Source organism: Butyricimonas sp. RTP31003st1_G1_RTP31003_210430, from assembly GCF_040920905.1.
Taxonomy (GTDB): domain Bacteria; phylum Bacteroidota; class Bacteroidia; order Bacteroidales; family Marinifilaceae; genus Butyricimonas; species Butyricimonas paravirosa.
In genome coordinates this window covers 115,343-160,713 of sequence record NZ_JBCOSQ010000002.1, presented here as the reverse complement: position 1 = coordinate 160,713, position 45,371 = coordinate 115,343, and the positions used below count along the sequence as shown (strand labels likewise).

The 45,371-nt window shown below is 42.9% G+C and carries 31 protein-coding genes, 3 tRNA genes, 1 other RNA gene and 1 pseudogene (1 of these 36 cut by a window edge); 21 read left to right on the top strand and 15 right to left on the bottom strand.

Annotation, left to right across the window (positions count from 1 at the left end; translation table 11 throughout):
• Positions 1-174 precede the first annotated feature (174 nt).
• Genes AB5542_RS01395 through AB5542_RS01380 form a run of 4 tightly spaced genes read right to left on the bottom strand, consistent with a single transcriptional unit; the run spans position 175 to position 7,246 of the window.
• Positions 175-1,785, bottom strand: coding sequence for a PKD-like family lipoprotein (locus tag AB5542_RS01395; protein ID WP_279040504.1), 1,611 nt, complete (start codon positions 1,783-1,785; stop codon positions 175-177).
• A 17-nt stretch (positions 1,786-1,802) separates the two neighbouring features.
• Positions 1,803-2,636, bottom strand: a complete 834-nt coding sequence (locus tag AB5542_RS01390; RefSeq protein WP_279040505.1) for a DUF4843 domain-containing protein — start codon at positions 2,634-2,636, stop codon at positions 1,803-1,805.
• 11 nt (positions 2,637-2,647) lie between these two features.
• The gene (locus tag AB5542_RS01385) at positions 2,648-4,123 is read right to left on the bottom strand and encodes a RagB/SusD family nutrient uptake outer membrane protein (protein WP_279040506.1); all 1,476 of its coding nucleotides are present in this window, start codon (positions 4,121-4,123) and stop codon (positions 2,648-2,650) included.
• Positions 4,124-4,135: 12 nt separating this feature from the next.
• The gene (locus AB5542_RS01380) at positions 4,136-7,246 is read right to left on the bottom strand and encodes a SusC/RagA family TonB-linked outer membrane protein (RefSeq protein WP_279040508.1); all 3,111 of its coding nucleotides are present in this window, start codon (positions 7,244-7,246) and stop codon (positions 4,136-4,138) included.
• Between the two features lie 835 nt (positions 7,247-8,081).
• On the opposite strand from AB5542_RS01380, the gene rhuM reads away from it, so the two are divergent.
• From rhuM to AB5542_RS01360, 4 genes are all read left to right on the top strand, one after another.
• Positions 8,082-9,485, top strand: coding sequence for a RhuM family protein (gene rhuM, locus AB5542_RS01375; protein ID WP_279040511.1), 1,404 nt, complete (start codon positions 8,082-8,084; stop codon positions 9,483-9,485).
• A gap of 16 nt (positions 9,486-9,501) precedes the next feature.
• On the top strand, positions 9,502-10,269 hold the full coding sequence (locus tag AB5542_RS01370) for a response regulator transcription factor (RefSeq protein WP_279040512.1): 768 nt from the start codon (positions 9,502-9,504) through the stop codon (positions 10,267-10,269).
• Between the two features lie 95 nt (positions 10,270-10,364).
• A complete protein-coding gene (locus tag AB5542_RS01365; RefSeq protein ID WP_270544743.1) occupies positions 10,365-11,726 on the top strand; it encodes a Fic family protein in 1,362 nt (453 codons plus the stop codon).
• Between the two features lie 90 nt (positions 11,727-11,816).
• On the top strand, positions 11,817-13,877 hold the full coding sequence (locus tag AB5542_RS01360) for a HelD family protein (RefSeq protein WP_279040515.1): 2,061 nt from the start codon (positions 11,817-11,819) through the stop codon (positions 13,875-13,877).
• On the opposite strand, the gene AB5542_RS01355 is transcribed toward AB5542_RS01360, so the two are convergent.
• Entirely contained in the window at positions 13,867-14,343 is a 477-nt protein-coding gene (locus AB5542_RS01355; RefSeq protein ID WP_279040517.1) for a YbaK/EbsC family protein, read from the bottom strand. The genes AB5542_RS01360 and AB5542_RS01355 overlap by 11 nt on opposite strands.
• A 115-nt stretch (positions 14,344-14,458) precedes the next feature.
• Entirely contained in the window at positions 14,459-14,770 is a 312-nt protein-coding gene (locus AB5542_RS01350; RefSeq protein ID WP_087421638.1) for a hypothetical protein, read from the bottom strand.
• Positions 14,771-14,948: 178 nt separating this feature from the next.
• On the opposite strand from AB5542_RS01350, the gene AB5542_RS01345 reads away from it, so the two are divergent.
• The 12 genes from AB5542_RS01345 to AB5542_RS01290 all read left to right on the top strand — a co-directional run bounded on the left by AB5542_RS01345 (position 14,949) and on the right by AB5542_RS01290 (position 32,863).
• Positions 14,949-15,998, top strand: a complete 1,050-nt coding sequence (locus AB5542_RS01345) for a tyrosine-protein phosphatase (protein ID WP_279040518.1) — start codon at positions 14,949-14,951, stop codon at positions 15,996-15,998.
• A 45-nt stretch (positions 15,999-16,043) separates the two neighbouring features.
• Positions 16,044-17,513, top strand: coding sequence for a bifunctional metallophosphatase/5'-nucleotidase (locus AB5542_RS01340; protein ID WP_279040519.1), 1,470 nt, complete (start codon positions 16,044-16,046; stop codon positions 17,511-17,513).
• 308 nt (positions 17,514-17,821) lie between these two features.
• Entirely contained in the window at positions 17,822-18,367 is a 546-nt protein-coding gene (locus AB5542_RS01335; RefSeq protein ID WP_087421635.1) for an RNA polymerase sigma factor, read from the top strand.
• An 11-nt stretch (positions 18,368-18,378) separates the two neighbouring features.
• Positions 18,379-18,966, top strand: coding sequence for a Spy/CpxP family protein refolding chaperone (locus tag AB5542_RS01330; protein ID WP_087421634.1), 588 nt, complete (start codon positions 18,379-18,381; stop codon positions 18,964-18,966).
• A gap of 71 nt (positions 18,967-19,037) precedes the next feature.
• Positions 19,038-19,331, top strand: a complete 294-nt coding sequence (locus AB5542_RS01325) for a hypothetical protein (protein ID WP_087421633.1) — start codon at positions 19,038-19,040, stop codon at positions 19,329-19,331.
• A 27-nt stretch (positions 19,332-19,358) separates the two neighbouring features.
• The gene (locus tag AB5542_RS01320; protein ID WP_270544732.1) at positions 19,359-22,196 is read left to right on the top strand and encodes a TonB-dependent receptor; all 2,838 of its coding nucleotides are present in this window, start codon (positions 19,359-19,361) and stop codon (positions 22,194-22,196) included.
• Positions 22,197-22,217: 21 nt separating this feature from the next.
• Positions 22,218-23,405 (top strand): DUF4876 domain-containing protein, encoded by a 1,188-nt coding sequence (locus AB5542_RS01315; protein ID WP_279040520.1) that lies wholly within the window; start codon positions 22,218-22,220, stop codon positions 23,403-23,405.
• Between the two features lie 26 nt (positions 23,406-23,431).
• Positions 23,432-25,018: a DUF6850 family outer membrane beta-barrel protein gene (locus tag AB5542_RS01310; protein WP_279040521.1), complete on the top strand. Its 1,587-nt coding sequence runs from the start codon at positions 23,432-23,434 to the stop codon at positions 25,016-25,018.
• A gap of 31 nt (positions 25,019-25,049) precedes the next feature.
• Positions 25,050-26,990: a 4Fe-4S binding protein gene (locus AB5542_RS01305; protein ID WP_087421629.1), complete on the top strand. Its 1,941-nt coding sequence runs from the start codon at positions 25,050-25,052 to the stop codon at positions 26,988-26,990.
• A gap of 264 nt (positions 26,991-27,254) precedes the next feature.
• Positions 27,255-30,065, top strand: coding sequence for a M16 family metallopeptidase (locus tag AB5542_RS01300; protein WP_279040522.1), 2,811 nt, complete (start codon positions 27,255-27,257; stop codon positions 30,063-30,065).
• A gap of 4 nt (positions 30,066-30,069) precedes the next feature.
• Positions 30,070-32,247: a S46 family peptidase gene (locus AB5542_RS01295; RefSeq protein ID WP_279040523.1), complete on the top strand. Its 2,178-nt coding sequence runs from the start codon at positions 30,070-30,072 to the stop codon at positions 32,245-32,247.
• A 528-nt stretch (positions 32,248-32,775) separates the two neighbouring features.
• A tRNA-Ser gene (locus tag AB5542_RS01290) sits at positions 32,776-32,863 on the top strand.
• Positions 32,864-33,066: 203 nt separating this feature from the next.
• Here AB5542_RS01290 and AB5542_RS01285 read toward each other — a convergent pair.
• Both AB5542_RS01285 and AB5542_RS01280 read right to left on the bottom strand, forming a co-directional pair.
• On the bottom strand, positions 33,067-33,828 hold the full coding sequence (locus AB5542_RS01285; RefSeq protein WP_279040524.1) for a Fic family protein: 762 nt from the start codon (positions 33,826-33,828) through the stop codon (positions 33,067-33,069).
• 252 nt (positions 33,829-34,080) lie between these two features.
• A pseudogene (locus tag AB5542_RS01280) lies at positions 34,081-34,203 on the bottom strand (IS3 family transposase); the annotation flags it as partial.
• Positions 34,204-35,537: 1,334 nt separating this feature from the next.
• On the opposite strand from AB5542_RS01280, the gene AB5542_RS01275 reads away from it, so the two are divergent.
• A complete protein-coding gene (locus AB5542_RS01275) occupies positions 35,538-36,074 on the top strand; it encodes a DUF5063 domain-containing protein (RefSeq protein WP_087421626.1) in 537 nt (178 codons plus the stop codon).
• Positions 36,075-36,085: 11 nt separating this feature from the next.
• A complete protein-coding gene (locus AB5542_RS01270) occupies positions 36,086-36,685 on the top strand; it encodes a 3'-5' exonuclease (protein ID WP_279040525.1) in 600 nt (199 codons plus the stop codon).
• An 18-nt stretch (positions 36,686-36,703) separates the two neighbouring features.
• Here AB5542_RS01270 and AB5542_RS01265 read toward each other — a convergent pair whose 3' ends face one another.
• Complete coding sequence (locus AB5542_RS01265) at positions 36,704-37,828, bottom strand: hybrid sensor histidine kinase/response regulator (RefSeq protein ID WP_279040526.1); 1,125 nt, start codon at positions 37,826-37,828, stop codon at positions 36,704-36,706.
• Positions 37,812-38,915 (bottom strand): PAS domain S-box protein, encoded by a 1,104-nt coding sequence (locus tag AB5542_RS01260; protein WP_087421623.1) that lies wholly within the window; start codon positions 38,913-38,915, stop codon positions 37,812-37,814. Before AB5542_RS01260 ends, AB5542_RS01265 begins: the two co-directional genes overlap by 17 nt.
• A 227-nt stretch (positions 38,916-39,142) precedes the next feature.
• On the opposite strand from AB5542_RS01260, the gene ffs reads away from it, so the two are divergent.
• The 3 genes from ffs (at position 39,143) to AB5542_RS01245 (ending at position 39,436) form a co-directional block, all read left to right on the top strand.
• Positions 39,143-39,241: signal recognition particle sRNA small type (ffs, locus tag AB5542_RS01255), an RNA gene on the top strand.
• 8 nt (positions 39,242-39,249) lie between these two features.
• Positions 39,250-39,323 (top strand) — tRNA-Thr (locus tag AB5542_RS01250).
• A 41-nt stretch (positions 39,324-39,364) separates the two neighbouring features.
• A tRNA-Thr gene (locus AB5542_RS01245) sits at positions 39,365-39,436 on the top strand.
• 190 nt (positions 39,437-39,626) lie between these two features.
• Here AB5542_RS01245 and AB5542_RS01240 read toward each other — a convergent pair.
• The 5 genes from AB5542_RS01240 to glpC all read right to left on the bottom strand — a co-directional run.
• Entirely contained in the window at positions 39,627-40,595 is a 969-nt protein-coding gene (locus AB5542_RS01240) for a hypothetical protein (protein ID WP_087421616.1), read from the bottom strand.
• A gap of 41 nt (positions 40,596-40,636) precedes the next feature.
• On the bottom strand, positions 40,637-41,803 hold the full coding sequence (locus AB5542_RS01235) for a porin (protein WP_087421615.1): 1,167 nt from the start codon (positions 41,801-41,803) through the stop codon (positions 40,637-40,639).
• Positions 41,804-41,854: 51 nt separating this feature from the next.
• Positions 41,855-42,796, bottom strand: a complete 942-nt coding sequence (locus tag AB5542_RS01230; RefSeq protein WP_118305707.1) for an HAD family hydrolase — start codon at positions 42,794-42,796, stop codon at positions 41,855-41,857.
• A gap of 60 nt (positions 42,797-42,856) precedes the next feature.
• Positions 42,857-44,257 carry a phosphoglycerate transporter protein PgtP gene (gene pgtP / locus AB5542_RS01225; protein WP_368242961.1) on the bottom strand — a complete coding sequence of 467 codons (1,401 nt, stop codon included), beginning with the start codon at positions 44,255-44,257 and terminating at the stop codon, positions 42,857-42,859.
• Between the two features lie 345 nt (positions 44,258-44,602).
• Positions 44,603-45,371 carry the 3' portion of an anaerobic glycerol-3-phosphate dehydrogenase subunit GlpC gene (gene glpC, locus AB5542_RS01220; RefSeq protein WP_087421612.1) on the bottom strand. 449 nt of this gene lie beyond the right edge of the window, so 769 of the gene's 1,218 nt are visible here — the last part of the coding sequence; its start codon lies off the right edge, out of view; its stop codon occupies positions 44,603-44,605.

Below are 45,371 nucleotides of genomic sequence, written 5' to 3'. Positions count from 1 at the left end.
CCGTCACTTCGTGCCACCTCCTCTATAAACAGAGGAGGAGCTGGTGACTCTTCCCGAAGAAAGGGAGTATTTCAACTATCCCTCTGTTTATAGAGGGAGTACCCCGAAGGGGGGAGGGAGTTTGAAAAATAACTTTTTGGATAGCCCCATTGCTACATTTTGATTTACTACTACTTACCGTCGTTCACGATACACCACATCCCGAATCTTCGCAAAACCGCTATACTCGATCCTTTTCGTCACGCTGTTATTCACCCCATCCACCGGGTAAAATCCCAATCTACCACCATTGTTATCCGGTGCCGCAGCATTATAAGAGCCTACCATCAGTTCATACTGCCGGGCCATAAATTCCTCCGACTGGTTGTTCAGATCTTTCAATGAACATTGCCTGTACAGGTTAAATTTCAACATCGTAACCGTCTCGTTTTCCCCTAAAGCAATATTATTCATCGGATAAGTCGTGTTTGTTCCCAAGTTATGCAGATATATCTTATTTCCCACGGCATAGAACATATAAGGGAATTGAGAATGGAATGCAAAGAGCGTCGCCTTATCAAAATCGGGAGCATTCAAATCCTCGTACTTCGATTCCGGAACATACCCGTTACCAGACATATTGATACCGTAAATACAACGTTTCCCCACAGCATCCTGTAAGATTGCGTATACCAATCCGTTGGAATAACGGGTACTCTCCATATACACCAAATCCATTCCCGTTTTAAATGTAAACAAAGCCCCATCCTTATCCCGGATAGGATTCAATACCTGCATCAAAAAGTCTACATATCCTTGTTTCCATCCCATAAAACGCTGGTTATCCACATCATAGAAAATAGCCGCTTTCCCATTTCCGGGACGAGCCATGCTTACCCCGATGTACGGGGCAACCCGGTAAGTCGGTGCTTCTCCCCGGGCGGAAGTATTGATCGGTTTCTCGAAAGCAGCCCCGGGGGTACTCAATACCTGCGCGTAGGCATTTCCGGCATCCGTTACGCAAAGACAGGCCAATGCAGCCGAGGCATTACTACTATTCACCGTGTTATAATACACGACATGCTCATCAGTCGGAGGAATAATGAAATCCACGTTATTCATATTCCAAGATTCATCTGTCTTGAACGTTTCCTTGTTCAATTTATACGTTCCCTCTTCCGACATCACGTAGATCACGTCATCCGGATTCGCCAGTCGGGTTGGATAGAAACCGATCCCTCTCGCGTGTTTCACCTCCGGGAATCCCAAGGGTGCCAACACATTGTAAGCCGGAATAACCCGTTCCGCAGAGATCACCGAAATCATATCCATACGCACCCGTTCCTGTTCACCCTCGTTACACAACACCATCCATCCCTCGTAAGTCGGGGAAGACACTTTAATATCAAAAGTGGTCGACGTCTGCACCCCCGAACGCTTGTCTGTCACGGCAAACCACCCGACATACGTGTCGGCCGCAAAAGCCGCCAGCGTGTCCAAATTTAAGGTTTTCGAAGGATTCAAATCCACCCACTTCTGCCCGGCAACCATCGTTCCCCCGGATTTCTTCTCGATTTTATACGAGAACTCGAAATTGCCATTATCCTCCTTCACCTCTCCATCCAAAGAAGAGATCACTTTCGGGGTCACAATGATACGATCGGAATTTCCCAACACCTCGATCACCTCCGGGACATTCTCTATCGTTATATCCGCCATATCACGGTAATCATAGTTTCCCTTATCGTCAAAACAGCCACAAAGAGAAACACCAAACAAAAACAGTATCATACGATTTATTTTCATAACATCACTTTTTAATATTATTCATACCGGGAATAATCCACCGCGTAATCCGGGTGAAGCTGCATATATTTCCCATCCGAGTCCAGTACCGGAGTTCCGGCATCCGCCTGTTCCTGCAAATACTTTTGAACCATCGTCGCAAAAAAGCCACAACGCCCGTATATTATTTTGGCCCCAGTCCCTCCTGCACTATTCCAATCTGACATGGTAAAACCACAAACCGTATTGATAAGCACGAACTTTTTAGGCGTCCACTCTCCGAAATAATCGGTTTCAATAATAGCTCTCCAATACCAAGGAATCGTATACATTTCGCTCAACGTGAAAGAGAATGAATCCCCGTGAATCTGCACTCCCGTGGCCGTGTAGGTATTCATGTTCTTATACTCCGGGAAATAACACTTGAAATACTCGTTATCTTCCAAACGAAGAGCCAGACGGACCGATTTTTCCATTAAATCATCAGTCCGGAAGAAACGCACGTTGACATCCGCCTTGCTTTCCCCAGCGGGAACCACCACCGTGTCCACGTTAATCTCGTAATGCACTCCCTCTATGGCAGTCGTCCCCTCTTTATCCACGACCACTTTGAAAGGACGGTCATGATCGGCCACCTTCCCCATCGTCCGAACCGTGGCGTTAAGAATCACGTCTTTTATAGAAGCCTGAACCGAAGCGAAAGAAAAGTCCAGTGAATCAATATACACTTCCGTGTTCGTCCCGTAATGCCCTTTTATCATTTGGAAATAGATCCCGGTATCATCCGTGGAGAATACCGAAATATCTTTCTTTTCACAAGCACTAAAAGCAATATTCAAGCTTAAAACAAACAATATCATTTTCCATTTCATAACCTTACAATTTAACGATTAGCGATTTCCCCGGAAGGTAATGGTAACACGTAACACTCTTCCCGGGCTTCATAAGCATTTGCATCATTCCCGTTCTCATCGCTGAGGAGATGGGCATACAACCGTTTGTACATGAAGAATATCTGTCCTTCACCCATGAACTCCCGCAAATATTCCGTACGCAAACGCTTCATGAAATCTTCATCCGAAACCACGGTTAAGGTGCTCAAACCCCGGCGTTCCCGTATCTTATTCAACCAACCATATTTATCTGCCAGCACGGGTTCACACTCGGCCGCAATATAATACACCTCGCTCAACCGAATCAACGACATGAAAACAGCATAGAAATACTCGGACTCTCCCGCTTGAGTAGGTTTAGCAATCTCCTCGTACTTGATAAAGTCATACCCGCCCTCACTCTCGTTAGAGGCCGTGCGCCACCACGACTGGAAACGGTAATCCTGCGTTTCTTCCGCAAAAAGGTTCGTGTTCACGTAATTCTTTCGGGGATGCAGGTAATTCGTTCCCGCTTGTTCCGAACTGAAATAAGTAGTATGAATATCGGCCCGATCTTTTACATAGATTCCTGCCAGCACTTCCGTAGAGAACACCCGGTCCGGATTATCCTGATTCGCCAGCAGTTTATTGGGATCTACGGCCGGGAAATGTTCATCCACCTTCGGATCCGTCAATAACTTACGAGCTACTGCCAAGGCTTTTGTATTTTCACCTGCATACAGGTACCCCCTCGCTTTCAATGCCAACACGGCATAATAATTCATCCGTAACTGGCGATAGCGCAGGTAAACATCCAAATCCCCCTCCTGCGACGCCATCGGTCCGTTTTCTATCACCGGGTCACTATCCGCCAATAAACTCTCGGCCACATCCAAATCCCGTAGAATTTTTTCATGCATCACCGAATCGGCTGTCAATAAAGGTAAGGCTGACACTCTCGATGATTCGTTGTAAGGGATTGACTCCATCTCCGGATGAAGTTTGTAAACCGGACCGAACAAACGTAACATATCAAAATGCAAAAAGGCACGGAGAGCCAGCATTTCTCCTTTCAACATCCGGTATTCAGGAGGCAACAACACGCCATCACTCTTTTCAAGATTATCCAACACCACATTACAATTCAAAATCGTATTGTAAGCCGCAGTCCACGTGTTCGATAACCCGGTCTGCACCGAAGTCTCCGTGTAATCGAAGGTACTCAACGCTGTCAAGTACGTGTTTGATTGTAACGGTGCGTACCGTTTCGAGATCACATCCACCAACTCGTAAGAAAGATTTTTCCCGTAAAGAGCCGTGGAGGCCACCTTGTTATATATCCCGTTTACCGCCGTGTAGAATCCTCCTCTCGTCGAAAACAACTGTTCCTCAGACTGTTTATCCTTGGGCTGAACATCCAGAAAATCCGAACATCCTACACCACAAACGAGTACAACCCCGATCCAAATGATATTCCATAATTTCATAACCATTCATCTTTAAAAATTAAACGAAAACCCTGCCTCCATACTCCGGGCAAAAGGATAGGCAATTCCTCGCTCGGACCGAATCGTCGATGCCCGGAACACGTCACGCATGGATGCTTGAATCTTCAAACTACTTAACCCTATTTTTTTGATCCATCCGTCATAGAACTCGTATCCCACGTAAATGGATTCCAAGGTCAACACGTTCTCTTCCTGCACGAAACGGGAAGACATCGGGGTCGTCTCCGCGCTGGCAATATCCTTGAAATGCACGATATCCCCCACTTCCTGCCAACGCTCGTACAACGCCCGCTTATCCTGGTTCTTGTTCAGATCATTTCTCGAAATATTTTCCACCTTGTTATAAAGAGCCTCGTTAAACACGTCAGCCCCCATCTGGTAACGGAAATTCAAGCTCACGGAAAATCCTTTCCAGTTCAACGATGAACCGATCACACCCTCCACGTCCGGACGGGTATTCCCGCAGATCACCTCATCATCATACGAGAAATCGTACGTGTAACTCCCGTCCTTGGCATAGAACAATTCCTTCCCGTTCGAGGGATCAATCCCCGCAGACCTTACCGCCCAAATGTCATCCGGGTCTGCCCCGTCATAATACCTCACCGTGTTTTCTCCCTTTCCACTGGCGTTCAACGTGGAGAGCTTGTTCCCAATCTTGTCAATCCGGGTTTTCTGAGTTCGCACGTTCGCCCGCACCATCCACGAGAAACGCTTCTCGAAATTCTGGAAAATATAATAGGATACCGACGCCGTTAATCCCTGTGACACCTGTTCTCCCGCGTTAGTCATGTAAGTAGATGTTCCGGAAGAAAGCGGTGTACTAACCTTGATCAACAACGGGTCGGTCACCTTGTAATAGTAATCCGCTGTCAACGAAAAGCGTTTATTAAACAGCGTCACGTCGAGACCGATATTCTTATCCACCGTGATCTGCCATTCCAAATCGGGGTTTCCGATCTGCGACAATTCCGCCCCGATTCCGAAGTAGTTCATGGAGCCAAACTGGAACGAGTAAGTCAACAAGGATTGCGCAGAGTCAAAACTCTGGTTCCCCGGATTTCCGATAGAGGCCCGCAGTTTCAATATATTAATCCATGCCACGTGATCCATGATAAACTTCTCCTTGTGCAAGTTCCAGCCCAACCCGACCGACCACGTCGTATTGTATCTCCGGGAAGTACCGAAAACCGATGAACCACTCGTCCGCAAACTGAAATCCATCAAGTAACGATCGTCAAAAGAATACCCTGCGTTGAAATAACCGTTCACGGAGCGGGAAACCGACTCGTAGTATGCAGGAGTCCCGTATTCCGGGTAACCGTTCGAAAAAGAGGGGTAAGAAAAATCTCCGTCCGGGAATCCTACCGCAGAATACCCCTGTGTAAGCGATTTATTACTGGAAATATTTCCCCCGGCAACCAAATTAATCCGGTGTTTTCCCAGTACTTTCGCGTACGTGACACTTAACTCCGCCTCAACCTGATTTGTTCGGACGTTATTTGAATGAAACTCTCCCTTTTTAGTAGTTTCCACGTTCTCATATCGGGTATCATTCCGGGAATAAAACTTCTCCGTGTCATCATTCCCGTAAGTCAATCCCAACCGGGCACGTACCCGCCATTCAGTCGTGGGGAAATATTCCGCCATGAAATAATTGCTCAACAAGAGATTACTCCCCTTATCCCGACTATTTTGGCTCGCGTTCCACAGCGGGTTCGAAGCTTTGAAGTAATCATTATATTCCAACCATTTATCCACCGTTCCCTCGTCATTATATTTCTTGTAATAAGGATTCGCAGCAGCATACGCGCTGAATGCCACGATCGGGTTCTTGAAATGAGTTGAGGTCAACGAGAATTTGTTCGAGAACTGGAATTTCGACATCCGGTAAATCAAGTCGATATTGCCACTGACCACATCCCGCTCCGACTTTTCCATCACCCCGGAAATCCCGTTATACCCCGCTCCCAAACCGAACAGGAAATTCCCTTCACCTCCCTGCACGTAGAGTGAATGTTTCTGGTTCACTCCCACACGTAAAGGTTCTGCCAACCAGTACGTGTTTACACCGCTTTCGATTCCCTTCAATTTCTCGTTATACAAACGGGTCAATTCCACCTCGTTCGTCGTGGACCAAGTCGTGGGGTCGTACCTTCCCGCCAATCGTTCAAATTCCAGTTTTTCCCTTGAATTCATCAAGTTATAACTCGATAAATCGGGCATCGAGATATTCATGTTCCCGTTGTAGCTCACCTGTAACTTCCCCGCTTCCGGTTTCACCGTTTCCACCACGATCACCCCGTTAGCCGCTTTTGAACCGTAAATTGCCGTCGACGCGGCGTCTTTCAAGATCGTGATCGACGCCACCCGGTTTATATCCAAATCATTAATGGCTGCCAACGTTGACTCGAAACCGTCCAGGATAAACAACGGCTGGTTCGGGTCGGCATCCAGCTCGTCCCGTAATCCCAACATGCTCGACTTCCCCCGGATTTCCATGTTCGGCAAGCGGTTCGGGTCAGAACCGAACTGGTTATCCTCGATAATGGCGAAAGCCGGGTCCAATGTCTTCAAGCTTTGCAGGACATTCTGCGTACCCATCGTTTTCAACTCGGCAGCCGAGTAAGTGGAAGCCGATCCCGTGAAACTTTCCTTCTTACGAGTGAAGATACCCGTCACCACCACGTCTTCCAATTTTACATCCTCTTCCCGCAAAACGATCGTCAACTCCTTCTGCTCCACTCCCACTTTCAACCGGGGAATCTTCACGATCTCGGTCTTCATCCCGATAAAGGAAACGACCAGCGTGGCCGTGTCAGCCGGGATCAATAACTTGAACTTCCCGTCCACGTCCGTGGCCGTTCCCATCGACGTTCCCCCCAAACGTACCGAGACTCCCGGTATCGGTAGCTTCTTCTCGTCCACCACTTTTCCCCTCACTTCCCGGCTCGCCACACGGGTGGAATCCACCGTCCCGGCCCTCGTCAATAGCGGGAAGCCCAACAATAAAATCATAAATAACCGGATTGTCACGGTTACCGTCCCTCGATCCGACAGTAACTTTCGCTTAAAAACTTTCCTGTCATAAGTTTTTTTCATAACTTTGATTGTTAATTAATTGATAAGATTGATTACACAAAGGGATGGTATTCAAAGTTTTCCAGGCAGAGGATACCTCCCTCTTCTATTCTTCCGTTGCTTTTCTCAACGTACTTTATTTTAATTATTCCATTTTATTCTCATATCAGTCAAACGATTACAATTCCGCTCCATCATGACAACGACGGCACAACAAACTACCCCCTTGCCATTCAAGACAAGGATTCTATAAAAACTGATGAAGAAATTGAAAGATCTGAACATTCCCAATTCACAACACGAATGTCCGTCACGCCGATCTCATTACAAATTAGATGGTTGCTCTACACCACTCGTCTAATAACAAAGTCAAAAGAATTATTAAAGCCGGATTCCCCCTTTTACACGCAGAGATACAATTACGATTTACCTCCATAAGCCTTTTTTATTAAAGATTAGGACGAAAAAAAACGGTTCCGCCTGTCCCGTTGTCTAACACCTTCAGCGGTTGTGGGTGCATTAACACTCCACACGGGGGTTCGGAACCGCCGTATGGAGTTAACAGGCAAAAAAAATGCCCGCTACGTAGTGGCAGGTTTCCCTCCCGCTGAATATGTTAGACATCACAAATATAGTAACATTTTTACAAAAAACAAATATTACTCCATAATTTAACAGACCAAAATAAAACAACATAGTAACATTTACTACTTCCACAAAATAATCATATCTTATTCTTTAAGGCACAAAGAGAATTTCATAACTTATCATTATATTTGCACTATACAGCACATGAATGAAAAGGAATAATTTCAATCCACATATTTCCTTAATTAACCATATCAAATTTCGTAACATGGAAGAACACAACAATATATCACGAATGCAATCCGACTTTGAGCAAATCAAGAAACAATCAGAGGATGGGAAAGAGTATTGGACTTCAAGAGAATTGTGTTCTGCGATGGGATATAGCACTTACCAAAAATTTAGCCGCATTTTAGACAAAGCTATTGAAATAGCAAAAAGTAGAGGCATGAACATGAACGACCATTTTAACCAAACGGTTGAAATGGTTAAGCTGGGATCGAATACTTATAGAAAAGTAGAAAACTTTCATCTATCACGCATGGCTTGCATGATAATTACAGAAAATGCAGATTCTAAAAAACTTTTAGTACAGGCTGCAAGAGACTATTTTAAACAACAAATACAGACGTCTGAACTAATTTATAATCATTTATTTTCCAATATATTAATATATAAAACTCCACAAAACAAAGTTCATGTTGAAGTTGTATTCAATAGTGAAACTTTTTGGATGTCTCAAAAAAAGATGGGAGAACTCTATGGAGTAGATACTCGAACCATAAATTACCATTTACAACAAATATATGAATCGGGAGAACTTCAACAAGAAACAACTATCCGAAAAATTGGGATAGTTCAAATCGAGGGAAATCGAGAAGTCAACCGTCCACAAATGTTCTATAACCTTGATGTCATCATCGCCGTTGGCTACCGAGTGAACAGCTATCAAGCCACACAATTTCGTATTTGGGCAACCAGTGTATTAAAGGAATATCTGATAAAAGGCTTTGTTTTAGATGACGAGCGTTTAAAACAAGGAAAGCATTTTGGTAAAGATTATTTTGATGACTTATTAGAACGAATCAGGGAAATAAGAACTTCAGAACGTAGGTATTACCAAAAAATAACTGATATTTATGCAGAATGTAGTGCTGACTATGACTCAAAATCAGAAATAACTCAACACTTTTTCAAAATGGTACAGAATATGATGCATTGGGCCGTAACTCACCAGACCGCCGCTGAAATAATCTACACAAGGGCTGATACTGAAATGCCTCATATGGGACTAACAACTTGGAAGAACGCTCCAGACGGACGAGTACAAAAATCCGATTCTGTTATTGCTAAAAATTATCTATCCGATAAAGAAGTATCGCAACTAGACCGCCTATCAAACGCATTTCTTGACCTGGCTGAAATACGAGCAGAACGCCACCTAATAACTACAATGTCTGACTGGAAAAATCGTTTAGACAATTTCCTTTCGATGAATGATTATGAAGTATTACAAAATGCAGGAAGTATATCAACAGAAGAAGCCAAGGAAAAAGCATACGCTGAATACGACAAATTCAAATTAATACAAGACAAAGAATATCTTTCTGATTTTGATAAAGAAATAAAGAATTGGAAGGACAGAGGGCTATTTGATAACGAAAATCAATGAACAGAAATATTTTAGCATGAAACCAACCAATATTTCCCGGGAAGAAATGTGGGCCAGACAGCATTTATCAATACATGACATCGATTATGCCGTGTGGGAACGGGATAAAGCCATGCTCCACCAGACGGCAAAAGTAAGTCAGAGCTGCACGTTTGTTGTTGATGTTTACAAGAGTAAGTATGTATATGCCTCCTCTAACTTCGCAGATTTACTAGGATATGATGCAAACAAAATTGCCACATTGGAAAGGCAAGGAGATTACCTAGAATCCCGGTTCCATCCGGATGACTTCGATCAATTGGTGGATTTACAGATCAAACTGGGACAATTTATTTATAGCCTACCCTTGGAACAACGAAACGACTATTGTAATATATACAGTTTCCGGGTACGTAACGCCAAACAACAATATGTAAGGGTAACCAACAGATTGCAAGTTTTGGAACAAGGACTTTCAGGAAAAGCATGGCTCATACTAGGTAACATGAGTATTTCTCCGGATCAGAAAAATTCAGAACAAGTTGACTGTACCGTTCTCAATCTCAGAAACGGAGAACTATTTTCCCCGACATTATTATCCTCCCCAACCATCCACCTGACAGAACGGGAAACGGAAATATTACACTTGATTCAAAAAGGCTTACTAAGCAAAGAGATTGCCAACAAACTCCAAATCAGTATTCACACGGTAAACATTCACCGTCAGAATTTACTACACAAACTGGAAGTACAGAATTCTATCGAGGCAATCAACAAAGGGATCGAATTAGGGCTATTGAAATAATTCGTATTTGTCGTCATTTCTGTTGACTAAACAGCTACAAAATAGTATCTTTGTAAGAAACAAGAATCATGATCTCTAAAGCTAATATCAAGTTTATGAATTCCGAGACAAACCGCATAGAATACAAACAAGAACTCACTGATGATTTAGAAAAAGAAGCCGTAGCCTTTCTCAATTACCCGGAAGGAGGGGTACTCTATATCGGAATTGAAAAAACGGGTACAGCAATCGGAGTTATTGATATTGATAGCGATATGCTCAAAATCAAAGATCGTTTGAAAAATAACATTACACCATCTTGTATGGGGTTATTTGATATAGCGACGGAAAATATTGATTCTAGGGATGTAATAAAAATTACATTTGCCAGTGGTCCGGAAAAACCTTATTATATAAAAAGGCTTGGAATGTCAGAAAAAGGCACATTCATCCGAGTCGGGACAGCTGCAGAACCAATGCCTGTAAAAATGATTGAATCACTCTTTGCCAAACGAATCCGGAACTCTATTGGCAAGATAAAATCACCCAATCAGAATCTTACTTTTGAACAATTAAAGATATATTACGAGGGTGCTAACAAAGCATTAAATCAACAATTTGCATCAAACCTTGAATTGCTCTCAGAAGAAGGACAATATAATTACGTGGCTTATTTATTAGCCGACTTGAATGGAATGTCTATGAAAGTTGCCAAATACGAAGGGGTTGATCGGGTAGACCTAATGGAGAATAATGAATATGGTTATTGCTCGTTAGTCAAAGCGACCAAGCAAGTATTAGATAAAATCAACGTGGAAAATAAAACCTTAGCAAGAATTACCCCCAAAGAACGAGAGGAAAAAAGATTATGGAATTCCGTCGCCCTACGAGAAGCGGTAATTAATGCGATCGTACACAATGATTATACTTCAGAAATACCTCCCAAATTTGAATTTTTTGATGACAGAATAGAAATCACTTCATTTGGAAGTTTACCACAGGGTATGACCGAAAAAGAATTCTTTGAAGGATATTCCGTACCCCGCAACAAAGAATTGATGCGAGTATTCAGAGATTTGGATTTAGTCGAACATCTAGGTTCCGGAATCCCCCGTATTTTAAGGAGTTACGGAAAAGAATGTTTCAAATTCACAGAGAACTTTTTACGCATGACATTCCCTGCTTTAGAAAAGGTTACCCCGCAAGTCACCCCCCAAGTCACCCCCCAAGTCACCCCCCAAGTCACCCCCCAAGTCGAAGACCTTATAAAAATACTAGATAGAGAAATGAATCGATCGGAACTCCAAGAAAAACTAAATCTTTCAGATAGAAAACATTTCAGAATACATTACCTAAAGCCAGCTTTAGAGGCAGGTCTAATAGAAATGACTAAACCTGAAATCCCAAACAGTAGATCTCAAAAATACCGTCTTACGGTAAAAGGGATACAAATAAAAGAGATAAATCAAACTCATTGAATAGCTATAAATAACTATTTCCCCCTCCACGTTGTTGCATTAACTTTGTTCCTCTTTTCGCACAATTTTAATTAAAACAACTAAGGGTCTATGGTATTCAACAAAACGGAAGAACAGGAAAAAGAATATTTACGACAGATTATCAACACGATAAACGATTCGATCAATAACACGGACAAATCCGTCAAGGAACACGTTGACACATTACAAGAGTACAAAGAATATCTGTGGTCGAATAAAGACATCGATCCACACGAGATACGCTCCATGAGAGAAAGCATCCTACGTCATTTTGCAACAGGTGAGAGTGTCATTGATAAACGCAAACGCCTTGGAAAGATTCTGGATATTCCCTATTTCGGACGAATAGATTTCACGGAGAGTAAAGAGAGATGCGGAACAATGGCATTATATATCGGGATTCACACGTTCTATGATCCCGTAAAAAAAGCCAACCTAATCTACGATTGGAGAGCGCCTATATCCAGTATGTTTTACGACCACGAACTAGGGAATGCGTCCTATTCTTCCCCCTCCGGAGAGGTTGACGGAAACATTTCCCTCAAACGACAATATCGTATCCGCAAAGGTAAGATGGAGTACATGATCGAGAGTTCATTGACCGTTCACGATGATATCCTGCAAAAAGAGCTAAGTTCTAATGCAGACGATAAAATGAAAAATATCGTGACCACGATACAACGGGAACAAAACCGGATTATCCGAAACGAAGAAGCACAAGCGCTCATCATTCAGGGAGTGGCAGGATCAGGGAAAACATCCATTGCCTTACATCGTATCGCTTATTTGCTTTACACGCTAAAAGGGGAGATTACCTCAAAAGATATTCTGATTATCTCTCCCAACAAGGTTTTCGCTGACTATATCTCGAACGTCCTCCCGGAACTCGGCGAAGAAACGGTTCCTGAAACCAGCATGGAGCAAATCCTTTCGGGGGTTCTTGATCACAAATACAAATACCAAAATTTCTTTGAACAAGTAACAGAACTATTAGATAAACCGACACCAGAATTTATTGAACGGATTCAATACAAAGCCTCCTTTGATTTCATCTCGCAATTAGAGAAGTTTATTCTTTACATGGAGAACAACTATTTTAAAGCAACAGATGTCAAACTGACCAAACATATTACCGTTCCGGCCGAGTTTATCGATGAACAATTCCGACGGTTCAACCGTTACCCGATGCGCAAACGCTTCGAGACGATGACGGATTATATCTTGGAGATGATGGCCTTAAGACATTATTTCAAAGCGACAACCGCCGAGAGGAATCTACTAAAGAAGGAGATACAAAAGATGTTCTCCGGAAACAGCGACATCCAAGTTTACAAAGACTTTTTCACGTGGATCGGGAAACCCGAAATGTTCAAAATGCGCAAGAACCGTACATTGGAATACGCAGATCTGGGCCCTTTGGCATATCTCCACATAGCGTTAGAGGGCACTCCTACCCCTTCTCGGGTCAAACACCTCTTGATTGACGAAATGCAAGATTATTCGCCGATACAATACAAGATCATTCAAAAACTTTATCCTTGTCGGAAAACGATTCTCGGGGATACCTGTCAGTCGGTCAACCCCTACGGGTCATCAACAGCCGATATGATTCAGAAGGCATTCATCACGGGAGAAGTGATGAAACTCTGCAAAAGTTACCGATCCACGTTCGAGATCACGAGTTTTGCACAAAGAATCCAAACAAACGAAGAACTGGAAGCCATCACCCGACACGGGGAAAAGCCAACCATTCTCTCTTTCAAGAACCCGGAAAAAGAACTTTCCGCTATCTCGGAATTAATTACCACATTCAAAAAGTCAACTTACAAATCATTGGGGATAATATGCAAAACCGAGATGCAAGCACAAGAAATCACAGAGGAACTCAAATCGTACACGGACAACCTCTATTTCCTATCCCATCAGAGTACGGCTTTCGCCAAAGGAATCATCGTCACCTCATCCCACATGGCAAAGGGGTTGGAATTCGACGAGGTGATCATTCCCCAAGCGAACGATACCAACTACAACACGCTTATAGACAAAAGTATGCTTTACGTTGCCGTGACGAGAGCCATGCACAAACTAACCATCACGCATTGGGGCAAACCCAGTCGATTTATTCCTTAGACCAATCCTTGCACACGTCAATCCACTCCCGGGAACGAGAACAATCCTCCAGTTCTTTGATAGATAACTCAACCGCACTGTTACTCGTCCCCGCGGCCGGGTAAACAATATCAAAGCGTTTGAGCGAAACATCCAAGAATACACGAGTTTTCTCCGGAATAACAAAAGGGCAAACTCCCCCGGGCGCGTGTCCGACATATTGTTCCACCAACTCTCCCGGAATCATTTTCGCTTTTTGATGAAAATATTCCTTGTATTTTTTATTATCAATCCTCGCATCCCCGGCCGTAACGATCAATATCGGCTCCTCCCCCAACAGAAAAGACATCGTTTTAGCAATACGCTCCGGCTCACATCCCACGGCAACAGCCGCTTCTTCCACGGTGGCACTCGATTGGGCCAATTCATGCACCCGTTGCCCTAAACCAAGGCGATCAAAATACTGTTTTACTTGTTCCAATGACATAACTATTCCTCAGCAATTATCGTCTAGCAAAGATAAAGTAAAAATAATTGTAATAGAAGTAATCTAAAAATAATCCCGGGCTTGAGACCCGGGATGAACTGCAAAATCCAATTTATTACTTTTGAGAAGTAATTTCAGCCAATAAAAGAGTCTTATCAGACTGTTTCTTCACGTTCACGATGATTTTCATTTGTTCAAAGAATCGTTTTATTTTCTCGTCAATACCGGAGACGTAAATCATTTTTATACCGCAGTCCACTAACCACTGGATAAAATAATTCATATTCCGATTTTTCACTTCACTATTCTTTATAGAAACGACTTTATCATCTTCTGTCGTAATTGTAGATACTTTAATCGCCTTTTTCCCGATGTTTTCACCGAGGTGGCAGAGTTGGTTATCTTCAAAAAACAAAGCTGCTTTCATAACTTTATTTTAATGGTTTATATCATTGTTATCACAAAAATCACACCAGAATTATACGAATGAAGAACAATAAAAGTTTATTTTTATTCTTTAATATATCACGGGTTTTCTAAAGAATTTTCCCATCTTTGTAAAGATCAGGAAAATAAACACCGACACGATTAATATTTGTAACACGATGAAAGTAATTTATGTCATTCTGACCACGACCGTAGTGTGCTGTTCATGCAAGAACACGATGCAACAGGAGACTGCATACGAGGGAAAGGATATTTCAGGAATCATCCGGATTTCCATTGATAAGGATACGAAAGTGTCCACGCTAACTATTGAGACAAACGGGAAATGGGCGCTCTATTCCGGTTCTTCCGTGGATAATATCGATTTTTCAACCCCGATAGCCAAGCACCCGGAACCAGAAGGACAAGGTTATAACCGAATCACCCTTTCCTCTCTCTCAAGGCGTTATTATCAACTCATTACGGACGAAGGGAAAGCAACCGTCGCGGAAAGACATCTGCCGATGGCAGGAGGTTACAACTTCAGAGATCTAGGCGGGATAAAAACAAAAGACGGACGATTTGTCAGGTGGGGAAAAATCTTCCGTTCCGACGATTTACACAAACTGACAGAAAATGATCTGAATTATTTAGCCAGTATTCCCCTCAAAAGTATCGTGGATTTCAGAGGGGAAGAAGAACAGAAATTTGCCCCGGACAAGTTGCCCGTGTCAGTAGTAAACGAATTCAAATTGCCCATCGATCCGGGAAACGTGATCTCCTTAATGGGATTGACCGATCTTGACTCGACACAGATGGATAGCATCATGATGCGCATGAATATTCTCTTCGTCACGGACAAAGATTTTATCGGATATTATAAAGAATTTTTCAAGCTATTGCAGCAAGAAAAAAATCTCCCCCTCCTTTTTCACTGTTCTGCCGGGAAAGACCGCACGGGTATGGGAGCTGCTCTGATATTATATGCTTTGGGGGTTGATGAACAAACCATCATGGAAGATTACCTCGCCTCTAACGTTTACTTGAGTGATAAATATGCCAAAGAGATCGCCATGAACCCCAACTTGAAATCCGTACTCTCCGTCAAGAAAGAGTTTCTGCAAGCCGGACTAGACCAGATCAAGACAACACATGGTAGCGTGGAGAAATTCTTGGAGACAACTCTCGAAGTGGATATTCCGGCATTTCGGAAACAATTCCTGTACTAAGAATTCCACTTTTAAATTATCTTTGTCGCTTGAAAATACAATGATATGAATCACGATTATTTCAAGCTACATATTTCCGTGCTTTCAAAATTGCACGTGTGCATGGTCTTATCATGGATCATATTACTCTTCGGTTGTCAGAATACAGGGGAAAAAGAGATCGTGATCATATCCACCAATGATATACACGGGAGTATCGAACAATTCCCCAAACTGGCCACTTTCGTGGAACAAATAAAGGCAAAACATCCAAACGTGATTCTAGTGGATGCCGGGGATCGATTCACGGGGAACCCGTACGTGGACCATGCAAAAGAAAAGGGACTACCTGTTATCTCATTAATGAACGACCTAGGTTACGAGATCGGAACGCTAGGAAATCACGAGTTCGATTTCGGACAAAAAACTCTTCGGGCCAGAATAAACGACGCAACCTTCCCGATCGTCTGCGCTAACATCAATTCCTCCCGGGGAGAACTCGACAGTATCCCTCCTTATTATATTATCAAGAAAGACGGTATTAGACTCGGTTTTCTAGGCCTTGTACAAACGGGGGCTGACCATATACCAAGCGTCAACCCGGAACAATTGAAGGACATCACTTTCGACCATTATCTCGATAAGGTAGCGGATTACAGGTCACTAAAGCAACAATGTGACGTACTAATCGGTCTCACGCACCTTGGGGTTGACGAGGACTCCACCCTAGCCACACGAATGCCGGAACTGGATATAATCATCGGGGGACATTCCCATACCCTCTTAAAAACCCCGAAAGAAGTAAATAATGTCATGATCGGTCAAACAGGCCTCAAATTGCAATATGCCGGTCTGACCATATTAAAATTCAAACAAGGCAAGCTCTCGGAACGCTCGTATCAATCCTGCTTGATTGACACGATTACACGGATTGATTCTTCCATGACACAAAAAGTTAAATATTTCATTGATCAACCCAAGTTTAAAGAAGTGATCGGGGCAACCTCTCTCCCATTCAAATCTCAAGAGAGCATCGGAAACATCGTGACAGATGCAATGACACACTCAATGGCATCCGATTTTGCCTTTTACAATCAAGGCGGCATTCGTCTTTCCGAACTTCCCCAAGGAAACATCACACTAGAAACCATTCTCTCCATAGAACCTTTCGGTAACCATATTGTCATTCACGAATTGTCTTTGAGCGATATAAAAACATTAATACTCAATCATTTCAATCAAGAAGACCACATAATAGACCTGTATGTATCACCCGGAAGTTACACGATTGTCCAAGACGAACAAGGAAAAGGAACAGATGTCATTTTTAAAGACCGTAACAGCAGACCACTCGTCAAGAAAGCCACGTATAAAGTTGCATTAAATAACTATGTAAGCGTCGAATATGACTTCCCAGGTAAAGGGGAAGGGCTACACACAGACATTTCAGTAGTAAATGCCATGATTGATTTCATCCGGACAAACACACCTCTCTCCCCGACAGACAAACGCACTTATCTAGCACCAGTTAAATAACACAATCGCAAGGTAGGCCTTACGCAGTCCAGGAGTTAAACATTTTCCTCTATTTTAAAAAACGTTCAATAAATGATACATTAAAAAAAGGATGCCGGATAATTATCTAAACACAAGTCCTTTAATGCAGATTACTGACAATCAGTATATATTAAAAATGAACATTGTTTTTTGAACATTCAATATTTTTACTACATTTGAGATCAATAAATGAACGTTTTATGATATTACAACAAATGTTGTAATGCCATTTACCTGTATGGATTGAGTGATATTTCCCCGGGCGGGAAGTGCGATAAAATCTTGGAATGGGCGAGAAAGAGATGATAAAAGCGATACTTGAAGGTGACCAGAAAGCCTTTAAGTTATTGGTTGACACCTATCAGGTGATGGTTGTCAACACTTGTCATGCTTTCATACACGATCGGGATGAGGCGGAAGACATTGCCCAGGACGTGTTTATCCAAGTCTTCGAATCTCTAGGTAAATTCCGGTTTGAAAGTAAATTATCCACGTGGCTATACCGGATAGCAGTGAACAGGTCTATTAATCACTGCAAATCCCCCAGAGGGCGGGCCATAAAAGTCGATATAGAATCATGGAAACAACAAGAGGTGGCACAATCGGTTGAAATGCCACAACAACAGTTATTGGAAGAACAGGAACAACTGGAATTATTACACCGGGCTATCGACCGACTTCCTGAAAATCAACGCACGGCGCTAATTTTAAACAAGTATGAAGAACTTTCATACAAGGAAATTGCAGAGGTCATGGGGATTACTCTCTCTTCCGTGGAATCGCTTCTTTTCCGTGCGAAAAATAATCTTGAGAAAATATTCAACACGAAATAAAAGACATTGTCATGAAAAAGATAAATAAAAAATATTTGATTTACTGGGTGAACATTATTCTGCTAATGTTGAATACGGCACTCCTCGTATTCTTTTGTTTTACCCCCGAAAAAACAATCTATAAGAATGAAGACTCCACCATCTCTAATGAATTCCTTCGCAAAGAATTAGATTTCACGGATGAACAATATAAACTCATTAATGAATTGGATTCAATCGTCTTGAGAAGGCATCAAACCGTTTTAAAATTACTCTGTCAAAGACGCTATCAGATGTTGAACGAACTGGCAAAACCCAACCCCTCCTTGGAAGAGCTGAACAAAATTGCCACGTCCGTGGGACATTTGCATAAAGCATTGAAGACACAAACGGCCCGACATTTACTCAATATAAAAAAGGTATGCACCCCGGAACAATCAAAAAAACTCGAAAAAATGTTCATCGATTTATTGGAGATCAACAAACATTGTGCGGAATGTGCAGAAAAATGCACGGATCAAGAAAAATGTAAAAGATGCCCTAAGTTTCACCACTACAAGAACATAGAATCCGATTCTCTAGAAATAAACAGGGATTCTACAAAAAATATCACAAAATAATGAAAAAAAGTATCTTGCCAGCGCAAGTTTTTAAAATGAAGTCTGTCATATAACCAAAGAGAGAGAAAATCATGAAAGTTGAAGAGATCATCGAGAAGGACAAGGTAAGGGAAGTACGTGAAGACTTTTATAACGGGATCATGGAAAAGATGGCCCGGAATAAAATGGATGATGCCGGTCCCGTGATCCGCAAAAGACACCTAGGCATGAGCATTGCCGCGGGAATTGCACTAGGCATTCTGGTGGGCAGTATACACCACCACATGCACAAGACCGATCGGCAAGTGGCGATGCAGGAGTGGCTAGGAAAGTATAATATTAACGACACTAAACTTGAATGTATTGAGGACAGACTTTTTAATTAAAAACAGCTAAACCTACAAGATCTTACTATGAGTTTGAAAAAATTGTTTTTTTTAAGCACGGTTATCTTTTTGATCGGGCATATGAACCTGTTTGCCCAATCTGAAAAGGTCAACCTATCCGGAACGATACAAGACGCAAAATCCGGTGAAACACTACCCTTCGTCGTGGTCAATATCAAGGACTTAAACCTATGGACCACGTCTGACATTAACGGAAAGTTTTCTTTTAAAGACGTGAAAAAAGGCGAATATACCTTAACGGCATCCTGTCTCGGTTACAAAGATTATGAAATGAAAATCAATCTGAGTAAAAATATTGAAAAATACATCCTAAAATTAGAGGAACAAACCCTGGCATTGAAAGAAGTCACCGTGACCGCAACAGCCGGAAACAAACTCAACAGTTCTTCTTCTATAAAAAAAGCGGCGTTAGAACACGTGCAAGCTTCCAGCATCGTGGACGTGATGCAATTGTTACCCGGATCGCTGACCGTCAATCCAAACTTGAACGACATCTCGAAACTGACTATCCGTGACGTCACGGGGAAAGACGCCACCAATGCTTTCGGGACTGCCGTGATCGTTGACGGGGCACGAATGTCAAATGACGCCAATATGCAAATGGCCTCCACCGCTTTGTCAACCCAAGGAATAAGCACATCAGCCGGAACCGGTATCGACGCCCGCCAGATAGCTGTCGATAACATCGAGTCTATCGAGGTAATCCGGGGAATCGCTTCTGCCGAATACGGGGACTTGAACTCGGGAGCCGTGATCGTCAAAACAAAGGCAGGAAAATCACCTTTGGAGGTTCGTTTCAAGACAGACCCGAAAATCAAACAGGTCTATGCCGGTAAAGGTTTTGCCTTAGGAGAAAATAAAGGATTTCTAAATATTGACGCTGATTACGTGCAATCGCAGAATGACATTCGTACCCCGGCAAAGTCTTACAACCGATTGACCGCCCAAATCGGTTACTCCAACGTGTTCAACCCGCAGGGAAGAGCCTTTAGCCTAAACGCTAAATTTAAAGGTTTGACCACCTTGGACAAACAAAAAAGTGACCCGGACAAGCAATCCGAAGAAAAGACAAAAGTCGAGAATCAGGAAATCAGCTTGAATATATACGGTAACTGGATGATAAACAAGGCGTGGCTAACCAGTCTGAAATACACCGTGGCCGGTTCCTTGGGAAAACAATATAACTGGGACCACGAACAACATACAACCGTCGGGGCCGCCAACACGAATTCCATGGAATCCGGGGAACACGTGGCAGGATTCCTCCCCTACGAATATTATAGTGATTTGAAGATCGAGGGAAAACCCGTTTACGCACAAGCTAAGTTAACGGCCAATATCTCCGGAAAATACGGAATTTTCTACAATAATTTCATGCTAGGTGGCGAGTGGAGTACGAAAGGAAATGAAGGAAAAGGGAAGAGTTTCGACCCGAACAACCCACCGACCCAGAGCATACGTCCCCGCTCGTTCAAAGACATTCCCTACATCAATGAATACAGCGGCTTCGTCGAGGACAAAGTAAAAATCGAAATGGGCAAAAGATCATTAGAACTTTCTGCCGGAAGCCGATTCACCAAGATTGACACGAAAGGAGCTGATTTTGATGTAATCGTGGACCCTCGTTTTAACGCTCGACTGACATTATTTGAGAATCGCTGGAACAAGAAAGGTTGGCAAAGCCTGAGTATTCGCGCCGGATGGGGGATCCAGCATAAAATGCCGACACTTGCTTACTTGTACCCGGACCCGGCCTATATCGACAAAGCCAGTTTCTCGTTCAAAGATGATGCCAACAATTACAAATTGGCCGTGATTACCACCAATGTTTTCGAAACGGACAACGACCGTCTGAAAATTCCGAAAAGTAACAACTTCGAGATCGGCGTGGACTTCAAGGTTCTCAGCGTCAATGCCAGCCTAGCCTACTTCAAGGAAAAACTGACGAATGGATATAACCAAGCCGGTTATGCCGTTCCCTATCAATATAGAGAATACAATTACAGTTCCAGCCTAACCCACCCGGAATACGTGAACGGGGAAGTCGTGGAAAACGGAACACCCGTGGGTTACCGTACCTTACAAACATTCGGAGTTTTCCAACGCCCGGATAACGGGATTACGACCGATAAATGGGGTATCGAATACTCCCTTGATTTCGGCAAGATCGACGTGATCAAAACATCAATTCTCGTGGACGGAGCATTTTTCCACACCAAAACATTCGACAATAGTCTCAAGATGAGTTATGAAACCCGATATATAAATAATGAACCTTATCCCTATGTCGGCCTATACGTGGGTGGGAACAATGTCGGAAACGGGAATCTCTATCAACGTTTGAACACGAACTTACGCCTCGTGACCCACATTCCCCAATTACGTCTCGTTTTCACGTTAGGAGCCCAATGCGTGTGGATGGATAAATCGAAAGCCTTATCCAAATACCAGGGCCAATGTCTGGCTTACATGAAAGACGACGACGGAAATATTGTCGAAGGAAATGTCGAAAAAGACAAAACCTACAACAAGTATATTAATCCGGTAGCATACATGGACCGAGAGGGTACAATCCACCCGTTCACGGAAACAGAAGCAAACGATCCGGTATTCCAACACATGATCAAAAGCGGTAAGTCCACCTATTTCGTGGAAGACTCCCTTGACCCGTACTTCATGTTGAATCTGCGCATGACGAAAGAAATCGGAAGATTTGCCTCTCTTTCTTTCTATGCAAACAATTTCACGAACGCCAAACCTTGGAGATATTACAAATCCAGCGGTTCCGACTTTAGAGTAAACAGCGACATCAGCTTTGGTGCCGAAATCAGTCTGAAATTTTAACGGATTAAAAAAGGAATAAAGATGAAAACATATCATATACTTACGCTTCTGGTCGTATTCCTTTTCACGGGATGTCTGAAAGAAGAAAAAATGAGTATCGGAGCCCTGATCAAGGTGAACATGCCGGAAGGTTTTGAAAATACCAGCCCGGAAGGGATTGATGTGAAATTATACAGCACTACGTCAGGTCTGACCTACACAAGCAAATGTGATGCCTCCGGTATCGCCACGTTCAATGTAGAATACGGTTTCTACGAGGCAGTAGCTCAACACCGGGAAAGGGGAGAAAACACCATCGACATCTTTAACGGGAGAATGGAACGAATTGTACTGAGTGAAAGAACAAAAGATGGGGATACCTACACGATAAACCTGACTCACGCCAAATTACAGCAATTAATCATCAAAGAGATTTACTACGCAGCCTGTAAAAAAGATGACGGAACGAATTACACGAAAGACGCTTACATATCAATCTACAACAATTCCGACGAAATCGCCTACCTGGATAGTCTTTGTATAGGAACCGTAAACCCTGTCACAAGTAGCAGTCCAAGTAACTTCACCAAACCGGACGGAAGTTTATGGGATGAAATTCCGCTATTCATGATGGCATGGCAATTCCCCGGAACAGGTACAGACTACCCCTTACAACCCGGGGAAGAAACGATTATCGCGCTTAACGCCATCAATCACGTGGATATAGCCTCGCAATCCGTGGATCTTTCCAAAGCCGATTTTGCATTCTGGGACCCGCTGTTAACAGGAGCATCCGTCCCCGCTCCGGGAGTTGAACCCTTAAAAATGCTCTGGAGAAATAGTGGCACAGCATTCACGATCAGTTTGACAGGCCCAGCCATGGTGATATTCAAAATTCCGACCACCGTAGCTGAAAGTGCACAGGCTTACGCCGAAGATCCCGGAAATCTTCAACTGGATCCGGTAAAACCCAACGCCTCTCAAAAATTCCTAATGATTCACAAAGATTGGGTAATCGATGGAGTTGAATGCGTGACGAGTGCCAGCAAAGCCAACAAACGAATTCCCAACAATATAGATGCCGGATTCACCTATATACCGACAAGTTACCTGGGCAATTCCGTTTGCAGAAAAGTAGATGAAGTTGTCGATGGCAGGACCATATACATGGACTCCAACAATTCCAGCGAGGATTTCGAAGTCGTTCCGAATACATTAAAAAACAGATAGACGAACTGTATCTAAAAATGAAGATTATGAAATTCAAAAAAATATATACACTTGGTCTGGGCCTACTCATTGCCGGGATGTCGGCAGTAAATGCCCAAACCCAAGACAACGAGAAGATTTTTTACCGAATGGATCGGGTCAAAGCGAACAATCCTTGGACGAAGTCTTTAAACTACGCTGGATTAACGTTCAACGAAAATCAGGATTTCACCATCGTAGAAGTCGATTTTCAATATGGAAAAGGTAGTCTCAGAAATGTAAACGCCCCCACGGCATTCAATAAAACGAACCTGCAAACAGAATCCTTCCGAAGATTGAATAAAGTATTCTTTTACGGGAAATTCAGTTTTGATTACATGAATCGTCTGAAAATGGGATGGTGTAACGTTATCAACCCGTACCGCTCCCCAATATTCTTTGCAGACAGTATGCCGGGACGTCAGACCATGGAAACTTACATCTTGGAAGGTGGAATCGGTTATATGATTGGAAAGCGCTGGAGCATTGGGGCCAAAATCGATTACCTGACCGCCAGTAATGCCAAGAAGAAAGACGCCCGAAACAAGAACACATACATGAACCTAAAAGTGTACCCGGGAGTGGTTTACCGTTCCAAATACTTGAACTTGGGACTGAACTTCATTTACCAGAAAGAGACGGAGAACATTGACATCAGGACAATCGGAACAGGCCGAACACCGGAACTTCTTTCCGTCGAGGGATTATGGTTCTACACGTCGGAACAGGTAAGTTCAAGCGTAAGCATCATCCGGGATATTCGGGATGAATCCTTAGGTGGTGCCGCACAAGTGGAATTCCACACCCACCGAACCCGATTCTTTAACCAATTCTCCATACTGGAAAAGAAACAGGAAATATTCAAGGCGAATTATAACAAAGAGCGCGGAGGCGAAATGAAACAACGCGCATACAATTACACCGGAGCCTTCAACGTCAGCGGAGAAAAGTACAACCACTACATTAACCTGCAAGCCGATTTCTCCAATATGTTAGGCTACGAGAACATCCAGCAAAAGGAAGTCATAAACCAAAATAGTACCTGGACACAATTCGGGAAAAAGAATAAATCTTCCATCGAGTCTACCGTTTATGACGCAAACTATAACCTGTTCCGCAATCGCACCGCGTATAACAGTTGCTGGAACGCACAAATCGGGGCTAAAGGCTTTTACGCCGAAAGGGTATATCGTCTATATCCGGCTAAATTCCAACAAATATTGAGAAACACGGAAGGTTATCTTTCATTCGAGAAGAATTTCCTTTTCAAAAAAGGAATGTTGGATTGCGGCATAAACGGGGCCTACACCATCGGGGGAGGCACGATGTTAAAAATGAAACAGGAATCCGAAACCGTCTTACCGAATATCGACGAATACCCGCAACGGAAAGATTTACTGGAACAGGAATTCGAGTATATCACATCGGACAAAATAGCCGGAGGAGTAAACGTTCGCTACACTTATTTCCTCAACAAGGAAAAAGGAATGAACTTGTACGCTATCGGCAATGTCAATTACAAAAAGTCCACCAGCGGCCTGTATGACGGTAAAGACTGGACAACGTTGCAAGCCACGATAGGACTATCATTCTAGGGGATCAAAAACAACAAATATCAAAAAAGAAATGAGCAAGATTAAGAAAAATTTATGGAGACATGTACTGCAATTGGGTGTAATTGCGGTCATTGCCGGATTTATTCTGAAAGTATTTTTCGGGGGTGCGCCAGCCGACGTCGAGGCCTATTGCCCGTTCGGGGGACTGCAATCTCTCGTAACCTACTTGAATTCAAACACACTGGCATGTAGCATGTCGATCGTACAGATCATGATGGGGGTAACCCTGGCAATCGGCGTTATTCTTTTCAGTAAACTGTTCTGCGGTTATCTCTGTCCCTTAGGCACGGTAACAGAATGGATGGCCGTTTTACGCAAAAAGATGAAGATAAACATCAACATCACCACGGGTTCAGTCGTCGACAAAATTTTAAGAGCGATCAAGTATATCCTGTTATTCTGGATATTCTACATGACGATTTCAAGCAGCGAACTATTCTGTAAGAACTTTGATCCGTACTATGCTATCGCAACCGGATTCAAAGGCGAACTTACCGCATGGATGGCGTTAATTTCCATCGCTTGCCTATTTCTAGGCAACTTGTTCATCAATATGTTCTGGTGTAAATACATCTGCCCGCTCGGAGCGTTGAGCAACGTGTTCAAATTCACGCTCACGTTCCTAGGCTTATTGATACTTTCATTAATTCTAGGCTATTTCGGCCTACCGATGCAATGGTACTGGTTACTCGGTGCAAGCTGCGTGATCGGTTATATCTTCGAAATCGTGTACCACGAAAGCAAGGTATTCCCGTTACTCCGCATCACTCGGGATGACGAGAAATGTAACCATTGCGGTTTGTGTAGCAAAAAATGCCCGCAACAAATTGACGTGGCCAATCTGAAAGTCGTGAAAGACATCGATTGTACCTTATGTGGCGAATGTATGGGAGCATGTAATAAAAATGCTTTACAAATAAACCGTAAACCGGCATTCCGATGGTTACCCGCAATTCTAGTCGTTGTTCTCTTCTTCGTCGGGCTGTGGATGGGTACCCATTGGGAATTGCCGACTATAGATGAACGTTGGGGAGACCCGGCAAAATTGGAACACTTGGAATCCTTCGAACGCGACGGCATGAGAACCGTGAAATGTTTCGGTAGCTCCAAGGCATTTGCCGCACGAATGAAAAACGTTCCGGGAGTTTACGGGGTAACGACTTACGTGAATCGATTCGCCGTCGTGGTTTATTATGACCCGAGTGAAACGAGTAAAGAAAAAGTAGAGAACGCCATGTTTACCCCGGTAAAACGGAAACTGAATACGCCTCCTGCCGGAGTGGAACAATTAAAAATAATCACCTTAGGCGTTGAAAAACTATTCGACCAAATGGACGTGACGTTCCTAGGAAACATCATCCGTGAAAAAGAAGGTTTCTATGGAATACAAACCGAATATGACTGCCCGGTAAGAGTGAAATTATTCATGGACATCAATAAACCGATTGATAAAAAAGAATTAAGAAGTATCGTCGAAACCCGTGAATTCGAGATGCCGGTGCATGGTGGTGGAGTTAAGAAGATCGAATGTGACTACGAACTGGTAAACATCTCGAATCAAGTGGACACGATCGGTCGTCAGGCATTCCTCGAGATGATGTTCCCGGCAACCAAATCTCGTTTCCAAATTGCCTTGAAGAAATACGGGGAAGACGCCGCCACGGCAGTTTACGAGATGCCCTATCCGGGATTGGATAAACCGTTAGTTCAGCGTCAGGTTCCCTATTTGGGAAGTTTCCTTTCAACTCAAGATGGAGTGATGGAATTCGCCACGGCTCTGAACGGTGACATCCCGGTTATCCGAATCACGTACGTGAAAGAGGTTCTGGATGATGAAAAAATCTGGGAGATTCTTCAAACCCCAAAATGGAAAATCCATTATACGAACGGGACAACCAAAGAGATTGATGCTACTCTAACCTTTAAAACACCGGGTAAAACCGTTGAATAAACAACCGTTTTCGTGGGGCTTCCAAAAAGTCAATTTTAAAAACTACCCCCACCAGCTCCCCCTTACCCAGGGGGAGAGCTGATTACCAAGCGTTTTCTCCCCCTGTGCAAGGGAGAGTTAGTGGGGGTAGTTGATAAATACAAATACGACTTTTAACACATCCTCCACGGAAAACTTGAAATCATTTTTTATGCTTTTATCTTGTCAGAGTAATCCGTTTGGATTACCCCGCGAGACTTATACCCATACAAATTGTAAATCACCATGATAAAATACATCATCTACACCATATTATTCACCCTGATCATCAGTCCCCTGGTGGCGCAGGACATCGGTGCAGACCAAACAATTCCGATGGATCCCGATATACGGATCGGGAAGTTGGATAACGGACTGACCTATTACATTCGCCACTCCGAGAATCCCAAAAACAGGGGTGAATTCTATATCGTTCATAACGTGGGCGCAATGCAGGAAGAGGATAACCAGAACGGCTTAGCCCATTTCCTGGAACACATGGCCTTTAACGGAACAAAGCATTTCCCGAAGAAAACCATGTTGGAATACCTTGCCAGCATCGGTGTACGATTCGGCACCAACGTGAACGCTTTCACGTCCAGAAACGTGACGGCATACAATATCTCCGAAGTTCCCTTAATTCGGGAAACGATCATCGATACCGTGTTGTTGATGCTTCACGATTGGTCCAGTTACATCACCTGTGACTCGGCTGAAATCGAGGCAGAAAGAGGGGTTATTCGGGAAGAGTGGAGAACCCGGGACATCCCCCGTATGCGCCTGTCGGAACAACTGAACCCCGTGATGTACAACCATTCGAAGTATGCCGAACGTAACGTGATCGGGGACATAAATATCATCATGAACTTCAAACGTCAGACCTTGTTGGATTTTTACCACAAATGGTACAGGCCCGACTTACAGGCCGTGATCGTGATCGGTGATTTTGACGTGAACATGATGGAAAATAAAATTAAGAAAATTCTATCACCACTACCTAAAGCACAGCATCCGGTACAAAAAGAAGTGTATTCGGTTCCCGACAACCGGGAGCCTCTCGTTGGTATCTCGACCGATCCGGATGCCGGTGCCATGGTAGTCAGACTCATGTATAAACTGGATCTTCCTTCTCCAAGCGAAAGACAAACGGTGAAGGCCTACAAAACCGACTTGGAAAGAAGCTTTGTGTCGGAATTATTCAAAAAAAGAATCATCAACAAAGCTGCACAAGGTAATCCTTATATCCGTCAGGGATCAGTCAACTACACGGACTTAACACCCGACAAAAAGATGGTATTCATCATGGGAGCCGTGAAAGACAATAAAGTCAATGAAGCCTTGAACGAACTGGCTATCGAAGTGGAAAGAATAAAAAAGTACGGATTTACCCCGGAGGAGTTCAATGAACAACAAGCCAATATGCTTAAATCCGTCAAACTCCAGATGAACCAGAGAAAGAACCTCAAAAGCGTAGATATGGTGAAAGCCTGTTTGGCCCATTTCACCACGGGAACCCCAATCCCGCCGAATGAGTTCTTAGAAAAGATGTCAGTCTTCACGCTACAAAATCTGACCTTAGAGGAACTGAACCGTACAGCCCTAGAGATGTTCTCTGATGACAACATACTCATCACGATACTCGGTCCCCGGCGAGAAAACATTAGTTATCCCGGCGAACAAGAGTTAATCGCCACCGTCCGAAACGCCAAAGACCAAAACATCGCACCTTATGTCCACCGGACACTGAAAGACACCCGGCTAATCACGAAGACTCCAGAAGCCGGGAACATTCTGGAAGAGAAGAAAAATGATACGATGGGTACTATCGAATGGACTCTTTCAAACGGCGCAAAGGTCATCATAAAATCATACCCGAACAAAAAAGACATTGTTGACATCAAAGGATTTAGCAAAGGAGGGACTTCCACTCTGCCGGAAGAAGAACTTGCCAACGGATTCATGGCCAACAATTTTTGCCAGCTCATGGGAGTGAAGAATTTCTCCCGGACCGATTTAAAACAAATTAATGTCGGCAAAGTCATCTCCCTCACGCCGGAAATCGGGGAGTATTACGAAACATTGAGCGGGTATGCGGCCAAACGAGACCTGGAAACCTTGATGCAAATGATCCATCTTTATGTCACGGAACCAAACTTTGACCAACAAGAGTTTAACCATCAAATCGAAAAAATAAAAAGTACACTAAATAATCGCAAGGGCCTCCCAAAAGCCGAGTATAGTCAAGAAGTTCAAGGCGTGAAATACAACCATCACCCGAGGAAAACAAGCCTAACCCTTGAAAAAGTAAACACGATCACCTTCGAAAAGACAAAACAAATATACCAAGAACGTTTTGCCAATGCCGGAGACTTCACGTTCATTTTCACGGGAGACATTGACTTAGAAAAATTAAAACCACTCGTGGAAACGTACATCGCCTCTCTACCGACAACAGGGGTAAAGCAGGAATACAAAGATAACCACGTGCGTTACGCCAAGGGAAAAATCATCCGGCATATCGAGAAAGAGTTGACAACCGACAAAGCTTCAATCAGCGTTCTTTACACGGCAAAACTCCCCTACTCCGCCGAAAACAAAATTCTCTCGGCTGCCTTCCGCTATATTCTCCGGGACAGATACATGAAATCCATCCGTGAGGAAAAAGGGGGAGCATACAGCGTCAGCGTAAATGCTACGGAAGAGGCTGTCCCGACAAACCAGGTCACGATAGAGGTGAATTTCGACACGGCCCCCTTCATGGCCGACGAAATGCTGGAGATTGTCCAGAAAGAAATCGATGATCTCGTCAAAAATGGCCCCTCATCTTCCGAATTGGAAAATGCGCAACGCTATTTCAACAAACTTTACAAGACAAACATTTCCACCAATTCCTATTGGCAGGAAACTTTATCAGACTACTACCGATACGGAATTGACAATTTCACGAATTACGAAAACACGATGAATGGTTTAACACCATCAGATATTCGTAAATTCGCCAAAACCGTGTTTGGACAGAAAAATAAAATGGAATTCGTATTATTACCAAAAAAATAACTGGATGAAGACAACAACATTTATCAAAAGTATTATTGCCACCCTTTTAATCGCAAGCAGCACTTTCACGGTAAAGGCTGACGAGGGAATGTGGCTGATCCATCTTATGGCCCAAACCAATTACGAGGCAATGAAAGCCAAGGGTGTCGAACTCTCGGCTGAAGAAATCTACAGTGAAACCGTTCCTTCTTTAAAGGATGCCATCGTGGCCCTAGATTTCGGAAGCTGCACGGGAAGTATGATCTCCAAAAACGGCTTGATGATCACGAATCACCATTGTGCTTACGACGACATCCAGAAGTTGAGTAGTCTTGAACACGATTACTTGAAAAATGGTTTTTGGTCAAAGAATCAAGGCGAAGAAATCCGTATTCCGGGCAAAACGGTCATGTTTCTGGACCGGGTGATCGACGTCACGGACGAATACCGGGAAGTACTGAAAAGTTTCGAGAAAGACGACGAAACGGCCCCCTACACTTCCAGAAGGGCCAACTCCGTGATCGAGAAGAAATATGCGAAGAAAGGATACGAGACCTCGTGTGCGGCCATGTTGCGAGGCAACAAATATTATTTATTCTATTATAAAGTGTACGAAGACGTGCGTCTTGTAGCAGCTCCCCCCACTTGTTTCGGGGCATTCGGGAAAGACACGGATAACTGGTCGTGGCCACAGCATAAAGGGGATTTTGCCATGTACCGGGTGTACGGTGACAAGGATGGGAACCCGGCCAAATACTCTCCGGATAACCAACCGATCACGCCAAAATACGTGCTACCCGTGTCAGTAGCCGGGATTAAGGAAGGTGACTACGCCATGGTCTTGGGCTACCCGGGATCAACTGCCCGCTACACGCCATCATTCGGGGTTAGCGAGAAAATTAACATCACGAATCCCGCCATGATCAAGGTTCGGGACACGAAGTTAGCTATCCTTCGGGAAGCCATGAATGCCGACGAGAAGATCAACATCCAATACGCTTCCAAATACTTCATGAACAGTAACTACTGGAAATACGCCATCGGTGAATGTGAATACACAAAAAAATATAATGTCGTCGGCCTTAAAACAGCCGAAGAGGCAAAACTAACCGCGTGGATCAACGCTGACCCCGCACGCAAAGCTAAATACGGTGATTTGGTCGAGGAATTGCGAGCCTGCTACGCATTCTCCGCTCCGTACATGGCTACCGCTATCTACCATCGGGAGGCTATCATAAACGGGGCTGACTTGACCCGCCTCGCCATGCGTTTTAAAGGATTCGAAAGTGCCATGGAAAAACAAGGATGTTGTGTCCTACACAAAGACTGCGCACAATGCAAGAACCTGAGACATTTCTGCGAACAATATTTCAAGGATTATGACGAGCAGGTTGACCGCAAGGTTTTCGCCGCCATGATCGAACTATACGTGAATAATATCGACCCGAAATTCTTCCCGGAAGAAATCGGTAACCTAGTGAAAAAATTCAAAGGTGACTACCAGAAATTAACGGACTATGTTTACAAAAATTCCGTGCTAACAACAAAAGACCGTTTGTTTGCTTGGTTAGACAAGGGGGTTGACCAAAAAACAATCGACAAAGACCCGGCATACCTGATCACGAAATCAGCCCAAACGAAAAACTACGAGCTGCGTGATTATTTAAAAGACAATAACCAAAAGATAGGTGCTTTACGCACGCTTTACATGGAGGCTCTTGTCGAAATGAACAAGGGAACTGTACTTCCCCCGGATGCGAACTCGACAATGCGAATTACCTACGGAACGGTTGGCGGTTACTCCCCGAAAGACGGCGTCACTTATCACTGCCGTTCTTCTATCGACGGCTACAAGGAGAAATACGTGAAAAACGACCCGGAATTCGACTTGAACCCGGATTGTTTGGCTGCTATCCAAAAAGGAGACTGGGGACGCTATGCCGATAAAGACGGCAAACTTTATACTGGATTCGCCACGGATCTCGACATCACGGGAGGAAATTCCGGTAGCCCCGTAATCAATGCCAAGGGCGAATTGATCGGTTTGGCATACGACGGCAACTGGGAATCCATGGCCGGAGACCTTTATTACAATCCGAAATATAATAAATGTGTATGCGTTGACATTCGTTTTGTTCTGTGGATTATAGACAAATACGCAGGGGCGTCAAATTTACTAAACGAAATTAGCATTGTTGAATAATAAAAAATTACTATATTTGTTTGGTCAAGGAGTGAGTAATCTTGATACGAAAAGCACACTACGATTATTTAATGTTTTTAATCAATCGGTCACTGAAGCACGCACCAAAAAAGTGATCTTAGTTTGATTCCTTGACATAGCGGTCTCAGAACGGGACCGCTTTTTTCGTATTTCACTAACCACACTCTCGCCTGTATTGTAGCATACTTTCTTGGGAGTCTCGTTAATTAGTCCATTACAAGACGAGTAAAGAACCGTGACAAGTTCTCCGCATTCGCTCGTTGATTTCCCGTTAACTTCCCGTTGACTTCCCGTTAACTTACTAACGAGACTCTCAAAAGGATACGACGCAAGTAACCGACAAATATATAGATCGTCCGAAAAACAAGACCACCAACGGTAACCCGCAAGCCAAAGCAAGGCTCTAGCATATTATTCACTGATTTCCAACTCACAACGATTTAACATCAAAAATAATCCCAAACATACACATTCATTAAAAATAATTTCTATCTTTGTCCCGCATTTGGAAAGATGCAGGAGTGGCTGAACTGGCACGCCTGGAAAGCGTGTAAACCTCTAAAGGGTTTCGGGGGTTCGAATCCCCCTCTTTCCGCTAGGAAATATTGAATTTCAGAGAGTTGGAAGTTAAATTCTAACTCTCTTTTGTTTTAATAGCATAGTCTGTTTTAGGGTGCTTTAATGTCTGTTTTCGACTGAAAGTTAAACCAAGAGTTAAACCGAAAACAAACATGAATACGACCATTAATGTCTTGTATTACAAATCAAAAACTCTTGCAAAACAAATGAAGTTATTTTTCATTCTAAAATAGAAATATACCTCTCCAAAGAAGCTTTTTCCGCTTCGGCAGCTAGCAAGTAAAAATCATCATGTTGTTGCTCCGTGTGAGAAACCTCCAAAGCCTTGTAATAACGTAACTTCATATCATTATCACTTTTAAAAGTAACAATAGTATAACCTTTTTGCAGTAAATAAAGATTCATCAGAAGTCGAGAAGTACGCCCGTTACCATCTATAAATGGATGTATCCTCACCAGTTCATCATGCAAGTAAGCGGCGATAATAACAGGATGAATATTTTCTTTTTCCATGCTTTGAAATGCAAGCATGAAATCTTCCATTAGTTTCTCTAACAAATAAGGTTGAGACGGTACGTGTGTGCTACCCGAGATCATTACAGGTACGGTTCTATAACTTCCAGCATTCTCTCTATCTATGCCATGTAACACAAGTGCATGAATCTCCTTGATTGTCCTTTGGCTTATTTCAATATCCTGTTGAGCAACCTTCTTTATATAGCCAATAGCCTCTGCATGATTGATTGCCTCCAAGTGTTCACGCATGGATTTACCAGAAATGGTGATTCCTTCATTCACGACAAGTGCTGTTTCTTGTAAAGTGAGGGTGTTTCCCTCTATACGGTTGCTCTCGTAAGTGTATTCTATATCCAAAGCATCTTGTATTTTCTTTAACGCCTCAACGGGTAAAGGACGCAAGGACGATAACCGCAGTTTCAATGAATCCACTTCTTTTAATAAATCAACCAACTTGCTATTCATGTTGCCATATTTTTAGTTGATTACAAAGGTAAGAAATTATCAGTGTTTATATCTAGTGGGAAAATACAAAATTCTAGTCGATATATACATTTGAAATGCCCCCCAAAAGTTGGACACAAAATTATCAACTTATTTGATGAAGGGGCTGTCCCAAAAGTCATTTTATCCTCCAAAAACTCCTCCGTCACTTCGTGCCACCTCCTCTATAAACAGAGGAGAAGCTGGTGACTTTTACCGAAGACAGGGAGCATTTCAACTCTCCCTCTGTTTATAGGGGGGGGAAGATAGTTTGAAAAATAACTTTTGGGACAACCCCTTTTCATTTAATCGAGTTTTAATTCTTTTTTTGTTATAATATTCAATATACTCATCTAAAGTCGCCTTACGGTAGAGTAAATATTAACATGAAAAACATACACGTATGGAGAAGAAAAACACATTTTTAGAATAACGATTACACGATTATAATTAGATAGTTAGACAACATTATTAATCAACATCGGTAAAGCAAATGTTTAAAACTGGATACAAAATAAGAGCATTTTAAATAAGTGCAAAGCGGTGATAGCTCTGTCGAAGTAAGGGACATTGCCGAAGAGAGAACACTACCTTCCAAGCTGGGAATCGCGGGTTTGAGTCCCATTTTTCCGCTCTCATTTTAAAGCACTTACGTTTGTAGATGTTTTTTCATTCCAGGCCATTTTCATGGTTTTATCCCCTCATGTAAGCAAAATAAGCCCTGTGTAAACCAAGATATAAACCAAATCATTATCCGGCTCCCCATGTACGCGTTAAAATAAAAGAAGTAATAGGAATCCTACCGAGAATTAAGAGAGAAAATACCTCTTTTTCGAAACTGATTCAGAGCTTACTCGTGGCTCATGCAGCCCGGATAGAATAAGCCCCGATTAAGCTCTAAATAAGCAACGAACGAGAGATAGTTTCTCGATCACTTCACGGTTAGATTATACTTGATTCTCTACACAAACTGAAAAGCAGAACAAAATAAATTTGTTCAAAAGCGCCTTTGATGGATTTTCAACGGATCAGCTTTTAGAAGATGATGAGGTTTATCACCCATTTTTATACATGGTGGTAAATTTGAAAAACTGACTTATATATGGAAGTTGATAATTTTCCACCAACTAGCACGAACAACATTTATAAGCATATGTTTGCCGGAGGCATCCTTGTTGCACGACGAAATTGAAATCACCTCCTATTAATTTTACTTATCGCTCTTTAAAATGGTGGTTATCATCAAGCGATAAGATGCGAGTATGCAGTGATAGTACCCAACTGTCACTCTACAACCGGAAAATTCCCATAATTCTGACGAGAAAATAGATTCTAATTCTTCTTATTTTTCACGAGGACTACAAACAATCCCAATTCTTATCGATTTTTAACGGGAATTCTACAACGATATTTCCTGCAAAGCGTATCAATAGTACAATTTCACCAGACAGATGATAATATCAAAAGGGAAATAAAGAGATTGCTAGCATAGGTAGAGAGTGAGAATTCCCGGGGTCACAACCAGGGAGTATAGTGAATGTAGATTGTTGCTAGTCTCGGTGCGGTTACTTCGTGATGAACGTAGCCGCACTTTTTTATTCCATATTATTGAACAATCATGAAAAACTTTCCCGCATATTACGGATAGTCTAAGATATTTGGTAATTTTGTGGTGAAAAATAAAAAAGATTATGGACGATTTACAACATATAGGATATAGCCGGGAGGTCATTGAATTCGTTGCCGTTGCTAAAGAGTTTTGCGGTTACCTGGAAGGCTCTCACGAAGAAGACGCCAGCGAATTGCTTTCGAAATTACAAAAGTTCATCCCGCTAATTTATCTGAAAGGTAGCTTATTACCCTCGTGCGAAAGTGACAACCTCGGTATGATGGAAGAGGTGGTGACCGAAGAGGATTACAACGCCTTGCTCGCGACATTAAGCCGGACACTGGGCGAGAATGACGAATATCTGGAGGTTTTCGACGACAACATGCAATACAGCGAAACTCCGGTCGTGAACTCGATTTCCGAGAAACTTTGTGATATTTACCAGGATTTGAAAAATTTCATTTCCGCGTATCGCAGTGGGATGATCGATGTCATCGAGGAAGCATTATGGCAATTAAATAACAGTTTTGAATTATACTGGGGGAAGGCGTGTACCAGTGTATTAAGAGCGATACACCTGGCAATATATAAAGTAGTAGACACGGACGACTCCATGTAAGAGAGATAGACATGGAATACAAGACGAAGATCAGCGAGGAAGAAATAGAGGAATTACCAAACTTCACGTTTGACGGGGAGATCATCGTGATTGATCATGAGGATAAAGTTGATGCGGCCGTGGACGATTTATCGTCCTACCCGTACATCGGGTTCGACACGGAAACCAAACCGGCATTCAAGAAAGGGGTAACACATCAGGTAGGCCTGTTACAACTGGCCACCGATAAACGGGTATACTTATTCCGTTTGAACAAATGCGGCCTGCCTGAATCGTTACAGGACCTTTTGGCCAATGAAAATATAATGAAAATCGGTGTCGGGATACGCGATGACATTCGGGGACTTAGGAAACTAGCCAATTTCATCCCGGCAAGCTTTCTGGATTTACAAATATTTGCCAAGGCATTCGGCATAGAAGAGATGTCATTCTCTAAATTAATGTCGATTATTTTCAAGGTGAAAATATCCAAACGACAACGGACGTCAAACTGGGAAGCCCCACGATTGACCCCTGCACAATTACATTACGCGGCAACCGATGCGTGGGGGGCGCTAAAAATGTACAAGGCGTTAAAATCCGGCAACAGCCAGCTACAACAAGTGTCCTAGAGTTTGTAAAGTAATACTTTATAAACTCTCTCCCACGGGTACGGAAAAATAAAACGTGGTACCTTTCCCCTCTTTCGATTCAAACCACAATTTCCCGTGATTCATTCTCACGAAATCCTTACAGAGTTGTAGCCCCAACCCGCTCCCCTTCTCTTTCTGCGTCCCGTAAGAAATAAAATGTAATCCATCATCCAACAAGCCTTGCTGATGTTCCTCACTGATTCCCTGCCCCCGATCCTTCACGATTACCGTCAAAAAGCCGTTTTCTTCCCTGCAGTCCACATCAATCCTTCCCCCCGTGTAGCTGAATTTAATTGCGTTGGATAATAAATTACGCAACACGGTCTTCATCATATTCACGTCCGCGTACCCGGTAAAAGGTCGATCAATATGATTGTAAATCTTTATTCCCTTCGCCCCTGCTATATTCTCCTGCAACACGATCACTTCTTTCGCCGCCTCCGTGAAAGAAAATACCTGCCTGTACGGCTGTAATAATCCATTCCGGCTATTGCTCCATAACAACAGGTTTTCCAGCAACAAGAAAGCCTCATCCGTAGTCTCCTGCAACATCTTGATAAGATTCTTTATATTATCATCCGGAATTTTCTCTTTCTGGTGATCAAGCGCTTCAAGAATCATTTTAAGCGTACCGATCGGGGCCCGCAAATCATGAGCGATAACAGAATACAGCTTGTCTTTAGAACGGGATACGCTTTGAATACGTTCATTCTGCCTTTCGATGATACGCTGTGATTCCAGTAAAAGCAATTGATTATTTATGCGAAGGATCAGCTCCCTTTTACTCAACGGCCGGGAAACGAACTCCACCCCCTCGTAATCGACCACCTTCCGGAAATCTTCATAACGGTTGGGGATCGTCATGTAGAGTATCGGAATCTGCTTGGTCAAGGCGCTCTGTTTCAACTGGCGGACAACCGTAACCCCCTTCCCTTCCTCTAGCGCCAAGCGAATAATAATCATATCCGGTAGCCTCAACTTCGCAAGTAGAAATACCTCGTCCGCTTCCAGAGTAGGTAATAATTTAAAATTCTCTCCAGCCAGCAGGCTTTTCATCTTTTCCAAATTCGAAACAGAATCGTCAGCCAAAAGGATTGTATATTCGCTATGATCTATATGCATTCGCCACAAATTTATAACCAATTTTTGATAAAAGTTCCTCGTAGAGCTTATTAAATGCCATAGCTTTTTGACTTAAATTATCAAATGATTCATTATTACCAATTTCATTCTCTCCCGATAAATTATCTTTGATTGATTTCCACATCGGGTACATGGTTTCGGAGAAAGTTTGCAATTCAGTTTTCAGCAATGTTAATTCACGTTCCATCTCCTTGAAACGAGTCACGTCATGCCCGACCAAGTGAATTTCGGTGTGATCCCGATCTAACCTGACCGGATAAGCATACCACTCGATAAATACCACCTCATCATCACGCATTACCTTGGCATTAAACGTCAACAAATCCTCTGGGAACTTCACCACTTCCTCCAATTTCTTTGATGAAATATCCATTTCAGTCATTAGCTCCCCGATCCGACTCCCGATAATATCATCCGGACTATCCCCGAATAAGGAATAAAATGTCTTGTTCGAGAAACTGATATGTAAATGCCGGTTCAAGCGAAGAATGTAATCCACCCGGTTTTCGACAAAGTCCTGATACAAGGCATGATGTTTCACCAATTTTCTTAAAATCAACTCTTTTTCGAGCGCTCCGGATAGCACGGAGGCTACCTGTACCAAAAAGGCAATCTCGTCCCCCGACCACGGCTCCTCGTGGTGACAACGACTTAAGCACAAAAAGGAAAAAAGATGACTGGATATATACAAGGGTAAAAATATAGCACAATTGACCCCCGTCGCCTGCATGATATTCTTCAAACTCTCGTTCGTCACGTCATTTATATCCCGAATATATATATAATTGTCCCTCTCTAAATCCTGTTCTAACTTCCGGTCATAATAGAAACCGCGTTTCTCCCCTGACTCCGGGAAAACAGATTCCCCGGTACGGGTCCATTCTTCCGATATGGTAAATGTCATATCGTGATTAATACTCACGATATAAACCTGATCGGCCCGCTCGTGTTCGCCCAGTTTCTTTAATGCCAACTTCACGTTTCTATTCAAACCCACGCTAGTGGATAATAAAACGTTTAAATCAGATAAAAACTCTGCTCCTGTTATGTTATTTTCTGTCTGCATACGCTTGTTTGGATCGTTTAGTCCTCAATATTTGTTTCTTTTTCTAGTATTTATACACGAATTTCACACTTCAGGTTACATGATTCTACATTTTTATATAACAAGATTAAAATTCATTTACAAACAACTTTCTATAAGCCAATATATTAAATATAGGCCCTAAATTTAGTCTATAAAAAACTCTGAAAACATTTGGTAACTGAGAAGATTTTTGTACTTTTGTGCCCGGGTAAGTCCTATGCGACCAGCTCCTGTCGAACTCCCCCAGGGTCGGAAGACAGCAAGGGTAGATGGTTGAGCGGTGCGACATAGTAAGCTTACCCTTTTAGGAAATGCCTCTTTAGCTCAGCTGGCCAGAGCACGTGATTTGTAATCTCGGGGTCGTTGGTTCGAATCCGACAAGAGGCTCAAAAGAAGGGAAGAAAAGTGAGTGAGTTCTTTTTTAAGTTGCTGTTGTAGCTCAGGGGTAGAGCACTTCCTTGGTAAGGAAGAGGTCATGGGTTCAAATCCCATTAACAGCTCAGAGGTAGCAGTCAATAAATTGGCTGCTTTTTTGTTTTATTATATTTAAATAGCTAGGGTTCAAATGGTAATCCGCCAAAATAACTACTCTTGATTTCTAAAGTCGAACATAAAAAAGAACGATCCCCAGAGTTTTTTATAAAACCTTCGGGGATCGTCTATTTCTAACTCAAATTCCTTCGCTAAAAATTATTTTACTTTCTCGTAGATATAAAGTTCATGAATTTCTCCGGTATACCCTTCTTCCTTGAACGGACCTTGCGACATACCAAGAACGATTAATGTACCACGATTATTTAAAACAACCAAATCATCATTTACCGGGTCAATTGAAAGACCTTCAATCTCTCCAGAACGACGGAAATCACTCATCTCACGAAACAACTCAACTCTTCCGGCTTTTGCCCCTGCAGCAATTTTACCTTTACGCATTACAGGCTTTCCGTTTTTGTCAAGTTTCACACTGAACGGAGTATCTTTAACCACTTCAGTTCCTTCCTGCAAACCGGTGAAATGCACTTCCGTAATGTCAGCAACATAAATATTATCAGGAATATTATATAAAGATTCTCCATCATCTGAAGTGAAAAGCATTTTCCCGTCAGCGATAAAGATTCCTTGGCACCAGTAGGGAGTCGGACGACATTGCATTTTCGTGTAGTATTGTCCTGTTTCAAGACTATAGCAATACACGTAACGACTATCCACCCAGTCAGACATCCAAACCATATTTTTCTCACGATCAACAGCAAGCCCAGACACCTCTACCTGTCCTGATTCAGGAGACCAAGGAAGATCTCGTTTCCATTTTAAAGTCTCTGCGTCATAAATTGACACGGCAATATTGTAACCACGTCCGTATTCAAATTTCTCAATACCGCAATAGATCTCTCCATTGTACACGTCAATATCACCAAAGTGGTTAGCAATTTTAGGATTCTGGAACGGTTGATCGTTCTTCATGACAAGATTACCTTGCTTATCATACTTATAAAGAACTTTGGTGTCGGAAACATAATAATAGTTACTGTCGATAGCAATTCCTTGACGTCCTGCCACGGGAATAACTCTTTTCAATCGATACTCAGTTCCCAGATGTTGGGCACTTGCAGACATTCCTACAAAAAGTAATGCCAGAGCGAAAAATAATTTATTCATAATCCAATAATTTAATTTGTTGGTAAAAAGATTGAGTATTATTAGAATTTAAGAAGACACATGATTTGCAAGCTATTACCCGTACCGGTTCTTGTTCCAGCATCTTTTACCTTATCAGGATAAGCCGAAATGGTATAATTTACCTGGAACTTAACATCCTTGATTATTTCATAGGTACAACCTAAAAGGAAGTTATCCTTGTTGTTTGCAGAAGTCTTGGCTGCTTTGTCACGGTACATATCATAACGTACAACCGGTAAGAACTTACCAATTTTATACGCCGCAAGCACATAAAAACCATCTTCTTTCACGTTAGCATCATCACTTTGAATATGGCCGTATTCTGCACGAACGTCAAGACCATTCGGATCATAATACCAAGCACCGGTGATAAAACGATTCATCGGAAGATAATCCTTCGCATCTCCATTTTCGTTCAAACCTTTATATTCTCCCCAATTGTAACAACCGATGATACGCAATTTCTCTACCGGACGGATTGTGATACGACCCACAAAATCTTTCGATTTATTGTCATCGTTCAATGTCGGGAGATAACCGTTCGTCAATGATAACTGATAACTCAGATAGCTAAATTTTTGATCTCTGCTTTTGAAAAGGTCTCCATAAGCCATCACTCCAAGATCACGACCATAATCAATAAGATCTGCAGAAGAGATCGCATTACGACACACCATACGGTAACAGATGTTCGAGAAATCCACGGTCTCTAAAGTAGACGGGGAAATATCATAATTCTCGAAACCAAGCGGCAAATAGTATTGACCTGCACGGAAATGCAAAGCATCAGTGATATGAGCGTTAACAAAAGCGTCCATTACGGTGATCACTTTTTTCTTGTAGGCAGAATTATCAACCGATCCGGAGAAACACTCCAACTGGGCACGAAAATCAAAGGTTTTTGAAACTTTTTTATCAATGATCAAACGCATACGTTTCAATTGGAATGATGATCTGTTGTCCCCATTCTTGTCCCCCCAGTTATAACCGGTTTGAATATAACCAGAGAATTTAGGCAATATCGAAAGAAGTTTATTTACTTGTTTTGTAAGGTCGTCGTTATTGGCTTGCGCGACCTCGCTTTTCGTGTTAGAAGGTTCGTCTTTATCAGACTCGGCCCGGGCAATTGTACATACAAAAAGGGCACAACATAACACCAATACATTTAATAAATAGTTTTTTTTCATAATGACATAAATTAAGTTTATTGTAACTATGCGGGATAATTCTTCACAGAATTATTCTTTAGGATTAATCACATTTTCTCTGATTCCCCACTCCGAAGTATGGAAACGCACTTTCGGATCTCGGACATCATTGCACCGAACAATAACGGCTCCTTCTTTTTCCCAGTACTCTTTCACCGTTAGACCATGCATTGGACCATCTTCCGGCCCTCGGACAGTTTTATCATCCGGGTTTACCACAATCTTCAAACCACAAGACTGGTTTAGCATATCCATGTCTCCCCGGCTATTCCCCCCTACTACAAGTGGACGAGTTTTAATGAAAGTCGGGATAACATTCGCTTTCCCATCATCTTGCGGAATCGGTAACACGATCTCATTTGTCAACACCCCATCTACCACGACAGACTTCATCCCGAGAATATTTACTTCAGGGATTCCCAATTCCTCTGATAAAAATTTTTGATATAAAAACTCGGGAGAAGCTGTCAATATCCAAACCTCAAATCCATACTCTTTCAAATTAGCTATAAGCTGTTTCATTTCCGGGTAAAACTTTCCTTGATATGACTCCACATAGCAATCATACCCCAACTTTGCCACTTCCTCCGGAGTCATTCCCGCCAAAAAGTGGGCACGATCTTCGACATAAACTTTCCCCACGTTATTACCGTCTTTTACCATCCGATTCAAAATAGCCATTTTTTCCTTGGAAACTTTATCATTTTTGCCCTTATAATATTTATCCGCATAACGATATAAAGCTTCATCCGCCAAATAGTGTGGTGCTTGCCCGATCACAGTTCCATCCCCGTCGAATACCGCTACTTTACGAATATTCATGGTTAAAGTTGTATTCAAGAATGTTTCAATTCTCTCATTAATTTCCTTTGACCACCCCTTGATCTCCCGGTAAGTCTGCGCATAAATCGAGGACGTAATGAATAGCAACAATATAACCACTATTCCTTTCGTCAAATGTTTTGTATTCATACAATTTATTTTTTATTGTTGATCAGAATAATTCTATTTCTTCACCTCAATAAGGCATCATTATTTTCTATTTCGCACCAGGTATTGTTCCTCCTTGTAAGTAAAGCCGACGAAGACGATCGACAAGGCACAAGCAATAAGCAACAGCACGAATGTCCCGTCCCACCCAAAGGAACTTTCCGCCACGTATCCCATCACCACGTTAGCCAGGATAGCCGTCCCGAAGAAGTACCCGAAGAACCCGGTCAACCCGGCCGATGTCCCGGCCGCGTTCTTGGGAGCCAGGTCAAGCGCCTGCACCCCGATAAGCATCACCGGGCCGTAGATGAAGAAACCGATGGCGATCAAGGATAGCGTGACAATCATGTAGTTATCCGAGAACTGCCAGTAAAGGAAGATAAACAAGGCCACCAGGGCCATGAATATGATCGTCGTGATAGCGCGGCGTCCCTTGAACACCACGTCACTCAACCACCCGCAAACAAGCGTGCCCGGGATGGCGGCGAACTCGTAGGCGAAATAAGCCCAGCCGGCCTCTTTAATATCGTACCCTTGCGCCTCCTTCAAGTAGGTCGGGGCCCAGTCCAGGCAACCGTAACGAACCATGTAAACGAAGGCGTTAGCGATGGCGATAAACCACAACATCTTGTTATTCAGCACGTACTTGAAGAAAATCTCTCTCGTGGTGAGGACCTCTTCCTGTTTCTCGCTGTAATTCTTGGGGTAATCGTTCCGCCATTTCTCTATCGTCGGTAACCCGCAGGACTGCGGGGTGTCACGAATTAACACGTACGCCAGCAGGGCCACGAACAGGGCCACCGCCGCCGGGAAAATATAGGTACCAATGATAAAGTACTTTGAACTGTCCACCCCGTAGAACCACGACCCGAACCACATGGCCCCGTACACGGCCATCGGGCCCACGAGAGCGCCACCCACGTTATGGGCGCAATTCCAGATAGACATTTTCGTCCCGCGCTCCTTCACGGAGAACCAGTGAGTCATCACGCGGCCGCAGGGAGGCCATCCCATCCCGTTAAACCACCCGACCAGGAAGTTCAACACCGCCATGATCACGATGGAAGTCGTGCTTGCCCCGAACAGCTCGATTGGCACGGCCATGAACATCATGGACAGGGCCGCCAGTACCAACCCCAGGGGAAGGAACACCCGCGCGTTGCTGCGATCCGAGACGCTCCCCATCAAGAACTTCGACAGGGCGTAGGCCACCGCGTTCAACGACAACACGATACTCAGAGATCCCTTGTCGAACCCGTAAGGTCCGGCGGGGTCTGTTAGAAACGGCATCGCCATCGAGAAGTTCTTCCGCACGATGTAATAGCCGGCGTAACCGATGAAGATGCCGACGAAAACCTGCCAACGCAGGCTCTTGTAAGTCGAGTCGATCCTACCTTCCGGTAATAAATCCTTGTGAGGTGCTGGTTTTAAAAAATTCCACATGTTATTAGATTTTATTGTAAAAATATTTTGTTATAAACACACTTCCACGTTTTTTTGCTTTACGGACTTGTTCTATCCTCCCCCAAAAATACATTCTTGTATCGTGTTTCTTTGCCGATTCATAATTATCATTCTTTTAATGGACGCCGCACTTATTCCTTCCTCGAATGAAATCGAAATCGATTGCTTTCTTTTTCGCAATCACTTTGTTTCATTATGCAACAAATGTATGAGAATTGAATTTTAAAACAAAATGTTTTTCGAAAAAAAATCGTTTGGATTTTGATTTTAACACATTGATTTTCGATATATAATCAAAAATGCATTAGAGTGATGGAATTAAAATCACTCTAATGCATTGGCTAATATTGATATAGGGTGTTCGCAACGTTTTGAAGTAGACATTTCGATTTGCCATTTGCATGTTTCGCAATCGGTAACCACGTAATCAATGTCAAGTGCTTCTATTTGCTTGAATAAAGGTTCTCCTATGTCTTGAGAGGTTTTATAATTCTCTTTTTTGAAACCGTAAGTTCCCGCAATACCGCAACATTGCGAATCTAATATGGTTAATTCGATATTCGGGATTAATTTCAACAACTCGATAGAATAGTAAGCCCATCCCAGTTTTTCCATGTGGCAGGGCGTGTGGTAGGCAACTTTGATTTTCTGTCCTGTTTTAAAATTCAATTTTGTTTTCTTTTGGCTTAACAAACGATAGATATACCGAGTAGCCAACTCCACGTCCTCACGAACATCAGCGTTATCAATATCCAACAAGTGGGGATACTCGTCTCGAATCGTAAACGTGCAGGTTGAAGAAGTTGCTATCACGGGTATTTTCTTCTCCAACACGGACTTCCGAATCGAATTTATATTCGTACGAGCCTGTTTTTGTGCTTGTTTGATCAATCCGTTGGAAATCAAGGCGACCCCACAGCACTTTTCTTTTTCTAGAAGTTGCACCCCGATACTAAAAGCATTCATGACCTTAATTAAATCTTTTCCCAGTTGAGGATTATTGTAATTCACGTAACACCCATGGAAATAACTTACTTGGCTTGGGTAGGCGGCTTGTTTCTCTGCGACTTTTTTATACCAACTTTCGAAAGTG

Bases quoted from the DNA above. Each gene is read 5' to 3' on its own strand.
- rhuM (WP_279040511.1), top strand. From the start codon at position 8,082: ATGGAAGAACACAACAATATATCACGAATGCAATCCGACTTTGAGCAA.
- AB5542_RS01315 (WP_279040520.1), top strand. From the start codon at position 22,218: ATGAAAACATATCATATACTTACGCTTCTGGTCGTATTCCTTTTCACG.
- AB5542_RS01230 (WP_118305707.1), bottom strand. From the start codon at position 42,796: ATGAATACAAAACATTTGACGAAAGGAATAGTGGTTATATTGTTGCTA.
- AB5542_RS01305 (WP_087421629.1), top strand. From the start codon at position 25,050: ATGAGCAAGATTAAGAAAAATTTATGGAGACATGTACTGCAATTGGGT.
- AB5542_RS01320 (WP_270544732.1), top strand. From the start codon at position 19,359: ATGAGTTTGAAAAAATTGTTTTTTTTAAGCACGGTTATCTTTTTGATC.
- AB5542_RS01275 (WP_087421626.1), top strand. From the start codon at position 35,538: ATGGACGATTTACAACATATAGGATATAGCCGGGAGGTCATTGAATTC.
- AB5542_RS01265 (WP_279040526.1), bottom strand. From the start codon at position 37,828: ATGCATATAGATCATAGCGAATATACAATCCTTTTGGCTGACGATTCT.
- AB5542_RS01345 (WP_279040518.1), top strand. From the start codon at position 14,949: ATGAAAGTAATTTATGTCATTCTGACCACGACCGTAGTGTGCTGTTCA.
- AB5542_RS01235 (WP_087421615.1), bottom strand. From the start codon at position 41,803: ATGAAAAAAAACTATTTATTAAATGTATTGGTGTTATGTTGTGCCCTT.
- AB5542_RS01385 (WP_279040506.1), bottom strand. From the start codon at position 4,123: ATGAAATTATGGAATATCATTTGGATCGGGGTTGTACTCGTTTGTGGT.
- pgtP (WP_368242961.1), bottom strand. From the start codon at position 44,257: ATGTGGAATTTTTTAAAACCAGCACCTCACAAGGATTTATTACCGGAA.
- AB5542_RS01380 (WP_279040508.1), bottom strand. From the start codon at position 7,246: ATGAAAAAAACTTATGACAGGAAAGTTTTTAAGCGAAAGTTACTGTCG.
- AB5542_RS01395 (WP_279040504.1), bottom strand. From the start codon at position 1,785: ATGAAAATAAATCGTATGATACTGTTTTTGTTTGGTGTTTCTCTTTGT.
- AB5542_RS01270 (WP_279040525.1), top strand. From the start codon at position 36,086: ATGGAATACAAGACGAAGATCAGCGAGGAAGAAATAGAGGAATTACCA.
- AB5542_RS01260 (WP_087421623.1), bottom strand. From the start codon at position 38,915: ATGCAGACAGAAAATAACATAACAGGAGCAGAGTTTTTATCTGATTTA.
- AB5542_RS01295 (WP_279040523.1), top strand. From the start codon at position 30,070: ATGAAGACAACAACATTTATCAAAAGTATTATTGCCACCCTTTTAATC.
- AB5542_RS01310 (WP_279040521.1), top strand. From the start codon at position 23,432: ATGAAATTCAAAAAAATATATACACTTGGTCTGGGCCTACTCATTGCC.
- AB5542_RS01240 (WP_087421616.1), bottom strand. From the start codon at position 40,595: ATGAATAAATTATTTTTCGCTCTGGCATTACTTTTTGTAGGAATGTCT.
- AB5542_RS01335 (WP_087421635.1), top strand. From the start codon at position 17,822: ATGGGCGAGAAAGAGATGATAAAAGCGATACTTGAAGGTGACCAGAAA.
- AB5542_RS01300 (WP_279040522.1), top strand. From the start codon at position 27,255: ATGATAAAATACATCATCTACACCATATTATTCACCCTGATCATCAGT.
- AB5542_RS01365 (WP_270544743.1), top strand. From the start codon at position 10,365: ATGAATTCCGAGACAAACCGCATAGAATACAAACAAGAACTCACTGAT.
- AB5542_RS01370 (WP_279040512.1), top strand. From the start codon at position 9,502: ATGAAACCAACCAATATTTCCCGGGAAGAAATGTGGGCCAGACAGCAT.
- AB5542_RS01360 (WP_279040515.1), top strand. From the start codon at position 11,817: ATGGTATTCAACAAAACGGAAGAACAGGAAAAAGAATATTTACGACAG.
- AB5542_RS01350 (WP_087421638.1), bottom strand. From the start codon at position 14,770: ATGAAAGCAGCTTTGTTTTTTGAAGATAACCAACTCTGCCACCTCGGT.
- AB5542_RS01390 (WP_279040505.1), bottom strand. From the start codon at position 2,636: ATGAAATGGAAAATGATATTGTTTGTTTTAAGCTTGAATATTGCTTTT.
- AB5542_RS01355 (WP_279040517.1), bottom strand. From the start codon at position 14,343: ATGTCATTGGAACAAGTAAAACAGTATTTTGATCGCCTTGGTTTAGGG.
- AB5542_RS01330 (WP_087421634.1), top strand. From the start codon at position 18,379: ATGAAAAAGATAAATAAAAAATATTTGATTTACTGGGTGAACATTATT.
- AB5542_RS01285 (WP_279040524.1), bottom strand. From the start codon at position 33,828: ATGAATAGCAAGTTGGTTGATTTATTAAAAGAAGTGGATTCATTGAAA.
- AB5542_RS01325 (WP_087421633.1), top strand. From the start codon at position 19,038: ATGAAAGTTGAAGAGATCATCGAGAAGGACAAGGTAAGGGAAGTACGT.
- AB5542_RS01340 (WP_279040519.1), top strand. From the start codon at position 16,044: ATGAATCACGATTATTTCAAGCTACATATTTCCGTGCTTTCAAAATTG.